Annotated in this window: 61 protein-coding genes (2 of these 61 cut by a window edge); 57 read left to right on the top strand and 4 right to left on the bottom strand. The window is 30.4% G+C overall.

Annotated elements, in window-relative coordinates:
- The 3 genes from HGI79_RS01515 to HGI79_RS01505 form a co-directional block, all read left to right on the top strand.
- Window positions 1-1,615 carry the 3' portion of a penicillin-binding transpeptidase domain-containing protein gene (locus HGI79_RS01515; protein WP_185648958.1) on the top strand. The gene continues 53 nt to the left of window position 1, outside the view, so 1,615 of the gene's 1,668 nt are visible here — the last part of the coding sequence; its start codon lies off the left edge, out of view; the stop codon is at window positions 1,613-1,615.
- Window positions 1,616-1,797: 182 nt separating this feature from the next.
- A complete protein-coding gene (gene sigK / locus HGI79_RS01510; RefSeq protein WP_185648957.1) occupies window positions 1,798-2,499 on the top strand; it encodes an RNA polymerase sporulation sigma factor SigK in 702 nt (233 codons plus the stop codon).
- 266 nt (window positions 2,500-2,765) lie between these two features.
- Window positions 2,766-3,821 carry a type IV pilus twitching motility protein PilT gene (locus HGI79_RS01505; protein ID WP_185649005.1) on the top strand — a complete coding sequence of 352 codons (1,056 nt, stop codon included), beginning with the start codon at window positions 2,766-2,768 and terminating at the stop codon, window positions 3,819-3,821.
- 32 nt (window positions 3,822-3,853) lie between these two features.
- Here the strand turns inward: HGI79_RS01505 and HGI79_RS23090 are convergent, their stop codons facing one another.
- Window positions 3,854-3,988, bottom strand: coding sequence for a hypothetical protein (locus HGI79_RS23090; protein ID WP_278046671.1), 135 nt, complete (start codon window positions 3,986-3,988; stop codon window positions 3,854-3,856).
- A 504-nt stretch (window positions 3,989-4,492) separates the two neighbouring features.
- Here HGI79_RS23090 and HGI79_RS01500 point away from each other — a divergent pair.
- The 37 genes from HGI79_RS01500 to HGI79_RS23085 all read left to right on the top strand — a co-directional run bounded on the left by HGI79_RS01500 (window position 4,493) and on the right by HGI79_RS23085 (window position 40,468).
- On the top strand, window positions 4,493-5,767 hold the full coding sequence (locus HGI79_RS01500; protein ID WP_185648956.1) for a glycosyltransferase family 2 protein: 1,275 nt from the start codon (window positions 4,493-4,495) through the stop codon (window positions 5,765-5,767).
- A gap of 182 nt (window positions 5,768-5,949) precedes the next feature.
- Window positions 5,950-7,218 (top strand): cell division protein FtsA, encoded by a 1,269-nt coding sequence (ftsA, locus tag HGI79_RS01495; protein ID WP_185648955.1) that lies wholly within the window; start codon window positions 5,950-5,952, stop codon window positions 7,216-7,218.
- A gap of 16 nt (window positions 7,219-7,234) precedes the next feature.
- Entirely contained in the window at window positions 7,235-8,374 is a 1,140-nt protein-coding gene (gene ftsZ, locus HGI79_RS01490) for a cell division protein FtsZ (protein ID WP_185648954.1), read from the top strand.
- 224 nt (window positions 8,375-8,598) lie between these two features.
- Window positions 8,599-9,414 (top strand): sigma-E processing peptidase SpoIIGA, encoded by an 816-nt coding sequence (gene spoIIGA, locus HGI79_RS01485; protein WP_185648953.1) that lies wholly within the window; start codon window positions 8,599-8,601, stop codon window positions 9,412-9,414.
- A gap of 75 nt (window positions 9,415-9,489) precedes the next feature.
- On the top strand, window positions 9,490-10,197 hold the full coding sequence (gene sigE / locus HGI79_RS01480) for an RNA polymerase sporulation sigma factor SigE (RefSeq protein ID WP_185648952.1): 708 nt from the start codon (window positions 9,490-9,492) through the stop codon (window positions 10,195-10,197).
- A 76-nt stretch (window positions 10,198-10,273) separates the two neighbouring features.
- Entirely contained in the window at window positions 10,274-11,047 is a 774-nt protein-coding gene (gene sigG, locus HGI79_RS01475) for an RNA polymerase sporulation sigma factor SigG (protein WP_185648951.1), read from the top strand.
- Window positions 11,048-11,593: 546 nt separating this feature from the next.
- Window positions 11,594-11,857 (top strand): YlmC/YmxH family sporulation protein, encoded by a 264-nt coding sequence (locus HGI79_RS01470; RefSeq protein ID WP_185648950.1) that lies wholly within the window; start codon window positions 11,594-11,596, stop codon window positions 11,855-11,857.
- A gap of 107 nt (window positions 11,858-11,964) precedes the next feature.
- Window positions 11,965-12,420 carry a transcriptional regulator NrdR gene (gene nrdR / locus HGI79_RS01465; protein WP_185648949.1) on the top strand — a complete coding sequence of 152 codons (456 nt, stop codon included), beginning with the start codon at window positions 11,965-11,967 and terminating at the stop codon, window positions 12,418-12,420.
- A gap of 171 nt (window positions 12,421-12,591) precedes the next feature.
- On the top strand, window positions 12,592-13,299 hold the full coding sequence (gene pgeF / locus HGI79_RS01460) for a peptidoglycan editing factor PgeF (RefSeq protein ID WP_185648948.1): 708 nt from the start codon (window positions 12,592-12,594) through the stop codon (window positions 13,297-13,299).
- A 26-nt stretch (window positions 13,300-13,325) separates the two neighbouring features.
- A complete protein-coding gene (locus HGI79_RS01455; RefSeq protein WP_185648947.1) occupies window positions 13,326-14,021 on the top strand; it encodes a response regulator transcription factor in 696 nt (231 codons plus the stop codon).
- 12 nt (window positions 14,022-14,033) lie between these two features.
- Window positions 14,034-15,773, top strand: a complete 1,740-nt coding sequence (gene pnpS, locus HGI79_RS01450) for a two-component system histidine kinase PnpS (RefSeq protein WP_185649004.1) — start codon at window positions 14,034-14,036, stop codon at window positions 15,771-15,773.
- A gap of 363 nt (window positions 15,774-16,136) precedes the next feature.
- Window positions 16,137-17,033 (top strand): phosphate ABC transporter substrate-binding protein, encoded by an 897-nt coding sequence (locus HGI79_RS01445; protein WP_185648946.1) that lies wholly within the window; start codon window positions 16,137-16,139, stop codon window positions 17,031-17,033.
- Window positions 17,034-17,084: 51 nt separating this feature from the next.
- On the top strand, window positions 17,085-17,369 hold the full coding sequence (locus HGI79_RS01440; RefSeq protein ID WP_185648945.1) for a DUF47 domain-containing protein: 285 nt from the start codon (window positions 17,085-17,087) through the stop codon (window positions 17,367-17,369).
- A 140-nt stretch (window positions 17,370-17,509) separates the two neighbouring features.
- Window positions 17,510-18,844, top strand: a complete 1,335-nt coding sequence (locus HGI79_RS01435) for a DUF512 domain-containing protein (protein WP_185648944.1) — start codon at window positions 17,510-17,512, stop codon at window positions 18,842-18,844.
- A 3-nt stretch (window positions 18,845-18,847) separates the two neighbouring features.
- Window positions 18,848-20,164 carry a ribosome biogenesis GTPase Der gene (gene der, locus HGI79_RS01430; protein ID WP_185648943.1) on the top strand — a complete coding sequence of 439 codons (1,317 nt, stop codon included), beginning with the start codon at window positions 18,848-18,850 and terminating at the stop codon, window positions 20,162-20,164.
- A gap of 2 nt (window positions 20,165-20,166) precedes the next feature.
- Complete coding sequence (locus HGI79_RS01425; protein WP_185648942.1) at window positions 20,167-21,165, top strand: NAD(P)H-dependent glycerol-3-phosphate dehydrogenase; 999 nt, start codon at window positions 20,167-20,169, stop codon at window positions 21,163-21,165.
- Between the two features lie 139 nt (window positions 21,166-21,304).
- Window positions 21,305-22,783 carry a stage IV sporulation protein A gene (spoIVA, locus tag HGI79_RS01420; RefSeq protein WP_185648941.1) on the top strand — a complete coding sequence of 493 codons (1,479 nt, stop codon included), beginning with the start codon at window positions 21,305-21,307 and terminating at the stop codon, window positions 22,781-22,783.
- 625 nt (window positions 22,784-23,408) lie between these two features.
- Complete coding sequence (locus tag HGI79_RS01415; RefSeq protein ID WP_185648940.1) at window positions 23,409-23,582, top strand: hypothetical protein; 174 nt, start codon at window positions 23,409-23,411, stop codon at window positions 23,580-23,582.
- A gap of 530 nt (window positions 23,583-24,112) precedes the next feature.
- Complete coding sequence (locus HGI79_RS01410; RefSeq protein WP_185648939.1) at window positions 24,113-24,991, top strand: YicC/YloC family endoribonuclease; 879 nt, start codon at window positions 24,113-24,115, stop codon at window positions 24,989-24,991.
- A 17-nt stretch (window positions 24,992-25,008) separates the two neighbouring features.
- On the top strand, window positions 25,009-25,287 hold the full coding sequence (remA, locus tag HGI79_RS01405) for an extracellular matrix/biofilm regulator RemA (protein ID WP_185648938.1): 279 nt from the start codon (window positions 25,009-25,011) through the stop codon (window positions 25,285-25,287).
- The gene (gene gmk / locus HGI79_RS01400; RefSeq protein ID WP_185648937.1) at window positions 25,287-25,916 is read left to right on the top strand and encodes a guanylate kinase; all 630 of its coding nucleotides are present in this window, start codon (window positions 25,287-25,289) and stop codon (window positions 25,914-25,916) included. Before remA ends, gmk begins: the two co-directional genes overlap by 1 nt.
- Entirely contained in the window at window positions 25,897-26,115 is a 219-nt protein-coding gene (gene rpoZ / locus HGI79_RS01395; RefSeq protein ID WP_185648936.1) for a DNA-directed RNA polymerase subunit omega, read from the top strand. Before gmk ends, rpoZ begins: the two co-directional genes overlap by 20 nt.
- A complete protein-coding gene (gene coaBC, locus HGI79_RS01390) occupies window positions 26,115-27,314 on the top strand; it encodes a bifunctional phosphopantothenoylcysteine decarboxylase/phosphopantothenate--cysteine ligase CoaBC (RefSeq protein WP_185648935.1) in 1,200 nt (399 codons plus the stop codon). Before rpoZ ends, coaBC begins: the two co-directional genes overlap by 1 nt.
- A gap of 191 nt (window positions 27,315-27,505) precedes the next feature.
- On the top strand, window positions 27,506-29,707 hold the full coding sequence (gene priA, locus HGI79_RS01385; RefSeq protein ID WP_185648934.1) for a primosomal protein N': 2,202 nt from the start codon (window positions 27,506-27,508) through the stop codon (window positions 29,705-29,707).
- Window positions 29,708-29,788: 81 nt separating this feature from the next.
- Entirely contained in the window at window positions 29,789-30,238 is a 450-nt protein-coding gene (gene def / locus HGI79_RS01380) for a peptide deformylase (protein WP_185648933.1), read from the top strand.
- 3 nt (window positions 30,239-30,241) lie between these two features.
- Complete coding sequence (fmt, locus tag HGI79_RS01375; RefSeq protein ID WP_185648932.1) at window positions 30,242-31,174, top strand: methionyl-tRNA formyltransferase; 933 nt, start codon at window positions 30,242-30,244, stop codon at window positions 31,172-31,174.
- A 75-nt stretch (window positions 31,175-31,249) separates the two neighbouring features.
- Window positions 31,250-31,930, top strand: coding sequence for a zinc metallopeptidase (locus HGI79_RS01370; protein ID WP_185648931.1), 681 nt, complete (start codon window positions 31,250-31,252; stop codon window positions 31,928-31,930).
- A 30-nt stretch (window positions 31,931-31,960) separates the two neighbouring features.
- Window positions 31,961-33,289, top strand: a complete 1,329-nt coding sequence (gene rsmB / locus HGI79_RS01365) for a 16S rRNA (cytosine(967)-C(5))-methyltransferase RsmB (RefSeq protein WP_185648930.1) — start codon at window positions 31,961-31,963, stop codon at window positions 33,287-33,289.
- Between the two features lie 10 nt (window positions 33,290-33,299).
- The gene (gene rlmN / locus HGI79_RS01360; protein ID WP_185648929.1) at window positions 33,300-34,346 is read left to right on the top strand and encodes a 23S rRNA (adenine(2503)-C(2))-methyltransferase RlmN; all 1,047 of its coding nucleotides are present in this window, start codon (window positions 33,300-33,302) and stop codon (window positions 34,344-34,346) included.
- Between the two features lie 3 nt (window positions 34,347-34,349).
- Window positions 34,350-35,093, top strand: coding sequence for a Stp1/IreP family PP2C-type Ser/Thr phosphatase (locus HGI79_RS01355; protein ID WP_185648928.1), 744 nt, complete (start codon window positions 34,350-34,352; stop codon window positions 35,091-35,093).
- On the top strand, window positions 35,068-37,086 hold the full coding sequence (gene pknB, locus HGI79_RS01350; RefSeq protein WP_185648927.1) for a Stk1 family PASTA domain-containing Ser/Thr kinase: 2,019 nt from the start codon (window positions 35,068-35,070) through the stop codon (window positions 37,084-37,086). The genes HGI79_RS01355 and pknB overlap by 26 nt, the downstream gene beginning before the upstream one ends.
- A 107-nt stretch (window positions 37,087-37,193) precedes the next feature.
- Window positions 37,194-38,063: a ribosome small subunit-dependent GTPase A gene (rsgA, locus tag HGI79_RS01345; protein WP_185648926.1), complete on the top strand. Its 870-nt coding sequence runs from the start codon at window positions 37,194-37,196 to the stop codon at window positions 38,061-38,063.
- A complete protein-coding gene (gene rpe, locus HGI79_RS01340) occupies window positions 38,057-38,707 on the top strand; it encodes a ribulose-phosphate 3-epimerase (RefSeq protein WP_185648925.1) in 651 nt (216 codons plus the stop codon). The genes rsgA and rpe overlap by 7 nt, the downstream gene beginning before the upstream one ends.
- Before the next feature lies 1 nt (window position 38,708).
- A complete protein-coding gene (locus HGI79_RS01335) occupies window positions 38,709-39,347 on the top strand; it encodes a thiamine diphosphokinase (protein ID WP_185648924.1) in 639 nt (212 codons plus the stop codon).
- Window positions 39,348-39,526: 179 nt separating this feature from the next.
- The gene (locus HGI79_RS01330; RefSeq protein WP_185649010.1) at window positions 39,527-39,697 is read left to right on the top strand and encodes a hypothetical protein; all 171 of its coding nucleotides are present in this window, start codon (window positions 39,527-39,529) and stop codon (window positions 39,695-39,697) included.
- Window positions 39,698-39,904: 207 nt separating this feature from the next.
- The gene (locus HGI79_RS01325) at window positions 39,905-40,102 is read left to right on the top strand and encodes a hypothetical protein (protein WP_185648923.1); all 198 of its coding nucleotides are present in this window, start codon (window positions 39,905-39,907) and stop codon (window positions 40,100-40,102) included.
- A gap of 237 nt (window positions 40,103-40,339) precedes the next feature.
- Complete coding sequence (locus HGI79_RS23085; RefSeq protein ID WP_278046670.1) at window positions 40,340-40,468, top strand: hypothetical protein; 129 nt, start codon at window positions 40,340-40,342, stop codon at window positions 40,466-40,468.
- A gap of 169 nt (window positions 40,469-40,637) precedes the next feature.
- Here the strand turns inward: HGI79_RS23085 and rpmB are convergent, their stop codons facing one another.
- On the bottom strand, window positions 40,638-40,829 hold the full coding sequence (gene rpmB / locus HGI79_RS01320) for a 50S ribosomal protein L28 (protein ID WP_185648922.1): 192 nt from the start codon (window positions 40,827-40,829) through the stop codon (window positions 40,638-40,640).
- A gap of 204 nt (window positions 40,830-41,033) precedes the next feature.
- Between rpmB and HGI79_RS01315 the strand changes: the two genes are divergently transcribed.
- The 6 genes from HGI79_RS01315 (at window position 41,034) to HGI79_RS01290 (ending at window position 46,940) form a co-directional block, all read left to right on the top strand.
- The gene (locus HGI79_RS01315) at window positions 41,034-41,384 is read left to right on the top strand and encodes an Asp23/Gls24 family envelope stress response protein (protein WP_185648921.1); all 351 of its coding nucleotides are present in this window, start codon (window positions 41,034-41,036) and stop codon (window positions 41,382-41,384) included.
- A 14-nt stretch (window positions 41,385-41,398) separates the two neighbouring features.
- Window positions 41,399-43,057 (top strand): DAK2 domain-containing protein, encoded by a 1,659-nt coding sequence (locus tag HGI79_RS01310; protein ID WP_185648920.1) that lies wholly within the window; start codon window positions 41,399-41,401, stop codon window positions 43,055-43,057.
- 145 nt (window positions 43,058-43,202) lie between these two features.
- Window positions 43,203-45,245, top strand: a complete 2,043-nt coding sequence (gene recG / locus HGI79_RS01305) for an ATP-dependent DNA helicase RecG (RefSeq protein ID WP_185648919.1) — start codon at window positions 43,203-43,205, stop codon at window positions 45,243-45,245.
- 110 nt (window positions 45,246-45,355) lie between these two features.
- Window positions 45,356-45,916: a 16S rRNA (guanine(966)-N(2))-methyltransferase RsmD gene (rsmD, locus tag HGI79_RS01300; RefSeq protein WP_185648918.1), complete on the top strand. Its 561-nt coding sequence runs from the start codon at window positions 45,356-45,358 to the stop codon at window positions 45,914-45,916.
- A gap of 5 nt (window positions 45,917-45,921) precedes the next feature.
- Window positions 45,922-46,404 (top strand): pantetheine-phosphate adenylyltransferase, encoded by a 483-nt coding sequence (coaD, locus tag HGI79_RS01295; protein ID WP_185648917.1) that lies wholly within the window; start codon window positions 45,922-45,924, stop codon window positions 46,402-46,404.
- 11 nt (window positions 46,405-46,415) lie between these two features.
- Complete coding sequence (locus HGI79_RS01290; protein WP_185648916.1) at window positions 46,416-46,940, top strand: ATPase; 525 nt, start codon at window positions 46,416-46,418, stop codon at window positions 46,938-46,940.
- On the opposite strand, the gene ylbJ is transcribed toward HGI79_RS01290, so the two are convergent.
- Window positions 46,923-48,089, bottom strand: a complete 1,167-nt coding sequence (gene ylbJ, locus HGI79_RS01285) for a sporulation integral membrane protein YlbJ (protein ID WP_185648915.1) — start codon at window positions 48,087-48,089, stop codon at window positions 46,923-46,925. The two genes, HGI79_RS01290 and ylbJ, sit on opposite strands and share 18 nt — an antisense overlap.
- A gap of 201 nt (window positions 48,090-48,290) precedes the next feature.
- Complete coding sequence (locus HGI79_RS01280) at window positions 48,291-49,526, bottom strand: nucleotidyltransferase (RefSeq protein ID WP_185648914.1); 1,236 nt, start codon at window positions 49,524-49,526, stop codon at window positions 48,291-48,293.
- Between the two features lie 273 nt (window positions 49,527-49,799).
- Between HGI79_RS01280 and pta the strand changes: the two genes are divergently transcribed.
- The 11 genes from pta to smc all read left to right on the top strand — a co-directional run.
- Complete coding sequence (gene pta / locus HGI79_RS01275) at window positions 49,800-50,804, top strand: phosphate acetyltransferase (protein ID WP_185648913.1); 1,005 nt, start codon at window positions 49,800-49,802, stop codon at window positions 50,802-50,804.
- 58 nt (window positions 50,805-50,862) lie between these two features.
- Complete coding sequence (locus HGI79_RS01270; protein WP_185648912.1) at window positions 50,863-52,062, top strand: acetate/propionate family kinase; 1,200 nt, start codon at window positions 50,863-50,865, stop codon at window positions 52,060-52,062.
- A 354-nt stretch (window positions 52,063-52,416) separates the two neighbouring features.
- Window positions 52,417-52,920, top strand: a complete 504-nt coding sequence (locus HGI79_RS01265) for a DUF177 domain-containing protein (protein WP_185648911.1) — start codon at window positions 52,417-52,419, stop codon at window positions 52,918-52,920.
- Between the two features lie 14 nt (window positions 52,921-52,934).
- Window positions 52,935-53,117 carry a 50S ribosomal protein L32 gene (rpmF, locus tag HGI79_RS01260; RefSeq protein WP_185648910.1) on the top strand — a complete coding sequence of 61 codons (183 nt, stop codon included), beginning with the start codon at window positions 52,935-52,937 and terminating at the stop codon, window positions 53,115-53,117.
- 347 nt (window positions 53,118-53,464) lie between these two features.
- A complete protein-coding gene (gene plsX / locus HGI79_RS01255) occupies window positions 53,465-54,463 on the top strand; it encodes a phosphate acyltransferase PlsX (RefSeq protein ID WP_185648909.1) in 999 nt (332 codons plus the stop codon).
- A gap of 189 nt (window positions 54,464-54,652) precedes the next feature.
- Window positions 54,653-54,883, top strand: a complete 231-nt coding sequence (gene acpP, locus HGI79_RS01250; protein ID WP_185648908.1) for an acyl carrier protein — start codon at window positions 54,653-54,655, stop codon at window positions 54,881-54,883.
- A gap of 139 nt (window positions 54,884-55,022) precedes the next feature.
- A complete protein-coding gene (gene rnc, locus HGI79_RS01245) occupies window positions 55,023-55,730 on the top strand; it encodes a ribonuclease III (RefSeq protein ID WP_185648907.1) in 708 nt (235 codons plus the stop codon).
- On the top strand, window positions 55,723-56,811 hold the full coding sequence (locus HGI79_RS01240) for an elongator complex protein 3 (protein ID WP_185648906.1): 1,089 nt from the start codon (window positions 55,723-55,725) through the stop codon (window positions 56,809-56,811). The genes rnc and HGI79_RS01240 overlap by 8 nt, the downstream gene beginning before the upstream one ends.
- A 47-nt stretch (window positions 56,812-56,858) precedes the next feature.
- Window positions 56,859-57,119, top strand: coding sequence for a stage V sporulation protein S (locus HGI79_RS01235; RefSeq protein WP_185648905.1), 261 nt, complete (start codon window positions 56,859-56,861; stop codon window positions 57,117-57,119).
- A gap of 188 nt (window positions 57,120-57,307) precedes the next feature.
- A complete protein-coding gene (locus HGI79_RS01230; protein WP_185648904.1) occupies window positions 57,308-57,406 on the top strand; it encodes a DUF4044 domain-containing protein in 99 nt (32 codons plus the stop codon).
- A 14-nt stretch (window positions 57,407-57,420) separates the two neighbouring features.
- Window positions 57,421-57,671, top strand: the 5' portion of a protein-coding gene (smc, locus tag HGI79_RS01225; protein ID WP_185648903.1) for a chromosome segregation protein SMC. Its footprint extends 3,316 nt past the window's final position; the window shows 251 of its 3,567 coding nt (coding positions 1-251); its start codon is at window positions 57,421-57,423; the stop codon falls past the right edge of the window.

Genomic DNA, 57,671 nt, shown 5'->3' with positions numbered 1-57,671 from the left:
ATCTATATTTTTAATTATTTTTATTATACTATATTATAGAATAATAAAATTTCAGTACATTAAATCAGAAAAGTACAGCGTTATGGCAGATTCTCAATACTCTTATAAAGAAGATATAACTGATACTAATTATATGTTATTTGATTCAAATGGCAAACAACTTATTGATTATAGTAAGAAGTATTATGCAGTGATATCCCCAGAAATATTTAATAGAAGTAACTTAGATGGCAATTCTGATGAAATGTTAACATTAATTTATGTACTGAGAAATTATAATAGTAATTACGATTTATCAAAAATGGAAACCTTGAATAGTAGTCAAAAACTTTACTATGAAATAGATGAAAATACATATAATAAATTAAAAGATATAAAAGGTATAAAAGGTTTTTATACTTATACTTACTCATCTTCAAATAAGGATGGCGTGTGGAAACTTGAAAATTTACTTACCAATCCAAGGAGAACAGATAACAGTGCCTTAAAATCTAAGGATTCTTTAGAGATGCAAATTTATAATAAAACCAAAAATAACAAAAAGCCTCAAGTGATTATTGATAGAGATGTAAATGGAAATATAACTGATGAAAAAGTGGAACTTCCTAAGAAAAATTTAAATGTAAGGTTAACTGTAGATAAGAATATAGAAGATAAAATAAAGGATATTTTAAATAGTGATAAGAATAAAGGTTTTAGCCAAATTGGAGTAATACTCATGGAAGCTAATACTGGGAAAATAAAAGCTATGGTTCAAAAAGATGATAGTAAACCTAATGTAAATATAGGGGCTGCAACTAATAATGGATTCTATCCAGGTTCTATTTTTAAGATTATTGTAATGGAAGCTGGACTTGACAGAAAAAGTATAAGTGTAACAGATAACTTTACTTGCAGAGGACTATATGAGAAAGATGAAGAAGGCAAGCATGGGACTTTAACTGCTGAACAGGCTTTAGTAGTATCTTGTAATGATATTTTTGCACAAATAGGTAACAAAGTTGGATTTAATAATTTCTATGATAATGCAAAATCACAAGGGTTACTTGCAAAGGTATTGGGCTTTGATAGTGAAGTTGCTGGAAAATTCGAAGTGCAAGATGCCAAGTATAGTGATGGTAGTCTAGGACTTGCTTCCATAGGTCAGAAAATGAGAATAACTCCCATAGAGGCTATAAGTATAGCTAATACTGTGGCTAACCATGGAGTATATGTAAAGCCAAATATTATTGATGCATATGTAGATGATAACAATAATGATATTGAAACTATGGAGGAAGAACAGAAGCAGGTTATTGACAATTCAACAGCTAACATTATGAAAAAACAAATGATAAAAGTAGTAAAACAGGGAACAGCTCAAGCGGCAGCTATGAACAACGTAGAAATAGGAGGAAAAACTGGTTCTACTCAGAGAATAGAAATAGCAAAACAAGGAGAAAAACCGCAAGAACATTCTGATGGGTGGTTTGTGGGTTTTTTTAAATTAAATGGTAAATATTATTCAATGGTTGTATTTGTGCAAGATATTAATAAGGATAGTGAAAGTGGTGGAAGTACAGCAGCGCCAATATTTAAAGATGTACTTAATGGGGTATCTCAGTATTTAAACTAAGGCATCTGAAAAAAATAAGAATAAAAATTCATTTTTTTAAAAGATCACTATAGCATAATTGTTTAAGTGATCTTTTGATTTATCTATAAAAATCTCCTTATAGTAAAATATTTTAATGTACATGCACTTTTTAATATGCAATGTCATAGTATATTAATAAGCACTATTAGGAGGAACAGCCCGTGTTTTTTACGAATTATTTATTAGATATTATTGGGAGCATGGTGTTTTTTACAGCTTATATAACAAATAGCAGTTCATTTCCTCAGCCGTTGAATGATAAGGAGGAAGAATACTATTTAAAAAAACTAAAGGAAGGAGATGTACTAGCAAAAAGTATCTTGGTTGAAAGAAACTTAAGATTAGTAGCACATATAGTTAAGAAATATTCATATCCTGGCAAAGAGGTTGACGATTTAATATCCATAGGCACAGTTGGTTTAATAAAAGCTATTGATTCTTTTGATGCAGGTAAAGGTACAAGGTTGGCCACATATGCTGCAAAATGTATAGAAAATGAAATACTTATGTTGATAAGAAATAATAAAAAAACTAAAAGTGAAGTATATTTACAAGATCCTATTGGAATAGATAAAGAAGGAAATGAAATATCTTTGATGGATGTTTTAAGTAGTGACGAAGATTCAATAATTGAAATTGTGGAGAGTAAAATACAAGTTAAAAAATTGTATTCTAAAATAAACACATGTTTATCTGAAAGAGAAAAGAATGTTGTAGAGATGAGATATGGACTTTTGGAAGGAAAACCTAGAACACAAAGAGAAATTGCTAAGATACTTGGTATATCCAGATCTTATGTATCTAGAATTGAAAAAAGAGCATTGAAGAAGTTGTATAAAGAGTTAAATTATGGAAAGAAATGAATTAAGCTGAGAATTAATAATAAAATTTTAAAATTTTATTATTAATTCTCAGCTGTTTCGCTTATAATTTTAATTGTAAAGTTTTATATATCAATAAAAGGAATTTTATAAAGTTTGTAGAATATTTTAAAATGAATACAAGAAATTATTAAATATTATGATATTAATACGAATATTTAACTATAGCATACAAAAAGTAGATGTTATTAAAAAAAGATCAAACCAAATTAATATACGCAGCAAACAAGGTGAAAGGGGAATTTAAATTGGTATCACTAAAAGAGTTATTAGAAATAACAATCAAACAAAATGCTTCAGATTTACACTTAACAGTAGGTGTAACTCCCGTTATAAGAGTAAACGGAGAACTCATACACATAGGTAGTGAGAAGTTACAACCAGTGGACACTGATGCATATACCAAAGAAATTTTGGGAGAAGCTTATGAAGAATATATAAAGATAGGAGAAATGGATACATCTTTTTCTATTGCAGGGCTAGGAAGATTCAGAGTTAACGTATTTAAACAAAGAGGAAGTAGTGCTCTTGCATTAAGAGTAGTAGCCTTAAAGATACCTACACTAAATGATTTGCAATTTCCACAAATTACTAAAGAATTAATATACAATAAGAGAGGTTTGGTATTAGTTACTGGTCCTACAGGAAGCGGTAAGAGTACAACCTTAGCTGCTATGATAAATGAAATAAATTCTTCAAGGGCTGCACATATAGTTACATTGGAGGACCCTATAGAAAATTTACATAAACATAATAAATCTATCATAAATCAAAGAGAAATAGGAAAAGATACTTTAAGTTATGCTAATGCTTTAAAATCAGTACTAAGAGAAGATCCAGATGTAATTCTCGTTGGAGAAATGAGAGATTTGGAGACTATATCTATTGCACTTACGGCAGCAGAAACAGGACACTTAGTTTTATCTACACTGCATACTATAGGTGCGGCTAAAACTATTGATAGAATAGTAGATGTATTTCCACCTTATCAGCAGCAACAAATTAAAATACAGTTGGCTGCAGTTATAAAAGGTATAATATCACAGCAATTGCTACCTAAGGTTGATGGCAATGGAAGAGTAGCAGCATTAGAAATAATGACAGCAACTACTGCTATACAAAATATGATTAGAGAGGGGAAAACTCATCAAATAGAATCATCTATCCAAACTGGAGCTAAATATGGAATGAAGACGATGGATATGTCATTATCAGAGCTTTATAAAAGAGGAGTGATATCTTATGAGTCAGCATTAAGTTATGCTGTAGACAGAGATATGCTTGGTAAAATAATATCATTATAAATAAAAATAGGACCTTTAAGGTCCTATTTTTATTAGAATATAAAGTAGTCAAAGGTTTTTAAACATAATTCCTTTTTTGAAACATTACTTTTTTTAACAACATCCTTTTTTTCATGTTCACCTTCAACCTTTGTTAGGGCATTTGTTTTTTTTATGATAGTTGCCATAATAAATCCTCCTCAATTTTAAAGTTGATTTTTAAAATTTTTTGAGGATCTATCCAAATGACTCATCTTTTTTATGAAGCCGTCTTAAATCAATATAAAAGATCAGTTCGTAGTGCCTCATAAGGCTCTACCCCCTTTTCTAATGCTGTACTATAACAATAAATTGTAATTTCTATAATTATATAATAACATAGGAAGTAACGGTAAACAAATAAACTATATGGTGTTAAATGTGATTTAAAATTCAAAAAATAATAATAATAATTAATTAAATCTATATATATATGTTTTTCTATGTATAGCTATTATTTTTATATAAATACGGAACTTTTAAATTTAATTTACGCAGCATAGCATAATCTAGTAATATGCTGTGTGGAATAAATTAAATTTAAAAGTTGTACATCTATGTACATCTAAAATATTTTTGCTAAATTATTATAAATTCTATAGTAATTAAAGTTCATTTATGCTAAAATAACTTTGAATTAGGGGGGATTGATATTGAGCATTTTCAAGGAAATAATTCATGATACCTCTCGCATTTTAACTTATATAGTATATTTCATAACTATGTACTACCTATGTATATCTTTTTTTGGTATATATAAGAGAAAAGATGATAAAGAGGTAAAACCCAATAAAAGCTTTGCCTTAGTAGTTGCTGCACATAATGAAGAAATTGTTATAGGAGACATTGTTGACAGTCTTAAAAACCTCGATTATCCTAGGGAACTTTATGATATTTTTGTTATTGCAGATAACTGTACTGATAAAACTGCTATAAAGGCAAGGAATAAAGGTGCTATAGTATATGAAAGATTTGATAAGGAAAAACGAGGTAAAGGTTTTGCTTTAGAATGGATGTTTGATAAGATTTTTAAAATGGACAAAAAATATAGCGCCGTTGCAATATTTGATGCGGATAACCTTGCTCATAAAAGGTTCTTAAAGGAAATGAATAAAAAGCTTTGTGAAGGTTATAAGGTAGTTCAAGGCTACTTAGATAGTAAAAATCCTCAAGATACTTGGATTACAGCTAGCTATTCTATATCATTTTGGACTAATAATAGAATATTTCAATTAGCAAGAAGTAATATGGGTTTATCTAGCCAATTGGGTGGAACAGGTTTTTGTATTGATACTAATATATTGAAAAAGCTTGGTTGGGGAGCTACTTGTTTGACAGAAGACTTAGAGTTTACATGTAAAATTATATTGCATGGTTATAAAGTAGGATGGGCTCATAATGCTATAATATATGATGAAAAACCCCTTACCTTAGCACAGTCTTGGCGGCAAAGAAAAAGGTGGATGCAAGGATTTGCAGATGTTGCCAGCAGATATTTCTTTAAGTTGTTAAAAAAGTCTATCTGTAGTTTTAGTTTTATTGCATTAGATTGTGCGTTATATAGTATACAACCAGTAGTAGCAGTATTGATGGGCATTTCAGCTCTAGTGGGTACGTTTCAACATTTTGCAAAGGCTTCTAACCTCATAGCAAGTTTTAGTTCAGTTGTTTATTCATTTAATTTTAACTTGTTAACCATAATAGCTATATTGATTTCTATACTACAGTTACTGTATACTCCTTTTATATTAATTTTAGAAAAGAAGTTTAGCTTTAAGATATTCTTGTATTACATAATATATCCAGTTTATGCTATTACCTGGTTTCCTATTTCATTGCAAGGAATTATAGATAAAAATAAAAAAGAATGGAGTCATACTGTACATACTAGAAGTATCAAAATTAATGATTTAGAGAAAGCTAATTAGAATAATAAGTAAGGGGGGAGATTGTAAATCTTTCCCTTTTGTTATATGTAGTAAACAAAATGATAGATTATTTAACTATATTTGAGATTTTATTAAAATATGATAAAATATTAAGAGGAAAAATAAACTTTTTGTTGAATATATAATTTGATGGTTCTCTTACAAGGGGGGAAAGATGCTTAATGAATGAGTATATAGTTGGAATAGATATAGGATCATCTAAAGTATGTGCTGCCGCTGGAAAAATAGATAAGTACGGTAAAATGCAAATAATAGGAATTACATCGGCAAATTGTAATGGTGTTAAAAAGGGTATAGTTGTTGACATAGATAACACTTCTGAATCGGTAAAGCTATGCATTGACAGTCTGGAAAGAATGATTGATGCAAAGATATCGGAAGCTTACATATCTTTAACAGGGGGAATAAGTGAACTATTATGGAATAAAGGTGTTGTAGCTGTTGCTTCAGAAGATAGGGAAATTAAAGAGAATGATGTAAAAAGAGTTTTAAAGGCATCTAAAATTATTACAATTCCATCCGATAAAGAAATCATAGGTGTTATACCTCAGCAGTACATAATTGATGGTTATGATAAAATAAAAGACCCTATAGGTATGAGTGGACTAAGACTAGAAGTGGATGCTCAAATTATACTAGCACAAACCACAGTAGTAAACAATCTTTTTAAGAGTATAAACAAGGCTGGAATTAAGGTGCTTGGAGTAGTATTCCAACCATTAGCTCTGTCTGCAGTTATATTAAAAGAAGAAGAAACAAGACGTGGAGTAGCGTTAGTAGATGTAGGTTCAGAATCCATTAATATTTATGCTTATGAAGGTGGGTATCTAGCTAATATAAGTACAATAGCTTTTGGTGGTAGTACCATAACCAATGACATAGCATTGTGCTTAAAGTTACCTTTTTCAGAAGCGGAAAAGTTAAAGCTAAAATATGGATGTGTTGGAGAAGATTCTACAAGTTATAATTTGAAAATTGATGTCAATGCGGATTATAATAATATAGTACAAACAGATTATAGTACATTAAAACAAATCATAGAAGCTAGGGTGGAAGAGTTATTATATCTCATAGACCAAAAACTAAAGTCTAGTGGTTGTTATGAAAAACTAACCGGAGTTGTTATATCTGGAGGTGGACTAGCACTTTTTAAAGGTATTGAAGACTTTAGTAAGAACATAATCCAAAAGCCAATTAGAATAGGTACACCAGATTATATTGGAGCAGCAAGTCCCCTATACGCATCAGCGGTAGGTATAGTGAAAGATGTTGCAGACTCAGTAAAAGATAGAAGTTTTGCAAGGAAGACAGAAAAGGAAAGAGAAAATACAGCAAGAGAATTAGCTATGGAAAGTGATATTAGGGAAGAAAAAAAAGAAAACATTGGATTTGTATCAAAAATAAAAGATTTTTTTACAGATTTTTTCTAATGAGGGAGGTAGTATTGTGCTAGATTTTGATGTTGAACTTCAACAATTTGCAAATATAAAAGTAATAGGATGCGGTGGCGGCGGGAACAATGCTGTAAACAGAATGATAAGGGATGGATTAAAGAATGTTGAGTTTATTTCTGTAAATACAGATAAACAGGCATTAATGCTTTCGCAAGCATCACAAAAAATACAGATAGGGGATAAGCTTACTAAGGGTCTGGGAGCTGGTGCCAACCCTGAAATCGGACAAAAAGCAGCTGACGAAAGTAAAGATGAAATTTCACAAGCAATAAAAGGCGCAGATATGGTATTTATTACAGCTGGTATGGGTGGTGGTACTGGTACAGGAGCAGCACCAGTAATTGCTGAAATAGCTAAATCTATGGGGATTTTAACCGTAGGTGTAGTAACTAAGCCTTTTCCATTTGAAGGTAGAAAAAGAATGCTCCATGCAGAAATGGGAATTAAGAATCTGAAAGAAAGAGTAGATACCTTAGTAACTATTCCAAATGAAAGATTGTTAAGCATAGTTGATAAGAAAACTACCCTAATGGAATCATTTAAATATGCAGATGATATTTTGAGACAAGGTGTTCAGGGTATATCTGACTTAATTACTATTCCTGGTCTTGTAAACCTTGATTTTGCAGATGTTAGAACTATAATGATAGATAAAGGACTTGCACATATGGGTGTAGGTAGAGGCACTGGAGATAATAGGGCACAGGAAGCTGCAAAACAGGCTATATCAAGTCCGTTACTAGAAACTTCTATAGTAGGGGCAACAGGGGTGCTTTTGAATATTACAGGTGGGCCAGACTTAGGATTGCTTGAAATAAATGAGGCAGCAGAAATAGTTCAGGAAGCAGCAGATCCAGATGCAAATATTATATTTGGTGCAGTAATCGATGAAAATATAAAGGATGAAATAAGAATTACTGTAATTGCTACAGGATTTGAAGCTGAAAGAGTTCAATTGAAGAAGGAAACAGTTGTGAAAACAAATAATATAAATAGTGTAAATAATATAACACCGCAACAAACTCCTAATCATGCAAACAATAAAGATGAAGCTGCAGCTACCTTAGAATATCATAACTTTGATGAAAATAACTTGGAAATACCTGCATTTTTAAGAAGACAAAGAAAATAAAGTGAAATTTACATGAAGCAGAGAAATCTCTAAAAAAACACTAAGCAAGTGAACTACTTGCTTAGTGTTTTTTTATAGGTTCATGGTTATATATCTAAATATAATGGCATATTATATCACATAAAAATAAAGAATATAAATATAAAATGACAAAATTTTGAAATTTATAGCTGTATAATAAAACTATAAACTTTAGATAAACGTAATGGAGGTGGAGTTTTTATTTGGTTGTCTTTTTAGATGTGATAATTCTTGAAAACTTAGTAGTAAATTTATTTTTGTTGCATATTACAGCAAATACTATAAAAATACGAACAAAATTTGGATACATGTTTATAGCAGCTATATTAGGAAGTCTTTATGTTATTACATTAGTGTATCCTCAACTAATTTTTTTTTCAACTTTACCATTTAAAATTATTGCTGCAGTATTAATAATTTTAATTGCTTTTAGAAAGAGAAGTTTTATTCTTAACTTAAAAGCAGTATGTATATTTATTTCATATTCTATGGGGTTGGCTGGACTATGTATTTTTATACAATTAATTCTGAATCAATATAATGAAAATTATGATATAGGAAGTTTTTATATTGAGAATTTTTCTTACAAAAAACTTATGATTTCTCTCATGATAATATATATGCTAATAAATAGGTTAATAATTTATATTAAAGATAGAAAAAGTTTGAGTACTTTAATTTATGATGTAGAAATTGTACTAAAAAATTCTAGGAAACATATAAAGGCCTTTTTAGATACTGGAAACGAACTAAGAGAACCAGCTACAAATTTACCAGTAATTATAGTAGAAAAGCAAGTTTTCTATGATATAGATTTAAATTCCTATGATAAATTTCATATTCCCTATAAAGTAGTAAATGGACAAGGGGGAACTATGGAAGGTATTAAGCCGGAATATGTAACAATAAATTCAGGCGAAGAAAATTGTGACAAAGAAGTTATAATAGCATTCTGTGAAGGAAAACTAAGTGATATTAATGATTATGATGCACTGTTATCAAGAGGGGTAATAATGTAGATTAATTATGAGGAAAAATTAAAATGTTTAATTATTTGTAGAAATAAGTAATAACACTTACAATAGGGGGTATATATGCTAAAAATAAAAATTTTATTAAATAGAATATTAACAAAGTTTAAGGTTTTTATTAAAACTGTTTACTATATAGGAGGAAATGATGTCTTACCTCCTCCATTAACTAAAAAAGAAGAAGATGATTTAGTTGCAAAACTTGTTTCAGGAGAAGAAAGTGTAAGATCAACTTTAATAGAGAGAAATCTCAGGTTGGTAGTTTACATAGCTAGAAAATTCGAAAATACTGGAGTGAATGTTGAGGATTTAGTATCTGTAGGGACTATAGGACTTATAAAAGCTGTAAACACATTTGATCCAGAGAAAAAAATAAAATTAGCTACATACGCTTCACGTTGTATTGAAAACGAAATATTAATGTATTTGAGAAGAAATAGTAAAGTTAAAGCTGAAATTTCTTTTTATGAGCCATTAAACATCGATTGGGATGGAAATGAATTGCTCTTATCAGACATATTAGGTACGGAGAATGATGTAGTGTATAATTTTATAGAAGATGAAGTGGATAAACAGCTTTTAATGGTAGCTATGAAAAGACTTAGTGATAGAGAAAAAGAAATAGTGAGCTTGAGATTTGGATTAAATGGACAAGGAGAAAAAACTCAAAAAGAAGTTGCGGATATGTTAGGAATATCTCAATCATATATTTCTAGATTGGAAAAGAGAATAATAAAAAGATTGAAGAAAGAAATAAATAAAATGTTATAAGGTTGTCTTTAGTATAAAATTTAGCTCCTTAGTAAATAATTTAAATGCGATATATTCTGAAGGGGCTGATGACTTTATGATAATTAATAAAGTTGAAATTTGTGGCGTAAATACTGCGAAACTACCGGTTTTAAAGGAACCAGAGATGAAGGATTTGTTAATAAAGATGAAGGAAGGAGATAACAGATCCAGAGAAAAATTTATAAGAGGAAACTTAAGATTAGTTCTAAGTGTAATTCAAAGATTTAACAACAGAGGGGAAAATGTAGATGATTTATTTCAAGTTGGTTGCATAGGATTAATTAAGGCTATTGATAACTTTGATTTAAGTCAGAATGTTAAATTTTCTACCTATGCTGTACCGATGATTATAGGTGAAATAAGAAGGTATTTAAGAGATAACAATTCCATAAGGGTAAGTAGGTCCTTAAGGGATATTGCTTACAGAGCTCTGCAGGTTAGAGATAGACTTATAAGCGAAAACAACAAAGAACCTACCATATCACAAATAGCAAAGGAATTAAAAGTTCCAAGAGAAGAAGTGGTATTTGCTTTAGATGCCATTCAAGATCCAGTATCCTTATTTGAACCTATATATCATGATGGAGGAGATGCTATCTATGTTATGGATCAAATAAGTGATAGCAAGAACATGGATGATAGTTGGCTAGAGAATATAGCCATAAAGGAAGCCATGAAAAAACTAAATGATCGAGAAAAACTTATACTTAATTTAAGATTTTTTGATGGAAGAACTCAAATGGAGGTAGCAGATGAAATAGGAATATCACAAGCACAGGTATCAAGATTAGAAAAAACTGCATTAAGACATATGAGAAAATACGTTTAAATCTAGGTATTATATATACTTATTGATTATTATAAGCTGAGAATAAGATTAAGTATCAAACTTAATATTCTCAGCTTTTTATTTTTCACTGACATTAAGGCATCTAGGTGCATTTAATTTTAGTGAAGAAATATATTCCAGATACGTGCTTCAAAACCTAAGAAGCTCTAAAACTTGCTCAGGATCAAATCAAACTCGCTACACTCAAACAATGATTTGCCCTATCTTCACTGCGTTAAGAGCTTCTAAGGCTTTTACGCAATGTAGCTTTCCATATTTTTCTTCACTAAAATTAAATGCACCCTAGGCATCTGAAAAAATAACTAGTCAATTTAACGGGTAATTTTGTGTAATACTGCGTTGGCAGAACCCGTTAATAGTTCAACTATTGACGGGACCTGCCGCCTTGTCTTACACAAAATTCCCTGGTTAAAATTGACTTGTTATTTTTTCAGATACCTTAATGCTCAATATATTCTTTAAACTGTAATGAATAAAAATATATATTCATATATTTATTAAAAAGGGGATAGGGAGGAATAAAACATGGAAGAAGAAAAAGCATTATATTCTATTGGTAATTTAAGATCCATGGAAATAATTGACATAAATACTGGGACAAAATTAGGATTTATAAAGGATTTAAAAATAGATTGCGATGAGAGCAGGGTTGTTTCACTCATATTACCAGCTCAAAAAGTTTCATGGTTTGGTAAAACAGAAGATATTGAGATTCCATGGGGGAATATTAAAAAGATAGGTGTAGATGTGTTGCTTATTGATGGTGAAGATTTTATGCTGAAAGATTAAAAGATAATATGTAGAATTTTGTACAAAAAAGTGTATAATATTTATAGGAATGGGTTTACATAGACTAAGTTAAACATAATTTTAGATTTAAAAGGACGTGAAGAAAAGTGAAATGCCCTTATTGCGGCTATGCGGAAAGTAAAGTTGTTGATTCAAGATCCACGGAAGATAATGCATCTATAAGGAGAAGGAGAGAGTGTTTAAGTTGTAATAAGAGATACACTACTTATGAGAAAATTGAAAATGTACCTATACTAGTAATAAAAAAGAATATGAATAGAGAATATTTTGATAGAACAAAAATAATAAATGGTTTAATAAAAGCATGTCAAAAAAGACCAGTTTCAAGACAGCAAATAGAAGATGTGGCAAATGAAGTAGAAAAGAAAATTAATAATCAAATGCTCACAGAGGTAAATTCAGATTATATAGGTGAAATGATAATGGAAAACCTTAAGCAGTTGGATGAAGTTTCCTACGTTAGATTTGCATCAGTTTATAGGCAGTTTAAAGATATAAATACTTTTATGGAGGAAATTAAAAATTTAATAGGTAATAAGTAATGGTATGCTAATGCATACCATTACTTATTGTTAATGTTAACAATAAGTTAAGGGTGTTAAAAAGTATAAGTTTTTATGCTATACAATATAAATGAATGTTAAAATATTATTAAATGCCTATAATATTGAGTATTAAGCTTTTGGTAAATACAGAATATTGGAGGTTCATATATGGAGAAAGTATTAATCGACAATTATGAATTTATAAAAATTTCTTTAAGTGGAGCAGAGGTAGTAGTTTCAACTGCAAAAAATAATTTAAGTTTTAATAAGGCTACAGATGAAGGTATAAAAAATTTAGAAAATATAAAAAAATGGTTTGGTGTAGAAAATATAGGATATTTACATCAGGTTCATGGCAATGATGTTGTTTTATATGATTATAAGACTGAAGAAGGAGATGCCCTAATTACTAATAAATTTAATACTGCTATTGGAGTGTTTGCAGCAGATTGTACTCCTATTTTATTATATGATAAAGTAAATAAAGTAGTAGCTGCTGTTCACAGCGGTTGGAGAGGCACTTTCTCAGGGGTTCTAACAGATACAATTAGTAAAATGGAAAAAATATATGGCTCTAAAGGAGAAAACCTAATTATATGTATTGGGCCTCATATACATGAATGTTGCTACGAAGTTAGTGAGGAGCTTATACATAAATTTAAACAATCTAGTACATATAACAATATAAACATATCAAATGGAAGAAAGTTAAGCATGAAAAAATGTATAATGCATCAATTACTAGATAAAGGAATTTGTAAGCAAAATATTTATGATATGAATATATGTACATTCTGCAATGATGAATATTTAATGCATTCCTATAGGAAAAATAATAATGGCGGGAGATTATTTTCTTTCATCTATTTGAAATAGCTTTTAAATTACTCAGGAGGTGCGATATGCCGGAAGAAAAAATATTGGTAGTAGATGATGAAGAACATATAAGAGAACTTATCAAATTTAACTTAGAAAATAACGGATATAGGACAGTTTGTTCAGATAACGGGTTAGAAGCGTTAAAGGTTGCATCTTTAGAAAATCCACAATTAGTACTTTTAGATGTAATGTTACCCGGTATGGATGGATATGATGTGTGTAAAGAAATAAGAAAGAATAACAATATATCTTCTACGCCTATTATAATGATAACGGCTAAAGGAGAAGAATTTGATAGAGTTTTAGGGTTAGAACTAGGTGCAGATGATTATATTACTAAGCCATTTTCCATAAGAGAACTTATAGCTAGAGTGAAGGCAGTTTTAAGAAGAACTGCAATAAAACCTGTAGATAAATCTTTTAACTTTGGCAAAATAACTATAGATTTTGAAAAACATGAGATTCTAAAAAATGGCACTAAGATAGAACTAACTTTAAAAGAATTTGAATTGCTTGAAATATTGATAAAAAATAAAGGAAGGGTAATGACTAGAGATTTTTTACTAGATAAGATATGGGGTTATGAGTATATAGGTGAAACTAGGACAGTTGATGTTCACATAAGACATTTAAGACAAAAAATTGAGGAAGATGATAAAAATCCTAGATATATAGAAACTATACGAGGCATTGGATATAGATTCACTTCAGGGGATTAATTGGTGATTAATATGAAAAAAAAGCTTATGAGTTCTATGCTAGTCACTGTATTTCTTAGTATGACTATAATTACTATTCTTTTTATATTTATTGAAAATTACGAGTACAAAGAAAATATAAAAGAAACTTTAAAAATGAATAATGCTTTAATAATAAATTTATTAAAGAATGAAAATATAGAGAATAAGGAAGATTTTTTAAAGTATGATTTTAAAAGAGAAGATTTTCTAAAATATAATCTTAAGAGTGAAATGATTAGAGTGACATTTATAGATAGCAGTGGCAAGGTCTTAAATGATTCAGTAGCTGATAGTGAAAGTATGGACAATCATAATTCCAGGAAAGAGGTACAGGATGCAAGGAAATATGGTGTTGGATATAGCATAAGGCATAGCTATACTATAGGTAAAGACACATTATATTTTGCTACCAGCTTTGGTAATGGATATATTCTAAGAAGTTCTATAACAATACAAGCTATTAAAATGATAGAAAATAGTTACTTTAAGTATTATGTAGCAATTATAGTTTTTTCTATGTTATTATCCACAATATTTGCATCAAGGCTATCTCAATCTATAGTAATGCCTATAAAAAATCTTGAATTTGCTACATCAAGAATGGCTAAGGGAGAACTACATAGAAGAGTTAACATATTTTCAGAAAATGAAATAGGGCAACTTAGTAGAACCTTTAATAATATGGCTGATAAACTACAAGTTACACTAAAGGATGCTTTAGACAAGCAAAATAAGTTAGAGGCCATATTGAAAAGCATGGATAGTGGAGTTATTGCTATTGACAAACATTATAAAGTGATTATTATAAATCCTTACGCTAAATCAATATTTGGAATAAACAAAAATATTATAGGTCAGAAGCTCATGGATAACATAAGAGATTTTGAATTGGAAGATGTATTCAAAAATACAAATGAAGATTATAGAGAACTAAAAATACTTTGGCCTAAAGAGAAAGATTTAAGAATACGAACTGCGGAGATTATAAGTGATAAGGAAAAGATAGGTACAGTTGCTGTGGTTCAGGATATAACTGATGTGAAAAAGCTAGAAAATATGAGATCACAGTTTGTTGCAAATGTATCACATGAATTAAAAACTCCATTAACATCTATTAAAGGTTTTGCTGAAACTTTAAGATATGTTAATGATGCTGCTAACAAAGACAAGTTTCTTAGTATAATTAATGACGAAGCAGATAGGTTAACTAGACTAATTAATGATATTTTAATTCTATCTCACATTGAAAGTAGTACTAAGGAAAAAAATGAAAAAGTGGAAGTAAACCATATTGTAAAAGATGTATGTTACCTTATGAAAAACTCAGCAGATAAAAAGAATATTAAGTTGACTATTGTTGGAGAAAATATTCCACATTTAATTGGAGATAGTGATAGATTTAAACAAATGGTCATTAATTTAATAGATAACGCTATTAAGTATACAGAGAACGGCGGATCTGTTGAAGTTGGAACAGAATATGAGAATAATACTTGTATATTATGGATTAAAGATACTGGTGTTGGAATACCCAAAGAGCATTTAGGTAGACTTTTTGAAAGGTTTTATAGAGTAGATAAAGCTAGATCTAGAAATCAAGGTGGCACAGGACTAGGATTAGCTATAGTAAAACATATTGTAATGCTATTTGGCGGTATAATTGATGTGGAAAGTCAGTTGGGTAAGGGAAGTACATTTATAGTCAAAATACCGTATAACAAAAATAGTTAAATTAAATGACAAATTATTGCTAAGTTTTAAGTATATGTTAAGTTTTGTAATAAAACTTAACATATTTTTTATTAGGCTATGCCAAAATGTATTTATTCATTAGGCTAAAATTTAGGTGGGATCTAAATGCCTAAGTGGCATTTAACGGGCAGTTTACTGATGTAAGTCGGCATAAAAAACTGCCCTAGTGTGGATATACAAAACCCTATGTGAATTAAGTTTCAATTCATTTAAATATAGGCAGCTAACTGATATGTATGTTAATTTTATTTAACCTATGTATAATAAATAGTTAACTTTAGAGATGTAATATAAATAAGGTAGAAAACAATTGCATTGAAAATTTTGAGGAGGGTTTACGTAATGAAGAAGGGAAGCTTAAGAGCTATGCTAGCTGCGGTTGCAATAACTGTTGTAGCTGGAGCGTTTGTAGGTTGCGGAAGTAGTCAGCAGGCTGCAAAAACAGGAGAAGAAACTAAAAAGGAAATAAGTGGTTCAATAACACTTGCTGGTTCAACAGCGCTTCAACCATTGGCTGAACAAGCTGGAAAGGCATTTACTGAAAAGAATCCAAAGGCAACAATCAATGTTCAAGGTGGCGGAAGTGGTACTGGATTAAAATTAGTTTCAGAAGGTACTGCAGATATTGGAAATTCAGATGTAACAACTGAAGGTTCAAAATTAGATGCTGCTAAAGCAAAGGAATTAGTTGATCACCAAGTATGTGTAATTGGATTTGCAGTAGTAGTAAATCCAGACGTAAAAGTTGATAACCTAACAAAGGATCAAATACAAAAGATATTTACAGGAGAAATAACTAACTGGAAACAGGTTGGTGGAGATGATGCTGCTATAAATGTAATAAATAGAGCAAAATCTTCAGGTACAAGAGCAACATTTAAACAAACAGTTATGGGCGGAAAAGATGAAAAAGAAGGGCTTGGAACAACTCAAGATTCAAACGGAAATGTTGAAAAAGCTATACAAGCTACTAAGGGTTCTATAAGTTATCTTGCTTTATCATATTTAAGTGAGGATGTTAAGAAAAATGTAAAGCCAGTAAAAATAGAAGGTGTAGAATCTAATAAAGATAACATAACTACAGGAAAATATCCATTCTGGTCATATGAACATATGTATACTAAAGGTGAAGCTAAAGATTTATCTAAAGCATTTATAGATTACATGGTAAGTGATGAAAATAAAGCATTAGTTGAAAAGTTAGGATATATACCAGCAAGTGATATGAAAACTAAATAATATATTGCCATAACTAGCTGGATGTTTAACATTAGCAACATAATATACTAAATGAATAAAAATAACGGATCAATAAATTCCAAATTGATTCGTTATTTTTTTGTTGAAACTGCTAATATTGCATATAAAGCTGCTAATGCTTTAGTAGAATTTTTTAAACAGCTAGATAACGCAGAAGAAAACCTTAAAAAACTTAAGGATGTTGAACACGAAGGAGATAAAAAACAACATGAAATATTAGAGCAACTTAACAAAACCTTTATAACATCATTTGACAGATTAACGGTTTTACAATTGAAAACCCTTCTTCTAGAAGGGTTTTTATACGTTGACTAAATAATCATATTAAGGTAATATTACTAAATGGAGATAACATGAAAAATTTAAGCTAAGTAAACTTTTTGTTTAGTTTTAGCATAATTTGCTTTGGTTAACTGGATATAAGGTTATGAAAAGGAAAAATAGGAGTTGAACATATGAAAAATCAAATTGCAGCAGTGAATCCAGGGAGTTTAGCTGAAGAATTAGAACTAGAAGCAGGAGATTATCTGTTGACTATTAATGGTCAAGAGGTTAAAGATATTATTGATTACAAATTTTTGATTTGTGATGAAAATGTCACTATAGAAATTGAGAAAAGTAACGGTGAGATTTGGGAACTTGAAGTGGAAAAAGACTATGATGAAGATTTAGGTGTTGAGTTTAGAGATGCTATACTAGATAAACCTAAAAGCTGTCATAATAAATGTATTTTTTGTTTTATAGATCAGCTTCCAAAAGGTATGAGAGAAACTCTTTACTTTAAAGATGATGATTCTAGACTAGCATTTCTGCAAGGAAATTTTGTTACTTTGACTAATATGAGTGATGATGATATTAATAGAATAATAAAGTATAGGATAAGTCCTATAAATGTATCAGTTCACACTACTAATGCTAAGCTTAGAATTAAAATGACTAATAACAGATTTGCAGGTAATATATATGATAGACTGAAAAAGCTAGCTGAGGCTGGAATAAGTATAAATTGCCAAATCGTACTATGCCCAGAAGTAAATGATGGAGAAGAGTTGTTAAAAACTATTGAGGATTTATATAAGCTTTACCCTCAAATAGAGAATTTAGCTGTAGTACCTGTAGGACTTACAAAGTTTAGAGAAGGCTTATACCATATGAAACTTTATAATAAAAAATCTGCTGGTGAGCAGCTGGATCTAGTATCTAAGCTTCAAGATAAATATAGAAAAGAAATAGGAGAGCCTTTTGTAAGACTATCTGATGAATTTTATGTTATTGCAGAAAGAGAAGTGCCAAATACGGATTTTTATAAGGGATTTAAGCAATTAGAAGATGGCGTTGGAGTTATACGTATTTTTAGAAACCATGTTAACAACTCTATAAAAGATTTGAAATTAAAAGCAAAGGGTTCTTTTACACTTATAACTGGAGGTTCTGCATATGCAGAAATACAAAATGCTGCTAATATTATTATGGATGTTAACCCTAATATAAAAATAAATGTAAAAAAAATAATTAATTATTTTTTTGGTGAAACAATAACTGTAGCGGGACTTATAACTGGAGAAGATATAGTGCAACAAGTTAAAGATGAAGAGATTGGAGAATACATCATAATTCCTGATTGTATGCTAAGAAAAGGATATGAATTAGCATCAAACCATGAAAAAGTCTTTTTAGATGATATTACAATAGACGAACTAGAAAAAAGATTAAATAAAAAAATACTAGTATGTGATTATACTGGAGAAGATTTAGTAAAAATAATAAATGAACATTGCAAGGAGGACTAAGATATGGGAAAACCAATAGTAGCTATAGTTGGAAGACCAAATGTAGGAAAATCTACATTGTTTAATAAATTAGCAGGAAAGAGAATATCTATAGTAGAAGATACACCAGGAGTTACTAGAGATAGAGTATACGCAGAGGCTGAATGGCTAAAATATAACTTTACTATTATTGATACAGGTGGTATTGAGCCTGAGAGTAGTGACATAATTATTTCTCAGATGAGAAGGCAAGCACAAATTGCTATGGAAACAGCTAATGTAATAATATTTATAGTTGACGGAAAAGAAGGACTTACAGCAGCGGATAGAGAAGTAGCTCAGATGCTTAGAAAAAGCAAAAAATCTGTTGTACTAGTTGTTAACAAGGTTGATAGTTTAAAGGAAGAAGATAACGCATATGAGTTTTATAATCTTGGTATAGGAGAACCAGTTACAATCTCAGCTTCTCAAGGTCTTGGTCTTGGCGATATGCTTGATAAAGTAGTATCTTATTTTGAGAGTGAAAGTCTTTATGAAGAAGATGATGAATATATAAGAGTAGCTTTTGTTGGAAAACCTAATGTAGGAAAATCTTCTATGGTTAACAGACTTTTAGGAGAGGAAAGGGTTATAGTTAGTGATATCCCTGGTACTACCAGGGATGCTATCGATAGTTATTTAGATACAGATTATGGAAAATTTATTCTTGTAGATACTGCTGGTCTTAGAAGAAAAAGCAAGGTTAAAGAAGAAATAGAAAGATATAGTGTTATTAGAACATATACTGCCATAGAAAGAGCAGATGTATGTATATTGATGTTAGATGCAACACAAGGTATAACTGACCAGGATGAAAAAATAATAGGTTATGCTCATGAGTTGAATAAAGCTATATTGGTAATTGTTAATAAATGGGATCTTATAGAAAAAGATACTAAAACTATGAATGAGTTTAAAACTATGATAGGTAAAAGTTTATCTTTTATGCCTTATGCACCATTCCTATTTATATCTGTTAAGACAGGACAGAGAGCACATAAAGTTTTAGAAACTATTAAAATGTGTTATGATAACTATAATAAAAGAGTTAAAACTGGTGTTTTAAATGACGTTATAAGTAAGGCTGTAATGATGAAAGAACCACCGGTGGTAGCAAATAAGAGATTAAAAATATATTATGTTACTCAGATAGGAACGAAAGCTCCAACTTTTGTATTCTTTGTAAATGACCCTACATGTATTCACTTTTCTTATGCAAGATATCTTGAAAATCAATTAAGAGACAATTTTGATTTTGCAGGAACTGGAATAAAGTTGGAGTTTAGAGAAAGGAAGGAATAAATATGTTTTCAAAGGTGGCTTTTTTAGGAGGAGGTAGTTTTGGAACTGCTTTGGCTGTTATGCTAGCTAAAAAAGGTACTAAGGTTAAAATTTGGGATAGGAAAAAAGATGTAATAAGTGATATTAATATAAAAAAACAAAATCATAAATATTTACAGGGCATACTCATACCAGATGGAGTAATAGCATCAGATAATATGGAAGAAGTAGTTGAACATAGTGATTTTATAGTACTATCCATTCCATCACATGCTATAAGAGCTATTTGTATGGAAGTTAAGAAATATATAAAGCATAACCAAATAGTTATAAGCATAGCTAAGGGTATTGAAGAAGAAAGTGGAAAGAGACTTTCACAAGTAATTAAGGAAGAGATACCTAATAATCCTATAGTTGTACTATCAGGTCCTAGTCATGCGGAAGAAGTAGCTCAAGGCATACCAACTACAGTAGTTGTTTCCTCTGAACAAATTAAATATGCAGAAAAAGTTCAAGATTTATTTATGACTGACAAATTTAGAGTGTATACAAATGAAGATTTAGTAGGTGTTGAAATTGGAGGAGCTGTGAAGAATATTATTGCACTTGCGGCTGGAATATCTGATGGTATAGGTTATGGTGATAATACGAAGGCAGCACTTATGACTCGTGGTATGAGTGAAATTATAAGAATAGGTGTTAAGCTTGGAGGAAAAAAAGAAACTTTTGCAGGATTAACAGGTATGGGTGACTTAATTGTTACCTGCACAAGTATACATAGTAGAAATCGAAGGGCCGGAATACTTATTGGTAAAGGATCATCTTCTGTTGAAGCTAGTGAGCAAGTCGGTATGGTAGTAGAAGGAATAAAAGCATGCAAAGCTTTCTATGAATTAAAGGAAAAACTAAAAGTATCTATGCCCATTACAGATATTTTATACAGAGTACTTTTTGAAAGTAAAGATCCAAAGTTTGCGGTTTATGAATTGATGACAAGAGATAAGAAGGACGAATTATACTAAAGAGAAGTTAGGAATGTTATTTTGTGAATCTACATTCTTAACTTCTCAATTTTTATATTAAATGAAAATATTTAGTAATAAACTTCATTATGAACCAATATATATATAGTGTTAATATTTGATTACTGGGGGTTATATTTTGGAGAACTTTGATATATACAAAGATATAGCAGAAAGAACTCAAGGAGACATATATGTAGGGGTAGTAGGTCCTGTAAGAACAGGTAAATCAACTTTTATAAAAAGATTTATGGAACTTATGGTAATACCTAATATTGAAAACTCTTATAAAAAGCAAAGAGCAAAGGATGAACTACCTCAAAGCTCGTCAGGAAAATCTATTCATACTACTGAACCAAAATTTGTACCTAATGAGGCAGTAGAAGTAGGCTTAAATGAAGGGACAAAGTTTAAAGTTAGAATGGTTGACTGTGTAGGGTATATTGTAAAGAATGCATTAGGCTACATGGAAGGTGAGCAGGCAAAGATGGTAAACACACCTTGGTATGATTATGAAATACCTTTTGAAGAGGCTGCAGAATTAGGAACGAAAAAAGTTATAAATGAACACTCAACCATTGGGCTCTTAATTACTACGGATGGATCTATAACAGGTATAAATAGAGATGATTATGTTGAAGCAGAAGAAAGAGTAGTAAATGAACTTAAGTCTATAAATAAACCATTTATAATAGTATTAAATTCACAACAGCCGTATAATCCTGAAACCATTAACTTAAAGAGAAGTTTAGAAGAAAAATATGATGTACCTGTGCAAACTATAGATGTACTTAATATGAAGGAAGAAGATATAACAAATGTGTTCCATAGAGTACTTAAAGAGTTTCCTATCAAAGAGATAAATATTGATATACCAGAGTGGATAGAAAGATTAGAACCAGTTCATTGGTTAAAAACAAATTTTATAAATTTAGTCAAAGATCTGTGCGAGAACATATATAAAGTAAGAGATATAGCTAAATCTCTAGAAAGTTTTAAAGACATAGAATTCTTAGGGGCAGCAAATATTTTGGAAGTTAATATGGGAGAAGGAACAGCAAGGATAGACTTGAAACCAAGATCGGATATGTTCTACAAAATATTAGGTGAAGTCTGCGAAAGTGAAATAGCTGGAGAAAGTAATTTGCTTGATATGGTGAAAGAAATGCATAAAGCTAAAATAGAATACGATAAGGTATCACAAGCTTTAATAGATGTAAAAGAAACAGGATATGGCTTAGTAGCACCTCAACTTGTAGAAATGAAGCTAGAAGAACCTGAAATTGTAAAGCAAGGTAATAGGTTTGGGGTTAAGCTTAAAGCTAGTGCTCCATCATTACACTTTATAAGAGCAGACATTGAAACAGAAGTATCACCTATTATGGGAACGGAAAGAGAAAGTGAAGAAATGCTTAAATCCTTGCTGGAACAGTTTGAAAATGACCCATCTAAAATATGGCAAAGTAATATGTTTGGCAAGTCTTTGGAAATTCTTGTAAAAGAAGGTTTGCAAAACAAATTATATAAGATGCCAGAAGATGTACAGGTAAAAATACAAAGAACTCTTCAAAAAATAATAAATGAAGGCAACGGTGGTTTGATTTGCATAATACTATAAAAGAATTACTGTAAAAATTAATTTAATAGTTTTTAAATATATAAAGTCTGTGATAACTAATTTTTATATCAGTACTATAAAGCCTGTGAATCTTTAGTTCACAGGCTTTATAGTACTGATATAAATTTATAGGGTTCCATGGTGGAAACTTAACTTATACGACCGAATATGTTGCCAAACTTCAGCACGTTAAAAACTTTTAATCAGTCTAAAGTTCGTGTTTAAGCAGAGAGCCAAAATCTGTGATTTTGTGCGAATCGCTTACTACTCTGACGAAAGGAAGAGTAGTTTCATAATAAATTCAAAAGAACCTTATATAAACTCGCTGCGCTCTGTCGGACCAACTTATCAATTACCATTGATAAGTCGCTGGTGAAAAGCCATTTAGGCTTTTCACCATATATAAGGTTCTAAGATTTTCTAAAACACTTCACTAAGACTGATAAAAAAGTTTTTAAATGTGCTTCAGTTTTGTCAACATATTCCTACGTATAAGTTAAGTTTCGAGCTAGGAACCCAATAGTGAGAAAAAGAAAATAAATTTATGAAATTATAATAAAAGCTATGAAAAACTATAATGGTTAGATTATAATAGAAGGATAGAAAAATTCTATGTATCTTAGGAATGAATTCTAAATTTGTGGATTTTTGTGTTAGTCAAGGTGAAAAAGATAGTATTATTGAAGGTATAGAGAGTATGTTACATACCTATAGCTATAAGGGAGGTGGAAAACAATTAGGAAATTTAGGAGTAATATTTGGAGATAGCCTTCCAGGACAAAAAGTTAAGATAAAGTGAAACTTGAATCAGATGGGGTTTGTCTTACGATCCAGGGACGTAGCCGCTCTTTACTCCCAGTTAAGCAGAGAGCCAAAATCTGTGATTTTGTGCGAATCGGTTAAGCAGATATACAAAATCTGTGATTTTGATATGGTCGCTTACTCTGTGAGTACTCCTCTGAAGAGGAGTTTCCTATAAAGATGGGCGTATTAGAGCGGGTAGCCATCGGATAAAGTTAATGTTTACTGTCAGCAAAACTAGTTATATTAAAAAATTAGAGAACTTTTTGAAGAGAGATTATATTTAGTTTAAATTGTTTATATTATTATATAAGCGCCTAAAAATATCTAGTAATAGGCCTATATAAATTAATAATATATTTGCAATATTTCTATAAATGCACTCACTATATATTTTTGTGATATAATCTTTTTAAACTATGTTTTGTCATATAAAGCTAGATATCGTAAATTTATCTTGAAATTATTATTAATATTTATGTATAATTATTATGGATTCACAAGGAATAACGGAAGGATGAATTAATAATGGTAAAAAGCATGACCGGATTTGGAAGGGGAAGCATAGAACAACATGGGCTAAGTTTTACGGTGGAAATAAAAAGTGTCAATCATAGATATTGTGACTTAAATATAAAAATGCCTAAAAGCCTGCTAGCCTTAGAAGATAGGATAAGAAAAACTGTCTTACAAAAAGTTAACAGAGGAAAGGTTGATATTTTTATTACTCAAAGTGTTCATGGAAAACAAAGTAGTAAAGCTATATTAGATGAGAATCTTGCAGATAGCTATGTAGACTGCTTAAATAGAATAAAAGATAGATATAGTATTAAGGAAAATTTATCTTTATCTCTTATAGCCAAGTTTCCCGATGTAATAACTTTAGAGCAAGAACAGGATAACTTAGAAGAAATATGGGCAATCCTTTCTACGCCTTTATGTGACGCTATAAACTTATTAGTAGAAATGAGAGAAAGGGAAGGACAAAAACTCCAAAGCAACATACTCTTAAAATGTGACTATATTAAGGGTTTTTTGGATAAAATAGAAGAAAGATCGCCTTTAATAGTAAAAGAATATAAAGAAAAATTTACTGAAAGACTAAATGAATTAGTTAAAGATTATCAAATCGATGATAACAGAATAGCTATGGAAATTGCTATTTTTGCAGATAAAGCATGTGTAGATGAAGAAATTGTTAGATTAAACAGCCATATATTACAGTTAAAGGATACTATGAGCATAGATGAACCTATAGGAAGAAAACTTGATTTTATTGTTCAAGAAATGAATAGAGAAACAAATACAATTGGATCAAAAGCAAATAATTTAGAAATAACAAATTTTGTTTTAAATATAAAAAACGAAATTGAAAAGATAAGAGAACAAGTGCAAAACATTGAGTAGAAACTAGGAGGAAATATATGAGTATAAAATTGATAAATATAGGCTTTGGGAACATCGTTTCAGCAAATAGATTAGTAGCCATAGTTAGTCCAGAATCCGCTCCTATCAAAAGAATAATTCAGGAAGCAAGAGATAGAGGAATGCTTATAGATGCTACTTATGGTAGAAGAACTAGAGCAGTTATAATAACTGATAGTGACCATGTTATACTTTCTGCAGTTCAACCAGAAACTGTAGCGCATAGACTATCATCTAAAGAAGAAGAGGCAGAAGAAGCGAACGAGGTAGAAGAATAATGAAAAAGAAGGGGCTTTTAGTAGTAATATCAGGACCTTCGGGAGCTGGGAAAGGTACTATATGTAAAGCATTATTAAATGAAGGTGATTTCTGGCTTTCTGTTTCTGCTACTACAAGACAGCCGCGAATAGGCGAAATAGATGGAGTTAACTATTATTTTTTAAAAAGGGAAGATTTTGAATGTAGGATATCCAATAATGATTTCTTAGAATATGCAGAGGTATATGGAAATTACTATGGAACTCCTAGATCCAAAGCACTGGAAGCTATAGAAGATGGAAGAGATGTTATACTAGAAATAGATATTCAGGGAGCCTTAAAGGTAAAAGAAAATTATCCTGAGGGAGTATTTATATTTATACTTCCACCTTCTATGGAAGAATTAAAAAATAGAATAATAAAGCGAGGAAGTGAAACCCCTGAATCCTTGGTTACTAGATTTAAATCCGCATATAAAGAAGTAAATTATATGTCAAAATACAATTATGCTGTTATAAATGATGAAGTAGAAGAAGCAGTAAAAAAAATACAAAGTATAATTGTAGCTGAGAGATGTAGAGTGGACAGAGTTAAAGATAAAATATTAGATTCTAAGGAGGGAATTATTCATGAGCAACTCTATGATTAATCCATCAATAATTGAATTATTAGAAAAAGTTGATAACAGATACACATTAGTTACTATGACTTCAAAAAGAGCTAGACAAATAATACAGGGAGAAGATCCTTTAGTAAGAGTTAACTCAACTAAACCTGTTACAATAGCTATAAACGAAATTAATGAAGGAGCAATTACATACGAGACTATCAGAGAAGGTATAAAATAATGGATAACAAAAAAAAAACTATACTTATTGGAGTAACAGGTGGCATAGCTGTATATAAAGCTTTAGATGTAATAAGTAAGCTGAAAAAAAAAGGTTATGACATACATGTAATAATGACTGAGTCAGCTACCAAATTTGTGCATCCTTTAAGCTTTCAAACTCTGAGTCAAAATATTGTAAATTATGATATGTTTTCAGAGCCAAGAGCATGGGAGATTCAACATATATCTCTTGCTAAAAAAGCTGATTTAGTTGCTGTTGTACCAGCAACAGCAAATATTATAGGAAAAGTTGCCAATGGTATTGCAGATGATTTATTATCTACTACAATTATGGCAACAAAGGCCAAGGTGATTTTTGCACCAGCTATGAATACAAATATGTATAATAATCCTATAGTTAAAGATAACATATGTAAATTACAAAGTTTTGGATATGATTTTATTAATCCTTCTAGTGGACGTTTAGCCTGTGGAGATGAAGGTGAAGGTAAGCTTGCGGATACTGAACTTATTGCGGAGTACATTCACAGTGCACTTTATGATATAAAGGATTTACAAGGAAAAAAAGTTCTTGTAACCGCAGGTCCGACAGTTGCTTATATAGATCCTGTTAGGTATATAACAAATAAATCTACAGGAAAAATGGGATATGCTATAGCAGAAGAAGCTAGAGATAGAGGAGCTGAAGTAACTCTTATATCAGGGGCAGAAGCCTTGAAAGATCCTTATGGAATAAAAACAGTAAAGGTTAAGACAAACAAGGAAATGTTTGATGAGGTTTTAACTCGCTTTAGTAGTCAAGATATAGTTATCAAAGCTGCTGCAGTAGCAGATTATAAACCGTCACAGTATTCTCATAAAAAGATAAAGAAAATATCAGATGAGTTTAATTTAACTTTAGTTAAAGATAACGATATATTAAAAAAATTAGGTGAAATAAAGAATAAACAAGTACTTGTAGGTTTTGCTGCTGAAAGTAATGACTTGCTGCAAAATGCTGAAAGAAAACTAAAAAACAAGAATCTTGATTATATTGTAGCTAATGATATAACTGGAGAGGGTATAGGATTTGCGTCAGATAACAATAAAGTAACTATTCTCTCAAGAGATGGGAATATTATTCCCTTAAAGAAGATGTCAAAACGGCAGGTAGCAAGAGAAGTATTTAATCTATTACTGAAAAATAGTAAAGTTTAGATTGTACGCATGCAGTCAAATAACTATATAGTTGATTTAATGACTGCTGCGTATTATAAAAATCTGATTACAGGGTTTTAGAAAGAAAGTTAATTTTTTATTTTAAGAGGGCTGAACTTGCGTACCACGTAAGAAAACGCCTTTTTTATTTAGTATTAAAATTCTGATTATATATGATAGGGGGTGATTAAGTGTATAAATATGCAGGTATAATAGTTAACAATACCTCAGTGCAGGTAGATAAAATTTTTACATATAAAATTCCAGAAGGTTTTATTAATAAGCTAGATATAGGCTTTAGAGTTAAAATACCTTTTGGATTTGGTAATAAGAAAATAGATGGCTTTGTAGTGGACTTATATGAAGAAGTAGAAAACAGTAGTAGTATTAAAGAAATTTTAGAAATATGTGATCCATTTCAATTATTCACCCAAAAAGACTTAACTATAATAAATGAGATGAAAAAAAAATATCTTTGTACATATTTAGATTGTATAAAGGTATTCATACCTACAGGAATTTTTAAAGGAATGAAAAACAAAACAGCATCACTACTATATGTAGGTAATGAACTTTCAGGGAAATTTTTGAAAGAACCTTATGAGTCTATTTATGAAATTGTAGCAAAAAATAAGGGTAAATATACTAAAGCTGCTTTAAGCAAGGAATTTAAAATATCTCTATCTTCCATAAGCACTATGATAAAGTATAACTTTCTTAGTTTACAAGACGAAATTATAAATCGATATAATACTAAGCAATATCATCAGTATGATGAAAAAAGCTTAAACCAGGAGCAAAGTAATGCTGTAAATACAATATTGAATTCTGATGAAAATGTGTTTCTTATACATGGTGTTACAGGTAGTGGCAAGACTGAAATATATATGCATCTTGTAAATAGAATTATGAAGCAGGGTAAAGAAGCTATTATACTAGTGCCTGAAATTGCACTTACGCCTCAAATGGTAGAAAGGTTTAAAGGCAGATTTGGAAGAGATATTAGTGTTTTTCATAGTAAGTTATCTGATGGGGAAAGATATGATGAGTGGCTGCGTATAAAAATGGGAAAAGTAAAAGTTGCTATAGGAGCCAGATCTGCAATATTTCTCCCCTTTAAAAACTTAGGTTTGATTGTAATAGATGAAGAACATGAAGGAAGCTATAAATCTGACAGTAATCCTAAATACAATGCCCGAGAAATTGGAGAAATAAAATGTGGATTAGAAAATTGTAAGCTAGTTTTAGGGTCTGCTACACCTTCAATAGACACTTACTATAGGTGTATTAAAAAACAAATAAAATTAGTTAACATAAAAAACAGAGCTGATGGTGCAATTATGCCAGAGATTGAAATTGTTGACATGAGACAGGAACTGTTAGATAATAACAGGTCTATATTTAGTAAAAGTCTCCACGAAGCTATTAAAGATAGGCTAGATAAAAGAGAACAAACAATACTTTTTTTAAATAGAAGAGGCTTCTCTACTTTTGTTTCTTGTAGGAAGTGTGGATTTGTATTTAAATGTAACAACTGTGACATATCACTTACATATCATAATGAGGGCAGAAAATTAATATGCCACTACTGTGGTAGTAAGCATATTATACCTGATAAATGTCCACAATGTTCTAGCAAGTATGTTAAATATTTTGGAATAGGCACAGAGAAGGTGGAACAGGAAATAAAAAAAATTTTTCCAGCAGCTAGAACCTTAAGAATGGATTTTGATACTACTAGAAGAAAAAATTCATATGAGCACATATATGATACTTTTAAAAATGGCTATGCAGATATACTTATAGGTACTCAAATGGTAGCAAAGGGACTAGATTTTAAGAATGTAACACTGGTAGGTGTAATAGCAGCAGATCTATCTTTAAATCTTCCGGATTTCAGGTCAACTGAGAGAACATTTCAACTGATTACGCAGGTTTCAGGTAGAGCTGGAAGAGGAGAAAAGCCTGGTAGTGTTATACTTCAGACCTATAACCCAGAAAATTATAGTATACGATATGCAGCAAGCTGTGACTATGAAAATTTCTATAAAGAAGAGATAGATATAAGAAATACTATGGAATATCCTCCTTTTACGGATATATTACTTATCAATATGAGTAGTAAAAATGAAAATATATTAATAAAAAATATACAAAATGTTGGCATATTCTTAAGGAATAAGTTACAAGAAAGTGATAAAATTAAAATGTTAGGACCATGTCCTTGTGAAATTTCTAAAATAAAAGAATTATACAGATGGCAAATTATACTCAAAGGTAAAATTACTAGAGAATTTGCTGAAGACATAAAAAAAATAGTTTATAATTTACTAAAGGATGCATATAGTGATGTAAGAGTAAGTATGGATATTAATCCTAATAGCTTAATATAACATAATTATAAACTTGTTATTAATAAAATATTATAATAATATAAGCACTAATCTACATTAATAATATTTGGAGGTATTAAAATGGCTTTAAGAACTATAAGAAAATATGGAGATGAATTACTAAGAAAAAAAAGTAGAAAAGTTGATGTTATAGATGAGAGAATTTTAACTTTATTAAAAGATATGGAAGAAACTATGTATAAAGCTGAAGGAGTAGGTCTTGCTGCACCTCAAGTAGGAGTATTAAAGAAAGTTGTAGTAATAGATATAGGCGAAGGTATATTAAAACTAATAAATCCAGAGATCATATTTGCTGAAGGTAGTCAAAGAGATGTTGAAGGTTGCTTAAGTGTTCCAGAACAACAAGGAGAAGTTGAAAGACCTGCTAAAGTTAAAGTTAAAGCTTTAAATGAAAAAGGTGAAGAAACTATAATTGAAGGAGAAGGATTACTTGCCGTAGCCTTATGTCATGAAATTGATCATTTAGACGGCATATTGTTTATAGATAAGATAACAACTAGGAGGAGCTAAAATATGAATATAGTATTTATGGGAACGCCAGAGTTTGCAGTACCTTCTTTAAAAAGAATAATAAAAGAATTTGGTGTAAAGGCAGTTTTCACTCAACCAGACAAACCTAAGGGTAGAGGAAAAAAGCTATCTATGTCTCCTGTTAAAGAGGTGGCTATAGAACATAGTATTCCAGTTTTTCAACCTGAAAAGTTAAAGGGTGATGAAGAAGCTATACAAAAACTAAAAGAATTAGATTTAGATTTTATCATTGTAGTAGCATACGGTCAAATTCTTACCAAAGAAGTACTAGATATACCAAGGTACGGATGTATAAATTTGCATGCGTCACTACTTCCTAAATACAGAGGAGCTGCACCAATAAATTGGGCTGTAATTAATGGGGAAAAAGAAAGTGGAAATACAACTATGTTCATGGATATAGGATTAGATACTGGTGATATGCTGTTAAAGAGCAATGTACAAATAACAGAGAATATGACTGCAGGAGAACTTCATGATATTTTAATGGAAGATGGTGCAGAGTTATTAATAAGAACCATCAGAGGATTAGTTGAAGGTACTATCACAAGAGAAAAACAGCATGAAACTCCAACAGCTTATGCTAGTATGTTAAATAAAAATATGGCTAAAATTAATTGGAATTCAAGTAACGAAAAAATATTAAATTTAATAAGTGGATTAAATCCTTGGCCTATTGCACATACTCAATATAATGGTGAAAGTATGAAAATTTATAAAGCTAAGCTTATTAATGATGAACATAAATATGAACCAGGGTATATAGTTGATGTAAGTAAAGAAGGAATTAAAGTTGCTTGTGCTAAGGGATGTATACTTATAGAGGAGATACAGTTTTCCGGAGGAAAAGTAATGAAGGTTAGCGAGTATATAAAGGGACATAATTTAGATAAAAATATTATACTTGGAGTATAGTAAAATATATTAATTAAATAAAATAATATTTTAGATAAATATTTAATATAATTTAAGAATATGGAGGTATAGTTTGTGTTTTATTTTGATAGTACATTTATCATTTTAATTCCTGCCTTAATAGTATCAGCTTGGGCACAATTTAAAATTTCATCTACTTTTGATAAATACTCAAGATATTCTAGTCGTAATGGATATACGGGAGCTCAGGTAGCAAGAATGCTTTTAGATAGTAATGGATTATATGATGTGCCTGTGGAACTTATACCAGGAAAATTAACAGACCACTATGATCCTAGAAATAAAACTATGAGGCTTTCGGAAGAAGTATTTTATGGTACATCTGTGGCATCTATTGGAGTAGCGGCCCATGAAACTGGTCACGCCATTCAGCATAAACAACATTATGCCCCTTTAGTCATAAGAAATGCTATAGTACCAGCAGTAAATTTTGGATCCAGCTTATCATGGATAATATTTTTTGTAGGCATACTATTTAGTATAAAAGGACTTGTAAGTTTAGGTATACTTCTTTTTTCAGGGGTAGTTATTTTTCAATTGGTAACGCTGCCGGTAGAATTTAATGCATCTAGTAGAGCTTTGAAAATAATAGAATCTAAAGGAGTGCTTTACTCAGATGAATTAAAAGGAGCCAGATCTGTATTAAGTGCTGCGGCAATGACGTATGTGGCAGCTGCATTGACTGCTATATCACAGTTAGTAAGACTTATATTACTCAGTAGAAGAGATGATTAAAGAAAAATAAATTGAAACAGAGGTAAGATCATGAACAATGCTAGAAGAATAGCAGTTAAAATCTTAGTTGATGTACTAGATAAAGGAGCATATTCTAATATAATATTAGGTAGAGAATTAAATAAATCTAATCTAAATGACAAAGATAAGGCATTAGTAACGGAACTAGTATATGGAACCTTAAAATATAAATATACTATTGATACTATTTTAAATCATTATATAAAAAGTGGTATTGAAAAACTAGATAGGGATATTCTAAATATTCTAAGAGTATCTCTATATCAAATAATCTATTTAGATAAAATTCCTAGTTTTGCAGCTGTAAATGAAGCTGTTGAGCTAGCAAAAAGAAAGTCTTTAAAAAGTTCTAGTCTTGTAAATGGGGTATTAAGAAACTATTTAAGAAATAAGGATTTATGCTACTATAATAAAGATAGCAAAGTAGAAGAATTATGCTTTAAATACTCTTTCCCTAAATGGCTTGTTAAACTTTTTATTAAACAATACAATAAAGAACAGTGTGAAAAAATACTTAGCGGTCTTAATATGGTTCCAGCTGTTACTGCTAGAGTAAACAATCTGAAAACATCATATGAAGAAGCTTGGGATAAGTTGTTAGAAAATCAATATGATATAGAAGAGGGAAGAGTATGTCCTGAAGCTATTAGAATAAATAAAGGTAAAAATATAGAGAGCAACCCACTTTTTAAGGAAGGGTTTATTACAGTTCAAGATGAAAGTGCAATGCTTGTTGCACCATCAATGGATTTAGAAGAAGAAATGTTAGTTTTAGACTTATGTAGCGCTCCAGGTGGAAAAACCTGTCATATAGCGGAAATAATGAATAATATTGGGAAAATTTTAGCCTTTGATGTATATGAAAATAAAATATCGTTGATAAAAGAAAATGCTGCAAGGCTTGGAGTGGAAAACATTAAATATGATATATTGGATGCATCTGAATATAGAGAAACACTGAATGAAAAAGCTGACAGAGTACTTATAGATGTGCCTTGTTCTGGTTTTGGAATAATAAGAAAAAAACCAGAAATAAAATGGAATAAGGATATTAAATCTACAACAGATCTAGTAAGTATTCAAAGAGATATTTTGGAAAACTCCTCTAAGTATGTAAAGGTTGGAGGTAAGCTTATTTATTCAACATGTACCTTAAATAAGGAAGAAAACGAGAAAAATATACAGTGGTTTATTAAAAAGCACCCAGAGTTTCACATAGAGCCTTTATATTATGGCGATATAGATAATATAGTGTATCATGAAGAAGGATTTATGACCATACTTCCTAATAAAGATATGGATGGATTTTTTATTGCTAAAATGATAAAAGGTAGGTAGGTGTAATACAATGTATAATATTCTTGATTTTAACCTTCATAAACTAAAACATTGGATGAAAGATAATAAAGAGAGTGAATTTAGAGCAAAACAAGTATTTGATTGGATATATAAGAACACATGGGATTTTGATCTTATGAATAATATACCTAAGAATACAAGAGAGAAACTAAAGGAATCCTTTTACATAGAAATACCTGAGATTCTCCACATATATAAATCAAAATTTGATGATACATTTAAGTTTCTTTACAAATATAGAGATGGTAATATAATTGAATCAGTAGTAATGAAGTATAAACATGGAAATTCCATATGTGTTTCAACGCAAATAGGTTGTAGAATGGGATGCAAATTTTGTGCTTCTACCGTAGGTGGAATGACTAGAAATTTGACTAGTGGAGAAATAATAGCACAAATTCTAAAGTCACAATATGAAATTGGAGAAAGAATATCAAATATAGTTTTGATGGGAAGTGGAGAACCCCTAGATAACTATGATAATGTAATGGAATTTCTAGACTTAGTTAATGCTGACTATGGATTAAATATAGGTCAAAGACATATAACGCTTTCAACTTGTGGTATAGTTCCTAAAATTATTGAATTAGCTGATAAAAATTTACAAATTACCCTGGCAATATCCTTGCATGCACCAGAAGACGAGTTAAGAAAAACTATGATGCCTATAGCTAATAAGTATACTATTAATGAAGTATTAAAGGCTTGTAATTATTACATAGACAGAACAAAGCGAAGAGTAACTTTTGAATATGCTCTTGTAAATGGTGTAAATGACAACGTAAAGGATGCTGAGCATTTAAGCCAATTGCTAAAGGGAATGTTATGTCATGTTAACTTAATTCCAGTGAATGAGGTTAAGGAAAATAGTTTTACAAAATCTTCAACAGATAACATAAAAAGATTTTACGGTATTTTAAATAAAAACGGCATAGAAACTACTATAAGAAGAGAAATGGGCTCCGATATAAATGCAGCTTGTGGACAATTGAGAAGAAGTTATTTAGAGTCCGAAAATAACTTAGAAGGGGTGTAAAGTATGGTGGGGATTTTATCAGACATAGGTAATGTCAGAAAAATAAATGAAGATTCTGTGGGATTTTTTGAGGGTAAAAATCATAGTATTTATGTTGTAGCAGATGGCATGGGGGGACATAATGCTGGTGAAGTAGCAAGTAAAATAGCTGTGGATACTACTATTGAGTATATTAAGTCTTTTGAAACTATAGATGATATTGAAAGTACTCTAATAAGAAGTATACAATTAGCTAATGAAAAAATCTTTCAGTTATCACAAGATAGTGAAGGATTAGGCGGCATGGGGACAACTATAACTGCTTGCTTGGTTAAAAACAAAAGTATGATTGTAGCAAATGTTGGTGATAGTGGTTGTTACATAATGAAGAATAGCGGAATAACAAAGGTAACAAAGGATCATTCACTAGTGCAACAGTTAGTGGATGAAGGAAGTATTACTGAAGAAGAAGCAATCAGTCATCCGAATAAAAATATAATAACAAGAGCACTAGGAACAAATATATCAGTAGAGATAGATACTTTTAGCATAGATTTATCAGAAGTTTTAAAAATAGTTTTATGTACTGATGGGTTATCCAATGGGGTAAACGCAAGTGAAATGTATGATATAATACTAGGTAGTGATAATGAAGATGCCTGTAGAAGATTAATAGAGCTTAGTAATTTGAAAGGTGGAAGAGATAACATATCAGTTATTGTGTTCGAAGGAGAGGGTAAATATGATAGGGACTATGCTGGGAAATAGATATGAGTTATTAGAAAAGATAGGAGAAGGCGGTATGGCCTTAGTTTATAAAGCTAAGTGTCATTTGCTTAATCGTTATGTGGCAGTTAAAATTTTAAAGGAACAGTTTTCTAGTGATGCTGAGTTTGTGGAAAAATTTAAAATGGAAGCAACTGCTGCAGCAAGTCTTTCAGACAACAATATTGTAAATATTTATGATGTTGGGACTCAGGGAGATATAAATTATATTGTCATGGAATATGTTAAGGGGAAAACTTTAAAACAGATAATACGTAGTGAGGGCAGGATAAATACAAATAGAGCCATATTTATAGCATCTCAGATTGCCAAAGCATTAGAGTGTGCCCATAGAAACAATATAATACATAGAGATATAAAGCCGCATAACATTCTTGTAACAGATGAGGGTGTAGTTAAGGTTACAGACTTTGGTATAGCAAAGGCATCTAATTCTGTTACTATTACTAATTCAAGTAAGATAATGGGGTCTGCTCATTATTTTTCTCCTGAACAAGCAAGAGGAAGTTTTGCAGATGGTAGAACTGATATTTACTCTCTAGGTATAGTAATTTATGAAATGGTTACGGGGAGAGTTCCATATGATGCAGAAAGCCCTGTATCAGTGGCTTTAAAACATATACAAGAGCCGGTGGTACCTCCAAAACAAATCAATGATAACATACCTGATAGCTTAAATAAGTTAATACTGAAAGCTATTGAGAAGGAGCCAATAAGAAGATATCAATCTATAAAAGATATGCTTATGGACTTGAAGAAAATAGAGAATAATCAACACTTTAATATTTCAACTAACGATTTTGAAGAAGATATGACAAGAGTTATGGACCCTATAGTGCTAGATGATAACTATAATAAAAATAAGAGTAAAAGTAAAAACTATAAAAGCTATAGTGACGATGAAGAAGATGATGATGAATATGGAGGAAAAAAAATAGGTTCTAATAATAGAAAAATATTGATTGGTATAGCTGTAGCTGTTATGGTCACTGTAATTGGTGCTGTATCAGGGTATTTTGCTTTTAATCAAATGTCAGATCCATCTGCAAACGAAACTATTGTACCTAAAATAGTAGGTATGAACCAAGAGGATGCAAAAAAGGAAGTAGAGAATAAGAAATTAAAATTTGTATTTATAGGAAAAGAAAAAAGTGATAAACCAGAAGGAACTGTTTTAGAAACTTGGCCTACTGAAGGGACAAAGGTAAAGGTTGGTTCAGATGTTAGAGTTAGTATAAGTGGAGGACAGGAACCTTTAGGTGTACCAAACTTAACAGGCATAGAGCTATCTACAGCTAAAGACATAATAACAAATAGTGGATTAAAACTAGGAACAGTAAATTATAAATTTAGTGACTCAGTTCGAAAAGATTTAGTTATAAGCCAAGATCCAGAACCTGATTCAAATGCAACGACAGATACAAAAATTAATCTTGTGGTAAGTAAAGGATCGCTAATTAAAATGGTTACTGTACCTGATGTAGGTGGAAAAAATATTGATGAAGCAGCTTCATTAATATCAGAAGCTGGATTGAAAGTGTCAAAAACTCCTATAGATACATCAGATAAATCACAAGATGGAAAAGTAGTTAGTCAAAGTATAGAAGGAAAGCAACAAGTTAAAGAAGGAAGCACTGTTAACATAACCTATTACAAATATAAACAAACAGAACAAGCACCAAATAACGAACAGAACAATCAGCAGCCCGGAGCAGGAAACAATACACAACCTAGTAATGGTGATCAGGCAGCTGGTAGTGGTAAGCCTAGTGGAAGTACTGATGGTAGTGGCACTGGGAATACTGGCAGCACCGGGAATACTGCTGGAAGTAGCAGCAATGGAGGAACTGGAGGAACTGGTGGAACTGGAACAACGGGAACAACTGGAACTGGAAGTAGTAGTGGATCACAAGCAAGTGGCCAGACTAATAAATCACCTACAAATACTTCTGATGGTGAAAAACAAGGACAATAATAATTAAAAGTGTTTTAAGGTGGAGATAAACTCCACCTTAGTTATAAGACTAACAGTATGTAATAATATACTAAAAGAAAAAAAGTATATTTAAATTAGGAGGAGTTATGCAAGGAACTATAATTAAAGGAGTGGCTGGATTCTATTATATAAAGACGGAAAAGCATATAATTGAATGTAAAGCAAGAGGAAAGTTCAGGCATAATGAACTTACACCAATGGTAGGAGATAAAGTGGATATAACTATAGATAATGAAAAAGGTGTTATAGACAAGATTTATCCTAGGTTTAATCAGTTAATAAGACCTGCTGTAGCAAACGTAACACAGGCTTTAGTGGTTTTTGCTTTAAAAAGTCCCGAAATAAACAAAGATTTACTAAACAAATTTTTAATAAATTGTGAATTTAACAACTTAAAAGTAGTAGTTTGTTTTAATAAGTTAGACTTACAAAATGAAGACGAAGAAAAGAATATACAACATATGATAGAAAGTGCTGGATATGAAATAATATATTTAAAGGCCAAAGAGGGGTATGGAATAGAAAAAGTTAGAGAAAAGTTAAAGGATAATGTAACCGTATTGTGTGGGCCTTCAGGAGTTGGGAAATCAACAATTTTAAATTCAATAGCGGGAAGAAAGCTAATGGAAACTGGAGAAATAAGTGAGAAATTAAGAAGAGGAAAACATACCACTAGACATAGTGAACTTATAGATGTTGGTGAAGGTTTCATTGTAGATACCCCAGGATTTTCATCTATAGATTTAGATTTTGTGTCTAAAGATGAATTACAAAATTGTTTTCCAGAATTTGAAGACTATATAGGATGTTGTAAATTTACAGGGTGCCTTCATCATAAAGAGCCTAATTGTGCTGTAAAAGAAGCAGTTAAAGAAGGAACAATAAATAATGAAAGATATGAATTTTACATAAAAATTTTAGAGGAAATAATGAGCAGGAGGAATAAACAATGGTAAAAATAGCCCCATCTATATTATCAGCAGATTTTTCTAGGTTAGGTGAACATATTAAATGTTTAGATAACAATGGTGCAGACTTAATTCATATTGATGTAATGGATGGTATGTTTGTACCTAATATATCTTTTGGAGTTCCTATAATCAAAAGTATTAGAGCCTTAACCAAACTTCCTTTTGATGTACATTTAATGATAGAGGAACCTGGAAGATACATAGAAGATTTTGCTAAAGCTGGAGCGGATATAATAACAGTTCATTATGAGGCTGATAGGCATTTGGATAGAACTATAAATTACATAAAAAGCTTTGGTATTAAAGCGGCAGTAGCGTTAAATCCAGCTACACCTATAGAAAACATAAAATATTTAATACCCAATTTAGATATGGTGTTAATTATGACAGTAAATCCTGGATTTGGAGGACAAAAATACATAAACTACTGTTCTGAAAAGATAAGAGAATTGAAAGATTTAAGCGAAAAGTTTAATAAAAATCTTATGATTGAAGTTGACGGAGGTATAGGTAAAGATAATATAAAATCAGCTGTAGATTGTGGTGCAAATGTAATTGTTGCAGGTTCTGCTGTATTTAAAGATAATAAGATAGAAGAAAACATAAAGGAATTAAGAGGAGAACTTTAAAATGAAAATTGTAATTGTATCAGGCGGTAATCCCCCTTCATATTCTTTGATAACAGAAGAATTAGAAGACTGCTCTTTTTTAATTTGTGCAGATAGTGGTGGGAATTGTCTATACAAGTATAATATAATTCCTGACTATCTAATGGGTGATTTTGATTCAATTAGTGAAGAAGCTATGAATTTTTTTTTGAAACAAAGTAAGTGTAGTATAGAAAATTACCCCTCGGATAAAGACTTTACAGATACAGAACTAGTTTTTAATAAAGCACTAGAGCTGGGAGGAAAGAAAATTATATTCTTAGGATGTACTGGTACAAGAATAGATCATTTAATGGGTAACATAGGGATGTTAGCGAAATGTTTAAGGCAAAACATTAAAGGATATATAAAAGATAATAACAATTGTATAGAAATAACTAATAAACCAGTAAAAATAACAGGAAACTATGGAGCTACCTTTTCACTTCAGGCCTACAGTAATGTTGTTAAGAACCTAACAATAAAAGGTGCAAAGTATGAATTGTTAAATTATGATTTATCCTTAGGCGATGCCCGCACGGTTTCAAATCAGTTCTTATATGAGGAAGTAGAAATAACTTTTGATGAGGGAGTTATACTTATATTGTATAGTAAAGACTAGTTTCAAGTACACAGAATTCTCAGCTTCAGGTGGAGTACTAGAGGGGGATAGTCATCGGATAAAGTGAAATGCAATATACATAAAAAACAGCTAATAACTAGCTGTTTTTTTGTTTTATAAGTAACAGTTTAATAATTTGATGCATATAATACTATAGAGCAATTTTAGGGGATAATAAAGTGCGTAGAAAAATTTGGAGGAAAAAAAATAAAAAGAGGTTAGGAATAATTACTGCATCTATTGGAGTTGGAATAGTTGTAGCAGTTATTATCCCAGTATGGGGATGGATAATAACTGTAGGAGGAGTATTAATTTATTGTGGATGGTATTTAATAGATCATTATAAATGAGGGGGTATTATAATGAAAATAATTACAATTAAATTGCCTAGTTTTTTATCTGCTATAATAAGATTTTTTAAGAGGAAAAAATAATACATCTATAAAATGAAATATATTTGTATATCTAACGGCACAATTTATAAGATAAAGAAGTAACAAAAAAACTATTTAGTGCATATGATAATAGAATCATTTACTATATGGGGGGACAAAACAATGTTTAACTATTATAATAGGATAGCTAAGTATGCACTAGATTTAGAGTTAAATGGAAATATAAAAAAGGCTGAACAATTAAGGGAAATACTAAAGAAAGAAAATAGATGTACACTATGTGGAGGAATAAAAATAAATGAATCAGGATTTTGGAAATGTATTTGGTGTACTGATAGACTTAAGGTAGTTGACAAATAAACCTTTATAAGTAGCTATTGGAGCAATAGTAAAAATCAGTTGAAAATATTTTAATTTAAAAGTTAAACATCATTAAGATAAGATAAATTATGATGAACATGTTAGAGCCGTGATGGCTCTTCTTTTATAACTAAACTTCAAACATAGAAGATTCTATTAAATTTATATAAAGTTTAATAGAATAACATTATTGCAAATAGTATAAACTGTTTATAGAAAAAATAAAGAGGTGATTATATGTCAACAAAAAGTGAGAAAAAACAAAGAAATGATAACAAAGGTAAAAATTCTAAAACAGCAAATCCTGTTACTATGGAAGTTGATCCAAATATGAGAAAACCAACTCGAGGATTACCAAAGGTTTAGCTTATGCTATAAGGGCATTACTTACATAGTAAAAAAATGTAAATTAAAAAATTAATTAATGTGGAAAGCTTACAATAATTTAAATAAAAGTATTCATTTTAAATTATTGTAGGTTTTTTGTCTAAAAACAAAAAATGCAATTGCGTAAACAACTGCATTTTTTCATACTTTATATAGCACGTTGAACCTTTCCTGAACGAAGGCATCTTGTACAAACATGTATAGTCTTTGGTGTTCCTTCAACTATAGCTTTAACTCTTTTTATATTTGGAGCCCAAGTTCTTTTTGACTGACGGTGTGAATGGCTGTATTGTACACCGAAGGCAACGCCTTTATTGCATATTTCGCACTTTCTTGACACTGAAAACACCTCCTTAAAAAATTGTGGAGAATTATCTCCCCAATTCAAACATTTATTATTTTACCATACAATGTGCGAATTGTGCAAGTAGATTATGAAATTAAATAGTAAAAATATCATTATCAATAATATATTTCCTTGAATAAATCTTTTTTATAATATAAAATATGTTATATGGTGTTATGTAAATAGGAGGGGTTTAATATGATAGGCAACATTATCAATGAGAGTGGTTATATAAATTATTCAGAGGAAGTAGTAGCTAACATTGCAGGTATTTCAACTATGGAATGCTATGGAGTTGTAGGAATGGCATCAAAAAATGCTAAAGATGGGTTTTGGGAATTGTTAAAAGGAGAAAGCTTGAGCAAGGGTGTAAAGCTTCGTTCAAAAGATAATGAGTTATTTATAGAATTATATATTATGGTTGAATATGGAACTAAAGTATCTGTTATAGCAAACAATGTGATACAAAAAATAAAATACAATGTTGAAAATTATACAGGATTAAAAGTTTCAACAGTTACGGTAAATGTTCAAGGTGTTAGAATCTAGGAGGATTTGTAAACATGAAACACTTAACAATAGATGGCAACTGCTTTTACAATATGATAGTAAATGCTAGCAACAGACTAGAGGAACAAAAGGAATATGTAAATTCACTAAATGTTTTTCCGGTTCCAGATGGAGATACTGGAACAAATATGTCTATGACATTTAGAACAGCAGTATCGGAAATAGAAGGTATGCAGTATAAGTCTATAGGAGAGATTTCAAGAAAGCTATCCAAGGGTGCTCTTATGGGAGCAAGGGGTAATTCAGGGGTTATACTTTCACAGATTTTCAGAGGAATAGCTAATGGATTGGAAGAAAAAAAGGAAGCTAACGCTATAGAATTTGCAAACAGTATAGCAGAAGGTGCAAAATCAGCATATAAAGCAGTAATGAGACCTACAGAAGGAACTATATTGACGATTATAAGAGCTGCAGCAGAAAGTGCCGCTAAGTCGCAGCATGAAGACATAGTTGTGCTTCTAGAAGAAGTATGTAATTACAGCGAAAGTATATTAAATAAAACTCCAGAAATGCTGCCGGTGCTTAAAAAAGCTAAAGTTGTTGATGCTGGAGGAATGGGACTTCTTATAATATTAAAGGGAATGTATGAAACTTTAAGGGATGAATTAAAATTTATAGAAATTAAAAATATTAAAGATAAATATATTGAATCTGCTGCAAAAAATTTAGGTGAACAGGATATAAGATTTGGTTATTGTACAGAATTCTTTATACGTTCAACTAATGCCAATATAGATGAATTTAAAAATAAAATAGAAACTATGGGTGATTCCATGGTTGTTGTGAAGGATGAGGACATTATAAAGGTGCATATTCATACAGATGACCCAGGTTGGGTTCTTTCACAGGCTATAAAGCTAGGAGAACTGTCGAGAATAAAAATAGATAATATGAGAGAGCAGCATAGACACGTATTAGATGTGAACCATTTACAATATGCAAGTGAAAATAATATAGTAAAAGAAGAACAGATTGAAAATGAAATTATAGAGGAAAAGGAATATGCATTTATAACTGTAGCCGCGGGAGAAGGTATAAAAAATATTTTTGAGGATTTAGGAGTAGATTTTGTAATAGAAGGCGGACAAACAATGAATCCAAGTACTCAAGATATGCTCCAGTGTGTAAATGAAATAAATGCTAAGAATATTTTTATTCTTCCTAATAATAAAAATATAATTATGGCAGCCAACCAAGCTGCTGATTTAAGTGATAAAAATGTAAAAGTTATAGCTTCCAAAACAATACCACAAGGTATAACTGCAATAACGGTTTTTAATCCAGATTTAAGCTTTGAGGATAACGTGGAAGCTATGGAGAATATAATTCATACTGTTGCTACAGGGCAAGTAACTTATGCTGTGAGAGATACAGAAGTTGATGGTAAGAATATAAAAGAAGGAAATATATTAGGTCTAATAGAAGGAAAAATAAAAGAGATTGGAGAAAATACCTTTGATGTATGTAAAAATCTTATTTCTTCAATGGTCAATGAAAATAGCGAGTTAATAAGTATTTTTTACGGTAAAGACTGTGATGAAGGTAAGATACAAGAATTTGTAAGTGAATTAGAAGATCAATATCCAGATATTGATATACAAAGTTACAATGGACAGCAACCATTATATTATTTTATAATATCTGTAGAGTAATAAAGTAGGAAATTATATTAAATTAATGAATATTTAACTCCCGCTATTAAAGGTGGGGGTTTTTGTGATTGTAAATGCACTTTATTAATGCATAATCTAAGAAAATAGTTAAATAAAGTTTTTTAGGGGCAGGAAGGATGATTTAATGAATGTATATAGTGATATAAGTAATATTAAAGGAGTAGGGCCTAAAATAGCAGAGAACCTAAGGAAATGTTCTATATATAGTATACTAGATCTGTTATTATATTTCCCAAGAGATTATGAAATAATATCATCATGTAATTCCCCTTTAATAGAAAAAAACTTAGGAAAGATTATGATTAACTGTCAGGTAGTTGGCATAGAAAGAGATATAAGAACTAAAAATGGAAAAGTAATATCTACAATTGTTTTTAACGATGGTAATAATGTAATTAAGGGAAAATGGTTTAATCAGCCCTATGTAAAAAGTAGTTTTAGAATTGGAAGTAATTATACCATAACGGGTAAAATGGAGGAGTTTAGGGGAGAACTTTATATTACAAATCCAAAGCTAGTTAAAGATAAAAGTTTCAGTAGCAGTTCAGATAAAATAGTGCCTAAATATCCGCTTAGATCAGGAGTTACTAACAGTTTAATAATAAAGTTAGTATGCCAAGTTTTAGATGTTGTTAACATAAATGAAAATTTGCCTACATGGATAATTGATAAGTATAAATTTTATAGTTTAGATAAATCTATAAGAACCATACATAACCCTTTGGATTTTAAAGATTTACAGGAAGCTACAAGAAGGTTAAAGTTTCAGGAATTATTTACTTACTCTATGAAAATATTAATGCTTAAGGACTATTTAAATAAGAATAGAGAAGGTATATCTTTTAAAATATCTTCTGATTTAAAAATATTAAAAGAAAAATTGCCTTATAGTTTGACAAATGCTCAAAGTAAGGTTGTAAGAGAAATTTTAATAGACCAAAAAAAATCAGTTTCTATGAATCGATTGGTTCAGGGAGATGTAGGAAGTGGAAAAACTATTGTTGCTTTAATATCAGTATTCAATGTTATAAGGAACGGATACCAAGCTGTAATGATGGCACCTACAGAAATATTAGCAACCCAGCACTATTTAGAAGCACAGAAGCTATTAGAAAGTTTCAATATAAATATAGAATTACTATGTGGAAGTACTACAGCTAAGAATAAAGAAAGAATAAAAGATGAATTAAAAAAAGGCACAATAGACTTGGTAATTGGTACTCATGCTCTTATTGAAGATGATGTAGAATTTGCTAACCTTGGAATGGTAGTTACAGATGAACAACATAGGTTTGGAGTAATGCAAAGAAGTAAATTAAGCAATAAGGGTAAAAATATAGATACCCTTGTAATGACAGCAACCCCAATACCTAGAACTCTAAGTCTTTATTTATACGGTGACCTGGATGTATCTATTATAGATGAATTGCCTCCAGGAAGGCAAAAAATTGAAACATACTATATAAAGGAAGATTTAAAGTATAAAGCTTATACATTTGCCTTGGATGAAATAAAAAAAGGTAGACAGGTTTATGTAGTATGTCCATTAGTTGAAGAGAATGAAGAGCTTAGATTAAGCTCAGTTGAAAGTTTATATGAGGAAATTAAAGAGAAATATTTTAAGGATGTTACCATAGAAATACTACATGGTAAGATGTCGCCTAAAGTTAAAGAAGAAATAATGAATAGATTCAAAGGTGGAGAAACTAAAATTATAGTATCTACCACTGTTATAGAAGTAGGTGTTAACGTACCTAATGCTACACTGATGATTATAGAAAATGCAGAACGGTTTGGGCTTGCTCAGTTGCATCAGCTCCGTGGAAGAGTGGGAAGAGGGGAACATAAATCTTACTGTATATTAATAGCTAATATAAAGAATGATATAATAAGAAAAAGAATGGAAATTATGAAAAGTAGTAATGATGGATTTTTCATAGCAGAACAGGACTTAAAAATAAGAGGAGCTGGAGAAATATTTGGATTTAGGCAGCATGGGGAGGATGCTCTAATACTTTCAGATATAATAGAAGATATACCTTTATTGAAGTTAGCAAACTCAGAGGCAAAAAGACTATTATCAAGTGATGACGAAGACGATATAAGAGTAAAGAATGAAATTTTTCAAAAGATAGAGGAAAGTTCAAGATACATTTGTTTTAATTAACTTATGTATCTGTAAAGAAAATGTTTTTGTATAAAATAAATATATATGTTAAAATATTATACATAATAACTATAATTTAGTGGCTTATGTAAATACAAGGAGGAAAAAATATGAGAATTATTGCAGGTCTTGCGAAGGGCAGAAAAATTATGTCACCTATAGGTATGGATACCACGAGACCTACTTTAGATAGAATAAAACAAGCAATGTTTAATATTATTCAAAATAGAGTTTATGGTTCAAAAGTTCTAGATGTATTTTCAGGTACAGGAAGTCTAGGTTTAGAAGCAGCTAGTAGAGGTGCAAAAGAATGTTATCTTGTGGATGGAAGTAAGGAGACATTTTCTTTTTTGGTTAAAAATGTGGAAACTTTAGGCTTTGAAGAAACATGTAAATATCTTAATATGGATTCTTATAAGGCTCTTGAGGAGTTTGGAAGAAAGAATATAGTATTTGATTTAATTTTTATTGATCCACCTTATATGAAGAATATGATTCCACCTGCAGTTGAAATAATTGAAAGGGATGGATTATTAGATAAAGATGGACTTATAATAACTAAAATTGATACTAGAGAAGATATATATTATGGAACAGAAAATATTATTCTTTTTGATCATAGAAAATATGGCAATACTACAGTATGCTTTTATAGGTACAAGGAGGACTAAGTGTAATGAAGACAGCGGTGTATCCAGGTAGCTTTGATCCAGTAACTAATGGACATTTAGATATAATAAAAAGATCATCAAAGGTTTTTGATGAGGTAATAGTTGGTGTACTTGTAAATCCAGAAAAAAAGGGGCTCTTCACTATAGAAGAAAGAGTAGCGTTAATTAAAAGAATAGTGAAGGATATACCTAATGTAAAAGTGGAAAGTTTTAGTGGTTTATTAATTAACTTTATGAAGAATAAAGATGCTAAGGTTATAGTAAAAGGGTTAAGAGCTGTTTCGGATTTTGAATATGAATTTCAAATGTCTTTAATGAATAATAAATTAGATCCTGATATAGAAACTGTATTTATGATGACAAGTGCTAAAAATTCATTTTTAAGTTCTTCGTCAGTAAAACAGGTAGCAATGTTTGGCGGATGTATAGAAGATCTAGTTCCTGATGAAATAATACCAGATATCATAAGAAAGGTTAACAACCTTTAGGGGGAAATATTATGGATGCTATTAAGCTTTTGGAATATATTGGAGAAATAGTTGAAACATCTGCAAAGGTACCTATGACAGGAAAAGTTATTATTGATAAGAAAGAAACACTAGAAATATTAGAAAAAATAGTTAATTATCTTCCAGATGAGTTGAAAAAAGCTCAATGGGTTATTGAAGAAAAAGAGAGAATACTAAGTGAGGCAATTCAACAATCCGAAAACTTAAAAAAAGAAAATTTAAATATATTAAAAAGACAAATAGAAAATCACGATATTACAAGAGAAGCAAAGATGAGAGCAGAAGAGATAGTAGCTTCTGCTCAAAGAAGTGCTAAGGATATGAGACTTGGGGCTAGAGATTACGCTAGTGAAATTTTGAATCAATTAGATAAAGAATTAGTTCAACGGAGAAATGAGTTTTTTGTACATTTAAAGCAAGAAATAGAGCAATTAGTAGTTGATTTAGAATCAACCATAGACTTAAACATAAGTACTATAAAGCAAAATATAAAAGAACTAAGAGATATGAAATAAACTTTTTGCCTTAAATAATATCCACGGAATAATTAAAATAATAATTGTAAGTGTAAATAAAGAGTTTAAGTTATGCTTAATTTGGTTAACTGAAGCAAATGTTTCAATGGAAAAATTAAATGTAGGTATTTTATACAGTATAACGCTTATGGTAGAGCATACCATTCCCTGAAATACTTTCCTAAATGTATATTTCATCATGGACACGTTATATCTATAAGTAAAGGAATAAACCTGTGAAATTATTGACAAACCGCTAAAAGTAAATAAAAAACTTACAATAGCTATTTTAGTCACTATTGATATATTTATAGATGAAATTAGGCTGCATCCATTGGTCATTTCTATCATTCCAAGGATAAAGCCTTCTATAATATCCTTAGAAACATGAGAAAAACTTGATAAACTACTTATAAATACTTTAAATGCATAGTTACTTCTTAATATATTGTTTACTACTGAGAAAAGAGTTACAAACCCACCTATAGATAAGCAAGTTTTTATGGAATTTTCTATACTAGCCTTAAGTACATCTCCAATATTTACAGATGAGTAAATAGAGTTCTCTTCTAAAACTTTTTTAATTCTTATGTTATTTGAAGGTAGTAATACTCCCATGATTATACAAGAAAGAAAATTAGATATTAAAAGTATGTAACCAATATAAGAACTGTTCAGCATAGATATACCCACAGAACCTAATACGAACAATGGACTTGCATTAGAAGCAATGTTCAGAAGCCTTTCAAAAGTTTCAACACTTATAAGTCTTTTCTCATAAATATCACAGGCATATTTTGCTCCTAAAGGGTAGCCGCATAGTGCGCTGACAATTAAGACGAAGCTGCAATTTTTTGGAAGTTTTACAGGAGTACACAAGGCTTTTCCAAAAATCTTAGAGTATATGAGTATGCCGTCATAAGATAATATTATGTTTGATACTACTAAAAAAGAAAACAAAGATGGAAATACCTTATAGAAAAAAAGTAATGCCCCATCCACAGCCCCATCTATACATACTTTTGGAGCGGCAATAATCTGTAGGATTAATAAACTACAAACTATGGTTATAGTTATGTTTTTATTTTTTAGTAGATAAGATAGTAATAAAATAATAATTATTATTAGTAAATAAAAGATTAGCTTCAAGTTTTAATCACCCGCTTTTAAAATTAAAAGTTGAATAACACTATATTAATAAATTAAAAGTTTTTAATATTATGAAAATAATTTACATTGCATAAATATATGGTCTAATAAGATTATATTTATGAAATATAACACTTATTCTAATTTTAATAAAGATAAAGCGGATGAATTTTAGTTGAAGCTATGAAGTATACATAATGCTTATAAACTCTCTTTGATTCTTATTGGACTTATGAGATAATCGGAGTTTGGGTGTACACTTCTGTTTAACAAACTATAAACTTTAGTTCCTAGTATATCTAGTGATAAAATTGCATTTTGATCTTTGGGTAATTTGCTATAAACAGGTATAGAAGAGTTATGTTTTATTAATTTAAGTATTTCTATGCCTTTATTGTTAAACCCTAAAACTCTTGCATAAGGGCAAGGATTTTTTCTTAATTCATAAGTATTGAAATTTTCAAAACCGATAAAAAATTGACATAAAATCCTGTTGATACGTGTATATGTATATCGTTTTGTTTTTATTAAACTAATTAGTGAATTAAGATCTTCTGTTTCATACAAGAATTTATATATTCTGTTTTCAATTCCTTCAGATACATCAGGAAGATTTTTTATCATATCTTTATACATAGTATATTTATATTTTATATAGGGAAGCATGGAGTTTTCAAAAGTAAAAGTATATCCTCTATCTTTTAATGATATAAGCAGACTATACACATTTTCGGGTAAATAATTTTTTAATCCATTTAAATCGTTATTTAGCTTAATATGCTCTCTTATGGAAGTTGCACTAGAGAATTCATGATCCAAGGAAACACTACTAAAGGAAGCTCCTTTTCTTTTAACAGAAAAAGGGATTATTTTACTTTGTAATCTTAATAAACTTTTGCAATATTCTATTCCAAGAATATTATTTGAAGAATATAAAATTTCTTCAAGATTTAAATTAAATATATTATGACTATTATAATTCAATATAAATTCTTGTAAAGATTGAGCTCTAGCATCGGGGTATGAAAGGCCTATATTTAGTTTGTTTTTTAGCAATTCCTTAAATTCATAGGGCTCTTCAGTAAGTATTTTTGCTATATAATTTAAAATATCCACATTGCCATATTCACTGCCAAAGCATATGTTATTTACCACACCTAAGCCATTGAGCAAACTTACTGCTCCATAGGAAAAAAATTCAGCAGAAGACATGCTGTAAATTAAAGGAAGTTCCAATACTAAATCAACTCCGTTTGTTAAGGCCATTTTAGTTCTATTCCACTTATCAACTACTGCAGGTGTGCCCCTCTGAGCAAAGTTTCCACTCATCACTGCTATTATAGCATCACACTTTGTTAATTCCTTTGTTTTTTGTAAATGATATAAATGACCTTTGTGAAAAGGATTATATTCTACTACGATACCAGTTATATTCAATTGTTTTGACCTCCTAAAACCCTTTTTTATACATTAGATTATATTTATTTTCATCAAAATCAGCAAGTTTTGTAGATCATAAATAAAAAATATATACTATTTTGGAGATTATATCATAAATTAGCATAAAAAATCAATTTAAGTATAAAAAATGAATTTTTTAATAAAAAATCTTAAAAATAACATTTTATTATTGAAAAGTATATCCTAAAAGGATTATATTATTATTATATATATTATTATTTGATTTTATTTTTGAAGGGAGAAACGAACATGAAACTAATGGAAGAAATTTGGGAAAAGGCTAAAGTAGATAAAAAAAAGATAGTCTTAGCAGAAGGTGAAGAAGATAGAAATCTTCAAGCATGTGGAAAAATAATGGAGAATGGGCTTGCTAATATAACTCTAGTTGGAAACGAGGGTGTTATAAGAGAGAAAGCTGCAAATTTTGGAGTAAACTTAGATGGTGTAGAAATATTAGATCCTGAAACTTCAGAAAAAACAGCTGAATACGCAAATGCATTTTATGAATTAAGAAAAAATAAAGGGGTAACTTTAGAAAAGGCAGACAAGATAGTTAGAGATCCATTATATTTTGCAACTATGATGCTTAAATTAGGAGATGTTGATGGCTTAGTGTCAGGAGCTATACACACCACTGGAGACTTATTAAGACCTGGTCTTCAAATAATTAAAACTGCACCAGGAATATCGGTTGTATCAAGTACATTCATCATGGCAGTTCCAGATTGTGAATATGGAGATAGCGGTCTGCTTCTTTTTGCTGATTGTGCTGTAAATCCATGTCCAACTTCAGAAGAATTAGCTTCTATTGCTATAAGCACAGCTGAAACAGCAAAAAGTCTTTGCGGTATGGACCCTAAAGTAGCTATGTTATCGTTCTCAACTATGGGCAGTGCACAACACGAGTTAGTAGATAAAGTTAGAAAGGCAACTGACCTTGCTAAAGAGATGAGATCTGATATAGATATAGATGGAGAATTACAATTAGATGCATCTATAGTTGAGAAAGTTGCTGATTTAAAGGCACCAAATAGCAAGGTTGCAGGTAAGGCAAATGTATTAGTATTCCCAGATCTTCAGGCTGGAAATATAGGATATAAGCTAGTACAGAGATTTGCAAAAGCAGAAGCTATAGGACCTATATGTCAAGGATTTGCTAAGCCTATAAATGACTTATCAAGAGGATGTAGTGCAGAGGACATTGTAAATGTAGTAGCTGTTACTGCTGTTCAAGCACAAGCTATGAATCAATAGTATATGATTTTGTTATATAGATAACTAAGATTTGATTAGAGTGGGAGGAGACACAAATATGAAAGTATTAGTAGTAAACTGTGGAAGTTCATCTTTAAAGTATCAATTAATGAATATGGAAAATGAAAATGTATTAGCAAAGGGTCTTGTGGAAAGAATAGGAATAGAAGGTTCTGTTTTAACACATAAGGTTAACGATAAAAAATATATTATTGAACAACCTATGGAAGATCATAAAGTTGCTATAAAATTAGTTCTTGATGCACTTGTTAACCAAGAACATGGAGTTATAAATGATATGTCAGAAATAAGTGCTGTAGGACACAGAGTTGTTCATGGAGGAGAAAAATACGCAAAATCTGTGCTTATAGATGAGGAGGTTATGGAAGCTTTACAAGAATGTGTTAAGCTAGCGCCATTACACAATCCACCAAATATAATAGGAATTAATGCATGTAAAGAGTTAATGCCAAATACTCCTATGGTTGTGGTATTTGATACAGCATTCCATCAAACATTACCAGATTATGCTTATATGTACTCATTACCATATGATTTATATGAAAACTATGGAATTAGAAAATATGGTTTTCACGGAACTTCACATAGATTCGTTTCAAATGTAGCTGCTGAAATGATGGGTAAGGATATAAAAGATTTAAAAATTATAACTTGTCACCTAGGAAACGGTGCTAGCATTACTGCAATAGATGGTGGAAAATCAGTTGACACAACAATGGGATTTACTCCTTTAGCTGGTTTGACAATGGGGACTAGATGTGGAGATATAGACCCAGCAATAGTACCTTTCTTGGTAAAAGAAGCAAATATAAGCATAGACGAAGTAGATAACTTAATGAATAAGAAATCAGGAGTTTTAGGACTTTCAGGTATAAGTAGTGATTTTAGAGATATACTAGATGCAGCTGGAAAGGGAGATAAAAGAGCGAAGCTAGCAATGGATGTATTCTTCTATAGAATTAAATCTTATATTGGAGCATATGCAGCAGTACTTAACGGTGTTGATTGTATAGTATTTACAGCTGGATTTGGTGAAAACTCAGCTGTTGGCAGAGAGGCAATTTGCAAAGGACTAGGATATTTAGGAATAAATATTGATAATGAGAAGAATAATACTTGGGGTAAAGCTGTTGAGATAAGTACTCCAGAGTCAAAGGTTAAGGTTTTTGCTATACCAACAGATGAAGAACTTATGATAGCAAGAGATACTAAAGAAATTGTTGATGCACAAAAGTAATATAGACTAGATATACTAGGTGGGGCTTAGCTCCACCTAAAATTTCATTTGTATATACTGTAAAACATAAGATTCTTGCTTCTATAATTGGTATGAACTGTTATGAGCTGACTTTTCCTCTATGGATAAGGATAGATAAAAGTGTCTCGTAATTAAAAGTTATATCTGTCAGTTTTAAATACAACATTTAATGATGTTATTTTTAAATTTGTTACAATTTATTTATAGAGCAAAAATTAGTTTATAGTTGTGAGTAATGAATAACTTCATTATTTGACAAAAAATAAATATAACTTGACTTTTAATGCTCAGCTCTATATAATAAATTGTGGCTAATATATAGAGGTGAGCATTATGAAACTAGATATATCTGATTTATTAAAAAAAGAAAAAGCCAATAAAGAGCTACATATTACTCTAGACCAGGAAAAGTTTTACGATGGTAGTGAAGAAATAAAGCTATTGAAACCAGTAAAGCTAGATGGAGGTCTAAGTAAGACTGGAGATATTATAACTATCACTGGTGTAATAAATACAGTATTAGAACTTACTTGCTCGAGATGCCTTGAAAAGTTTAGTTATGGTGTAAATATTGACATCGAAGAAAATTTCACAAATAATACTGGAGTTAATAAGGATGAAGATATCATCTTTATAGATAGTGATACTATTGATATCACAGAAATAATAGAAAATAATATCATATTAACTCTGCCAATCAAAAGACTTTGCAGAGAAGACTGCAAGGGCTTATGTCAGCAGTGTGGTGCAAACTGGAATTTTTCTACATGTGATTGTAAGAAAGATGATATTGACCCAAGATTGGCAAAACTGAAAGACATGTTTTCGACTGATTAAGGAGGTGTTTTACTGTGGGAAATCCAGCGAGAAGATTTTCAAAAGCTAGAAGAGATTCTAGAAGAGCTCAAACTTTTAAATTAAGTATACCAGGAATAGTTGAATGTCCTCAATGTCACGAAATGAAGCTTGCTCATAGAGTATGCAAGACTTGTGGATACTATAAGGGTAAAGAAGTTGTTTCAACTGAAAAATAAGAAAAGAAAGTCAATTGACTTTCTTTTTTTATTTACATACCTTATATGGATGCATTTAATTTAAGTGAAGAAAAATATGGAAAGCTACATTGCGTAGAAGCCTTAGAAGCTCTTAACGCAGCGAAGATAAGGGCAAATCATTGTCTGAGTGTAGCGAGTTTGATTTGACCCTGAGCAAGTTTTAGAGCTTCTTAGGTTTTGAAGCATGTAGCTGGAATATATTTCTTCACTTAAATTAAATGCACCTGACCTATATCAATGACTTTTTTTTTATATAAGGCTATGATATTATTATCACTGAAACCTATTTAAATGTTTGAAATGTATCAGCGAAGGGATGTGAAAGCATGATTATTGCCGTAGATGGTATGGGTGGAGACTTTGGGCCAACTGCTGTAGTGGGAGGTTGTGTTCAAGCTGTAAAAGAAACGGATGTGGATATTATTATTGTTGGTAAAGAGGAATTAATTAAAAGTGAACTAGATAAATATGAATATCCTAAAAATAGAATAAGTATCATAAATGCTAATGAAATAATAGATACAAATGAGCATCCAGTTATGGCTACAAGAAAAAAGAAAGATTCTAGCTTAGTTAAAGCTATTGAATTAGTAAAAAATGAAACTGCTCAAGCAGTTGTTTCTGCTGGAAGTACAGGGGCACTTATGGCTGGGGCAACACTTATAATAGGGCGGATTAAAGGAATAGATAGAGTAGCACTAGCTCCAATAATGCCAGGCAAAAATGGAGCTTTTATGATCGTAGATGCAGGAGCAAATGTTGATTGTAAGCCCGAATATTTAATGCAATTTGCATTGATGGGAAAAATATATTTTGAAAATGTTTTAAATATAATTAAACCAACAGTTGGTTTGGTTAATATAGGTGTTGAAGAAGAAAAAGGTAATGAACTTACAAAAAATACTTATAAGCTTTTAAAAAATTCAAATTTTAATTTTGTTGGTAATGTGGAACCTAGAAATGTATCTGATGGAGATGTAAATATATTAGTTTGTGATGGATTTGTGGGTAATACTATATTAAAGATGTATGAAGGTGTAGCTCTAAATTTATTTAGTATGATTAAAAGTGAAATAATGAAATCTTTTTCTGCTAAAATAGGAGCTCTTTTGCTAAAATCTGTATTTAAACAACTGAAAGAAAAATTTGATTACTCAGAATACGGGGGATCTGCATTTCTTGGATCTAAGGGCATTTGTATAAAAGCGCATGGTAGTTCTGACAGCAAAGCTATTAAGAATGCTATAAAACAGGCTGCAAATTGTCATAATAATAAAATAATTGAAAAAATCAAAGATGAATTAGAGAAAAATGTAAATAATTAAATTGTAATAGAATCAAATAATTAATGAAAATTGAATTTAAAATAAAATTTGCGAAAATATGTAAAATAAATAAAGTAAATGTATTATTATCTGATAATTTAGTATAATAATTTTAGCACTATTTATATTGACGGTGCATTAGTTATGTAATATTATTTATAATGTAGAAAGCTTTTAGGAGGTGAGACTATGTTTGATAAAATTCAAAATATAATATCTGATCAGCTTGGTATTGATACAGAAGAAGTTACAATGGAATCATCTTTCGTTGATGATCTTGGTGCGGATTCACTTGATATAGTTGAATTAATTATGGCTTTGGAGACAGAGTTTGATTTAGAAATACCAGATGAAGATGCTGAAAAAATAGCTACTGTTGGAGATGTAGTTGAGTACATAAAGACTCATGTAGAAGAGTAAGAGAACATAAAGTCCCGTTTATATACGGGACTTTAAATTTACTCGTAATTATTATTCAAAGATTAATGAGTTTATCCTTGAATTTGTTTATTCTAGGAAGAACAAACTGAAGGATAAACTTCTAGAAGGAGTTAACGTAATGAGTTTCAATAAAATTATTAAATTTGAGGAATTAGAAAACATATTAAATATACATTTTAACAATAGAGATTTGATAAGAGAAGCATTAACGCATAGTTCTTATGCTAATGGTAAGAAAAACGTTAAATTCAATGAAAGACTAGAGTTTCTTGGAGATTCTGTACTTCAGTTAAGCGTATCTGAATACTTATTCATCAACTATGGAAATAAGTCAGAGGGAGAGCTTACAAAGAGAAGATCCTTAATTGTATGTGAAAATTCTCTTTATGAAATAGCTAAAAGGTGGCAGCTTGGAAAATATATAAAGATGAGTAAAGGAGAAGAACTTACAGGTGGAAGAGAAAGGGTTTCTATATTAGCGGATTGCGTAGAAGCTATAATTGCTGCAGTGTATATAGAGTTGGGCTTTGAAAAAGCCAAAAGTTTTATAATAGAAAATTTTAAAGATACTATAGAGAAAGCCATAAAGAATAAAATAATATTAGATTATAAAACTAAACTCCAGGAAACCATGCAGCAGAATGGGGATGTGTGTATAGAATATTCTCTGACTAAATACGAAGGGCCACCTCACAGAAGGAAGTTTTACACTCAAGTTTCTGTGGACAGTAAAATTTTAGGCAGTGGTATTGGCTATAGTAAGAAGGAGTCAGAACAGCATGCAGCTCAAGAAGCATTAAGAATTTTGGAGGAACGTAATGCATAAGAAACATTATATAATACCAATATTTGTATCACATGAAGGATGTCCACATAACTGCGTGTTTTGTAATCAAAATACCATTACTGGTAATATGGAAAAAATAGATTCAGAATTTACGCGAAGAACTATAGAAGAATATTTAAGTACTATTGATAGAAAAGATTCAATTATAGAAGTGTCATTTTTCGGAGGGACTTTTACTGCTATATCAATAGAGAGACAGAGAGAACTTTTGTCAGTGGCTAAAGAATATAAAGATAAAAAAGCCATAGACTATATACACTTATCAACTAGACCTGATTATATAAATGATGAAATATTAGCTAATCTAAAAAATTACTCCGTAGATATAATAGAACTAGGAATTCAGTCCTTAGATGAAGAAGTACTTTTAAAATCAGGTAGAGGTCATTCTAAAGAAGATGTAATCCGTGCTTCTAGTCTTATAAAAGAATACGGCTTTGTACTAGGACATCAGGTAATGCTTGGACTTCCCGGAGACAGCTTTGAGAAAGATATAGAAACTGTTAAAAGTTCTATAGCTATGAAACCAGATATATATAGGCTGTATCCAGCTTTAGTTATAAAGAATACACCTATGGAGAAAATGTATAATATGAAGAGCTATAAACCCTATGAACTTTACGAAGCTGTTGAAATATCAAGGAAACTTTATTGTATGCTTACAGCAAATAACATAAATGTTATTAGAATAGGACTTCAGCCTACAGAAGAAATAAATGAAGGAAAAGAAATAGTTGCGGGACCTTTCCACCCTGCTTTCAGAGAATTAGTTGAGGGAAGTATATTCAACAACTTAATTTTAGATGAGGTTTCCCCAGTATGCCAAGATAAAATCGTGATTAGGATAAATGAAAAAGACATATCTAAGTTGTATGCTGATAAAAAGAAATTTTTTTATGACATGAAAAAACAATTAAAGACAACAAATGTTCAGGTTATTCAAGATAAAACATTATCGAGAGGGGAGTTAATTTTAAAACAGGGCGAAAATTTTAAAAAGTTGTCAATTTATGAATATATGGCAAAAAAACATAAAGAAGGAAATTTAGATATTATATAGAATAGATATCCTATGAATATAACAATGTTTGTAGGGAGGAAATAAAAATGGAAGTATTAAAAGTATCAGCTCAATCACAGCCAAAATCAGTAGCAGGGGCTTTAGCGGCCGTACTCAGAGATAACTCTTCAGCTGAGGTGCAGGCGGTTGGAGCGGGAGCAGTGAACCAAGCTGTAAAGGCTATAGCAATTACTAGGGGGTTTGTGGCACCCAATGGTATTGATCTAGTAGTTGTTCCAGCTTTTTCAGAGATAACTATTGAAGGAGAGGAAAGAACAGCCATAAAATTTATTGTTGAGCCAAGATAAATATTAAATGAATATTATATAATTTTAAGACTCTGCGTACAGCAGGGTTTTTTATTTTACGATTGATATTTTGTTTAATATAATATAAACTATATTAAGAAGTTTGGACACCAAGGTTTAAGCATGTTATTTAGGCATCTGAAAAAAATATTTTTTATATAAATATAGTTTTTAAGGAGTGTTAGTACATGAAAAAGAAAACCCGCGATAAGATGACAAAGGTTTTAATATTTTTTGTAGTACTTGTGTTTATAGTTAGCTTGCTTCCAATGATATTTCAAAGATAAGGAGTGTACTTGGAATGTATTTGAAATCCATTGAAGTAAGAGGTTTTAAATCTTTTGCAGATAAAACGGAATTAATTTTTAAAAATGGTGTAACGGCAATTGTAGGTCCTAATGGTAGTGGCAAGAGCAATGTATCCGATGCTGTAAGATGGGTATTAGGTGAGCAAAGTGTAAAAAGCTTAAGAGGCGGCAAGATGGAAGATGTAATTTTTGCTGGTACTCAGTTTAGAAAACCAGTAGGTTTATGTCAAGTATCATTAACTTT

The organism is Clostridium sp. DJ247, from assembly GCF_014231265.1.
Note: the sequence above shows the minus strand (reverse complement) of the source record. Positions and strands in the feature narration are given on the sequence as shown.

Excerpts from the sequence above, each read along its gene's own strand:
- HGI79_RS23090 (WP_278046671.1), bottom strand. The coding sequence starts at position 3,988 with ATGGCAACTATCATAAAAAAAACAAATGCCCTAACAAAGGTTGAAGGT.
- ftsA (WP_185648955.1), top strand. The coding sequence starts at position 5,950 with ATGAATGAGTATATAGTTGGAATAGATATAGGATCATCTAAAGTATGT.
- sigE (WP_185648952.1), top strand. The coding sequence starts at position 9,490 with ATGCTAAAAATAAAAATTTTATTAAATAGAATATTAACAAAGTTTAAG.
- sigG (WP_185648951.1), top strand. The coding sequence starts at position 10,274 with ATGATAATTAATAAAGTTGAAATTTGTGGCGTAAATACTGCGAAACTA.
- HGI79_RS01470 (WP_185648950.1), top strand. The coding sequence starts at position 11,594 with ATGGAAGAAGAAAAAGCATTATATTCTATTGGTAATTTAAGATCCATG.
- pgeF (WP_185648948.1), top strand. The coding sequence starts at position 12,592 with ATGGAGAAAGTATTAATCGACAATTATGAATTTATAAAAATTTCTTTA.
- HGI79_RS01455 (WP_185648947.1), top strand. The coding sequence starts at position 13,326 with ATGCCGGAAGAAAAAATATTGGTAGTAGATGATGAAGAACATATAAGA.
- pnpS (WP_185649004.1), top strand. The coding sequence starts at position 14,034 with ATGAAAAAAAAGCTTATGAGTTCTATGCTAGTCACTGTATTTCTTAGT.
- HGI79_RS01445 (WP_185648946.1), top strand. The coding sequence starts at position 16,137 with ATGAAGAAGGGAAGCTTAAGAGCTATGCTAGCTGCGGTTGCAATAACT.
- HGI79_RS01440 (WP_185648945.1), top strand. The coding sequence starts at position 17,085 with ATGAATAAAAATAACGGATCAATAAATTCCAAATTGATTCGTTATTTT.
- HGI79_RS01435 (WP_185648944.1), top strand. The coding sequence starts at position 17,510 with ATGAAAAATCAAATTGCAGCAGTGAATCCAGGGAGTTTAGCTGAAGAA.
- der (WP_185648943.1), top strand. The coding sequence starts at position 18,848 with ATGGGAAAACCAATAGTAGCTATAGTTGGAAGACCAAATGTAGGAAAA.
- HGI79_RS01425 (WP_185648942.1), top strand. The coding sequence starts at position 20,167 with ATGTTTTCAAAGGTGGCTTTTTTAGGAGGAGGTAGTTTTGGAACTGCT.
- HGI79_RS01415 (WP_185648940.1), top strand. The coding sequence starts at position 23,409 with ATGAATTCTAAATTTGTGGATTTTTGTGTTAGTCAAGGTGAAAAAGAT.
- HGI79_RS01410 (WP_185648939.1), top strand. The coding sequence starts at position 24,113 with ATGGTAAAAAGCATGACCGGATTTGGAAGGGGAAGCATAGAACAACAT.
- remA (WP_185648938.1), top strand. The coding sequence starts at position 25,009 with ATGAGTATAAAATTGATAAATATAGGCTTTGGGAACATCGTTTCAGCA.
- gmk (WP_185648937.1), top strand. The coding sequence starts at position 25,287 with ATGAAAAAGAAGGGGCTTTTAGTAGTAATATCAGGACCTTCGGGAGCT.
- rpoZ (WP_185648936.1), top strand. The coding sequence starts at position 25,897 with ATGAGCAACTCTATGATTAATCCATCAATAATTGAATTATTAGAAAAA.
- coaBC (WP_185648935.1), top strand. The coding sequence starts at position 26,115 with ATGGATAACAAAAAAAAAACTATACTTATTGGAGTAACAGGTGGCATA.
- def (WP_185648933.1), top strand. The coding sequence starts at position 29,789 with ATGGCTTTAAGAACTATAAGAAAATATGGAGATGAATTACTAAGAAAA.
- fmt (WP_185648932.1), top strand. The coding sequence starts at position 30,242 with ATGAATATAGTATTTATGGGAACGCCAGAGTTTGCAGTACCTTCTTTA.
- rsmB (WP_185648930.1), top strand. The coding sequence starts at position 31,961 with ATGAACAATGCTAGAAGAATAGCAGTTAAAATCTTAGTTGATGTACTA.
- rlmN (WP_185648929.1), top strand. The coding sequence starts at position 33,300 with ATGTATAATATTCTTGATTTTAACCTTCATAAACTAAAACATTGGATG.
- HGI79_RS01355 (WP_185648928.1), top strand. The coding sequence starts at position 34,350 with ATGGTGGGGATTTTATCAGACATAGGTAATGTCAGAAAAATAAATGAA.
- pknB (WP_185648927.1), top strand. The coding sequence starts at position 35,068 with ATGATAGGGACTATGCTGGGAAATAGATATGAGTTATTAGAAAAGATA.
- rsgA (WP_185648926.1), top strand. The coding sequence starts at position 37,194 with ATGCAAGGAACTATAATTAAAGGAGTGGCTGGATTCTATTATATAAAG.
- rpe (WP_185648925.1), top strand. The coding sequence starts at position 38,057 with ATGGTAAAAATAGCCCCATCTATATTATCAGCAGATTTTTCTAGGTTA.
- HGI79_RS01335 (WP_185648924.1), top strand. The coding sequence starts at position 38,709 with ATGAAAATTGTAATTGTATCAGGCGGTAATCCCCCTTCATATTCTTTG.
- HGI79_RS01325 (WP_185648923.1), top strand. The coding sequence starts at position 39,905 with ATGTTTAACTATTATAATAGGATAGCTAAGTATGCACTAGATTTAGAG.
- HGI79_RS23085 (WP_278046670.1), top strand. The coding sequence starts at position 40,340 with ATGTCAACAAAAAGTGAGAAAAAACAAAGAAATGATAACAAAGGTAAA.
- HGI79_RS01315 (WP_185648921.1), top strand. The coding sequence starts at position 41,034 with ATGATAGGCAACATTATCAATGAGAGTGGTTATATAAATTATTCAGAG.
- HGI79_RS01310 (WP_185648920.1), top strand. The coding sequence starts at position 41,399 with ATGAAACACTTAACAATAGATGGCAACTGCTTTTACAATATGATAGTA.
- recG (WP_185648919.1), top strand. The coding sequence starts at position 43,203 with ATGAATGTATATAGTGATATAAGTAATATTAAAGGAGTAGGGCCTAAA.
- rsmD (WP_185648918.1), top strand. The coding sequence starts at position 45,356 with ATGAGAATTATTGCAGGTCTTGCGAAGGGCAGAAAAATTATGTCACCT.
- coaD (WP_185648917.1), top strand. The coding sequence starts at position 45,922 with ATGAAGACAGCGGTGTATCCAGGTAGCTTTGATCCAGTAACTAATGGA.
- HGI79_RS01290 (WP_185648916.1), top strand. The coding sequence starts at position 46,416 with ATGGATGCTATTAAGCTTTTGGAATATATTGGAGAAATAGTTGAAACA.
- pta (WP_185648913.1), top strand. The coding sequence starts at position 49,800 with ATGAAACTAATGGAAGAAATTTGGGAAAAGGCTAAAGTAGATAAAAAA.
- HGI79_RS01270 (WP_185648912.1), top strand. The coding sequence starts at position 50,863 with ATGAAAGTATTAGTAGTAAACTGTGGAAGTTCATCTTTAAAGTATCAA.
- HGI79_RS01265 (WP_185648911.1), top strand. The coding sequence starts at position 52,417 with ATGAAACTAGATATATCTGATTTATTAAAAAAAGAAAAAGCCAATAAA.
- plsX (WP_185648909.1), top strand. The coding sequence starts at position 53,465 with ATGATTATTGCCGTAGATGGTATGGGTGGAGACTTTGGGCCAACTGCT.
- acpP (WP_185648908.1), top strand. The coding sequence starts at position 54,653 with ATGTTTGATAAAATTCAAAATATAATATCTGATCAGCTTGGTATTGAT.
- rnc (WP_185648907.1), top strand. The coding sequence starts at position 55,023 with ATGAGTTTCAATAAAATTATTAAATTTGAGGAATTAGAAAACATATTA.
- HGI79_RS01240 (WP_185648906.1), top strand. The coding sequence starts at position 55,723 with ATGCATAAGAAACATTATATAATACCAATATTTGTATCACATGAAGGA.
- HGI79_RS01235 (WP_185648905.1), top strand. The coding sequence starts at position 56,859 with ATGGAAGTATTAAAAGTATCAGCTCAATCACAGCCAAAATCAGTAGCA.
- HGI79_RS01230 (WP_185648904.1), top strand. The coding sequence starts at position 57,308 with ATGAAAAAGAAAACCCGCGATAAGATGACAAAGGTTTTAATATTTTTT.